This window comes from Burkholderia sp. WP9 (assembly GCF_900104795.1).
GTDB lineage: Bacteria > Pseudomonadota > Gammaproteobacteria > Burkholderiales > Burkholderiaceae > Paraburkholderia.
In genome coordinates this window covers 343,074-400,090 of record NZ_FNTG01000002.1, presented here as the reverse complement: position 1 = coordinate 400,090, position 57,017 = coordinate 343,074, and the positions used below count along the sequence as shown (strand labels likewise).

The window sequence follows — 57,017 nt, the reverse complement described above, 5'->3', positions numbered from 1 at the left end:
CCCGCCAGCGCGCCATTGAAGCCGTGCAAGCCGGCACGCGTATCGTCCTCGCGATATCCGGCGAGGACCGCACTCACATTGGCCGCAACCGCGCCCATGAGCGCGGCGCAAGCGAGGCGCGGATCGTCCAGCAGCCATGCGCCGAGCAGGCACGCGCCGGTGAAGGCGTTCGGTTGCAGCACGATCTGGCCGAGACTGCGCAACAGCGTGCGCAAGGCGGCGGATTGAGCTTCGGTCGCGGCGGCGTGCATGATGTGAAGGCGGCGTGATGTCGATGAGGCGCAAATCCCGGGCGCGCACGGCAAGCGCGCCGGCAGGAGAACTGGGAATGGCGAGGATAGGCCAGCTACGGCGCGCCGTGCATCGCCATGCTTGATAGTGGCTATTTGCGACACCGGCCACGCCACGGCGTGTCGGTGAGCCGAAAGCTTTCGCGCTACGATAGTAGCCCGGCGTGCAGCCTGCGCCGTTTCACGAGGAGACAGTCAGATGCGTGAAGTACGGTGGGCATCGGAAGAGGGCGACGGCATCGAACATCTGGCGTTCGATGCGCATGAGGACGGCTTCGCGGTAGAAAGCGCCCTGGTCGGGCAGCGCTATGGGAAGCCGTATGGGCTGCACTACAAGGTGCGTTGTGACGCGCAATGGCGCACGCGCTTTGCGTGGCTGAAGATCGTCGGCGGCGGCGAACTGGAATTGCATGGCGATGGCGAGGGCCACTGGCGCGATGGCCACGGGCTTGCACTGAGTGCGATCGAAGGTTGCATCGACATCGATATCGCCGCCACGCCGTTCACCAACACGCTGCCGATTCGCCGTTTGCAACTGGCGGAGGGCGAGCGCCGGCCCATTTCGGTAGCGTATATCTCTACGCCGGATTTGCAGGTGACGCGCGTGGAGCAAGCCTATACGTGCATCGCATTGCACGGCGAGTATCGCTACGAGGGCATCTTCCGCGACTTTACGGCCGACATGAAGGTGGACGAAGACGGCCTCGTGATCGACTATCCGACGCTGTTCACACGCCTGCCGCGCGAGCGTTGAGCGTCGATGCGGTCGAGCCGCCGTGGTCCGTGCGGTGCCGTTCCACAAAACGCTCGATGCTTGCCGCGATCCGTTCGGGTTCGCGCAGCACGACCCAGTGGCCCGCATCGATCTCGATGCGTTCATATGCGCCGAGCCAGCCCTCCAGTCCAAGAGAGAGCGCCGGCCCGACATAACGGTCACGCAGCGGCACGAGGAATTGCACCGGCGCGTGCGCATGACGCGCGCGCGGGTGCAGCAGCTTGTCGATGAAATTGGCGCGGTAGAGATTCAAGCCGTTGATCGCGTTGCGCATCTGCGCGGGATCGGGCGCCGGGCGCACGCGTTCCGTCACCCGCAGCCATAGCGGCCACAGACGTGCGCCGCCCGCGCGCCATACCAGCTCGGGCAGCCACGGCAAATGGAAAAAGAAAATATACCAGGACTTGAGCGTCTGCCGGACACTGTTGCCGAACGGGCGCTTCTTTGTCTGCTGCGCGGGTTGAGTGTCACCGCCGCCGCGCAAGTCGAAGGAAGCATGATCGAGACACGGCCCTGAGATCGACGTGTACGAAGCAATGCGGCCTTTGAACGCGGGATCGGTCACGGCTTCCCAGCATTGAATCGAGCCCCAGTCGTGCCCGACGAGGTGAAACGGCCGCGTGCCGCACGTGGCGTCGGCGACGGCGGCAAGATCGGCGGCGAGGCGTTCGAGCCGGTAAGCGTGACGCGTGGCCGGCGCCTCGGAAGCTCCCGCGCCGCGCACGTCGTAGGCGATCACGCGGTAGCGCACATCCAGTTGCACGCGCACCGGTTCCCACACCGCCGCCGAATCGGGGTAGCCGTGTACCAGCACGATGGGCGGCGCCTCGCGCGGTCCGCTCACATAAACCGCGAGCCGCACGCCGCCGGCCTCGACCGAGAGCGTGTCGCGTATCACGCGGCCGCCTGCACGCCGCGCCGCGTGGCTTTGCGGGCGCTCGGCGTGGCCGCATTGGTGGCATCGACCGCGGCAACCAGTCCGTCGATACGCGCCAGTTGCGCGCGGTTGTCGTGATCCCACGGATGAAAGCCGGGCCGGAAAAAGCTCAGCCACTCACCGGCGATGCGAGGAAACACACCGTGGCGCGGGCCGTACAGATATTTCACGACGCGCCACATGCCGCGCAGATGGCCACCGCGCTTGCGGTCGGCGATGATGAGCCGCACATGGTAGTCGAATACGATCAGCCAGAACGTCACGGTGGTGGCGAGCATGGTGCCGGTGCGCAGGAGATAACGGCCGAGTCCGGGCTTGAGCACGGTGTTCCACACGTCGTACGAAACGGATTTATGCTCGGTTTCTTCGAGTGCATGCCAGGTCCACATCTGCGTATAGCCCTCCACCGACCCGCCGATGCGCGTCGCGTCCTGCAGCAGCAGGCCCGCCAGCATGGCCGTGTAATGCTCGAGGCAGACGGTGACCGCGAGCTGGTACGAATGCGGCAGAACCTTGCGGCCGAAGTTGAGAATCGCCCATAGCCGTTTGTCGAGCTTATGCGCGGGCAAGCCGGCTTCCTGCAACAGATCGTTGTACTCCACATGCTCGCGCGTGTGCATGGCTTCCTGGCCGATGAAGCCGAGCACCTGCTTCTTCAGCACCGGGTCGTCGATCTGGTCGCGGTAGTTGCGCACGCTGTCCATGAAGAAACGCTCGCCGGCCGGAAACAGCAGCGAAAGCGCATTGAAGAAGTGTGTCACATGCGAGCCCTGCACGTGCCAATCGCAGGCACGTTCCTGCGGCAAGTTGAAACGGAGGTCGCGGCGAACCGGCATCATGGCCTTTCTCCTTGTGAGTCTCTATGTGTTGCTGAATGTTCTGAGCGAGTGACGTGCATTGCGCAGCTTTATGCGCGCTTGCCGTCCACCTGCGCGGCGCGCCGCGCGCGTTTCTCCGCGATGCGTTTCATCCGCCGCGTTTGCATCACCACCAGTGCCTGATAGGCCGCCGGCAACGTGCGCGCCAGCCAGTCGGCGGCCCGCGCGTCGCGTCCGATCAGCACGCGCCGTTTGTTCTTGCGCACGCCGTCGAGAATCACGCGCGCGGCTTCGTCGGCGGTGGTGATGAAGAACTTCTCGAAGTCGTCCTTGCCCTGCTGTTCGGTTTCCAGCATGAAGCCGACCATGTTCGACGAGATACGGCTCGATTGCGCGATGGCCGTGCGGATGCCGCCCGGATGCACGCAGGTGGCCGACACGCCGCACTTCATCAGGTCGAGTTCCTGGCGCAGTGCTTCCGTAAAGCCGCGCACCGCGAATTTGGTCGCGTTGTAGCCGCTCATGCCCGGCTGGGAGAACAGTCCGAACACGCTAGACGTATTGACGATATGCCCCGCACCGGACGCCTTGATGTATGGCAGAAATGCCTTGGTGCCGTGCACCACGCCCCAGAAGTTGATGCCGACGATCCACTCCAGATCGGCGTAGTCCATGCCTTCGATGGTGCTCGACAGCGCGACGCCTGCGTTGTTGAACACGAGGTTGACGCGCTGATGCTGCGCGGCGGTTTCGGCGGCCCAGTCGAACATCGCGGTGCGGTCAGCTACATCGAGCACGCGGGTGGTGATGCGCAGCGGCGCGCCGACGATGTGTGGCGCCGCGGCCTGAGCAAGCTGCGCGGTTTCGGCGAGGCTTGCGGCATTACGGTCGGCTAGCGCGAGGTGGCAGCCTTCGCGCGCGAGCTGGATCGCGAGCGAGCGGCCCATGCCCGAGCCTGCGCCGGTGATCGCGGCCACTCTGTCAGTAAAGTTTTTCATTGGCTTATCTCCATGCACAGCGTTCAACCAGAGCTAGTGCTTCAACCTTTCACTCCGGCCCTATGCGAAATTGTTGTTGTCCTCTCTGAACAGCGCCTGTCGTTATCGTTATGTCCTCTCAGGTCGCCTCCACCGACGCCGTCGCGCCGCCGTGAGCGTGGGCGGACGGCGGCGACACCGTCGGTGCGCTTGCCGGTTGCGGCGCGGGCGAATACGCAAGGTAGTCGTTCATGCTGAACGTGCTGGTGGCCTGGCGGAATTTGTATGCGAATCCCGGCCACAGCGTGGTGTTCTTGCCGGTTTTCGGATCGAGATACCAGCTCTTGCAGCCGCCCGTGGACCAGATTGCGCGGCCGAGTTTCTGCTGGATCTGTTCGTTGTAGGCACGCTCTACCTGCGGACGCACTTCGATCGCGTCGGCGCGTTCCGCGGTCATCGTCTTCAGTGCGCGCAGAATGTATTCGACCTGCGACTCGATCATGAACACCATCGAGTTATGACCGAGACCGGTATTCGGTCCGACGATCATGAAGAAGTTCGGATAACCAGGCAATGTCGTACCGAGATATGCATGCGCGCCGTCGCGCCATGTGTCGACGATATCGACGCCGCCGCGCCCGCGCACCACGCCGCGCGGAAACGGATCGGCCACCTGAAAACCGGTGCCGAAGATCAGGCAGTCGGCGCGGTGACGCTTACCGTCGGTGGTGACGACCGCGTCCTCCTCGATACGGGCGATGCCGGTGGTCGTCACCGAAACATTCTGGCGCGACAGGGCGGGGAAGTAGTCGTTCGAAATCAGGATGCGCTTGCAGCCCATCGTGTAGTTGGGCGTGAGCGTCGCGCGTAATTGCGGATCGCGGACCTGGCGGCGCAGATGCCGCTCGGCGACTTTTTGCGCCGTCTTCATCAGCGAAGGATGAACCGCAAAGCCAAACGCACGCGATTCGAGCATGCAGTAGAGCGCCGAGCGCATGATCTTCTGAGTGAACGGCAGGTGCTTGAATAGCCATTGTTCCAGCGGTTTCACGCGGCGGTCGGCCTTCGGCATGATCCACGGCGGCGTGCGCTGGAACAGATCGAGATGCGCGACGCGCGGCGCGATCTGCGGGACGAACTGGATCGCGCTTGCGCCGGTGCCGATCACGGCGACGCGCTTGCCTTCGAGCGAATAGCTGTGGTCCCAGTGCTGTGAATGAAACGCTTTGCCCTTGAAGTTTTCGATGCCGGGAATGTTCGGCATGGCCGCGCGCGAGAGGCCGCCCATGCCCGAGATCAGCACGCGCGCCGACCATTGCTGGCCGTTCGCGAAGGTCAATTGCCAGCGGTGGCGCGTCTCGTCGTAGGTCGCCGTTGCGAGTTCGTGGCCGAAGCGCAGATGCCGCTGCACGCCGAAGCGCTGCGTGCATTCCTCCAGATAAGCGCGGATTTCCGGTTGGCGCGCGAACATACGGGTCCAGCGCGGATTCGGGGCGAAGGAGAACGAATAGACGTGGGATTGGACGTCGCAGGCGCAACCGGGGTAGTGGTTGTCGCGCCAGGTGCCACCGACCGAGTCGGCTTTCTCGGCGACGATGAAATCGCTGATACCGGCCTGGCGCAGGCGGATCGCCATGCCGAGGCCGGCAAACCCGGAGCCGATAATGGCGATGTCGGTCTCGATAGGCGCGAACGCGTCCGGCGCCGCGGTGTCGTGGGGCAGCATGCGTACGTTCATCCGTTTCGTCTCCTTTTTGACTCTCTTAACTGTTACATTGCTGGATGTAACAATAGAGGCTGGTAACGGATGACGCAAGAAGGCGGTTAGACGCGCCCCTCTAGGACTGGAGGCACGCTATGTTCACTTCGCGGCCAGGGCCGCCGCGACGTCCCGGTTCTGCCAGACGCTGTCTTTCACGGTAATTTTCTGCGGGATCAGATTGGCGCCGTAGAACGCGTCGGCGACGCTCTGCTGCGAGCGCACGATTTCGTCCGTGACGGGCGTCGTGCCGTACGGATAGCGGCGCACCCACGTCTCGACCAGTTTCTGATCGAGACCGACCTTCGGCGCGATCAGCGCGGCGGTTTCCACCGGGTGGGCGTTGACCCACAACCCGGCGGTGCGCAACTGGCCGAGAATCGCGCCGATCACATCGGCATGCTGTTGCGCGAGGTCGCGCGTCGCTTCATAGAAGTTGTACGGCGCGTTCAGTTCGCTGTAGTCGGCCAGCGTGCGTGCCTTGAGCGCCTGCTGTGCGGACGCGTAGTAAGGGTCCCAGATCACCCATGCATCGACGCTGCCGCTTTCGAAGGCGGCGCGGGCGTCGGCGGGGGGCAGGTACACCGGACGAATGTCCTCGTAGCGCAGTCCCGCTTTCTTGAGCGCTTCCAGTAGCAGATAGTTCGAACTCGATCCCTTCTGCAGCGCGACGCGCTTGCCCTTCAGATCGGCCACGTCATGCAGCGGCGAGTCGTTTTTGACCAGAATGGCTTCGGCGTGACGTCCCGACGGTTCCGCACCCACGTACACGAAGCGCACGCCGCTCGCCTGCGCGAACACCGGCGGCGGCGCGCCCGTGTAGCCGAAGTCGATGCTGTTCGCGTTCAACGCTTCGAGCAATTGCGGTCCTGCCGGAAATTCGAACCATTTGATGCTATAGCCCAGCGGCTTGAGCTTTTCGTCGAGGGAGCCCTGGGCCTTGAGCACCGCGAGTAAGCCTGATTTCTGATAGCCGATGCGCAATACCCTGGCCGGCTCGCCGGCGTTGCCGCTGGTCTGCGCGGTGGCGCTGAAAGTCGTGAATGCCGCGAGCAGGGCCGCGGCGAATTGAAGCGAAAAACCGGTATGACGGGCCATCCTGCGAATCTCCATTGCGTTCGATTGGTGTGGCCGCGGTTTGTTTTCAGCGTGATCTGCGCACGTCTGCGCTAGCCATGGCGAGGGCTTGCGGAGATGGCTGAAAACGTGTTGCGGCGACGTTCGGGGATCGTCGCATGGACGTCCCGCTGTTCAAACGAAGCAATGCAGATTTGAATATGACGTGCGCCGGAAGATGGCGCCGTTCACGCGTCCCGCTCGCCGCGTCAGTGGGCGTGTACAAACACTAACGCGGCCTCGACTGCGCGCAGGCTTACTTTTTTGATTTGTCTTTCTTCACTGCGGCGGCTGTGCCTTCGGCGGGATGGCCCAGTTTCTTTTCCATGATGCCCGCGACGCGGTCGCCCAGGTAGTCGCCGGAGGCTTCTTCGAGCGCGCGGTTCATTTCGCTTTCGACCAGCACCATGGCGAGCGGCCGCACGCGCCAGATGGCCTCGACCAGAGCGGGTACGTCGGCGGGCGGCGGCAGCGCGCCGGCCTCGTAGCGGTCCAGTTGGCGAACCACCAGATCGACCAGCGCTTTGGCAACCGCGTTGAAATGCGGCCTTGCGATGCCCACGGCGTCGAGCAGGTCGGCAAGCGGAATGCCTTCCTTCGCCATCGTGGCGCCGGCGGCCAGCGCTGTCGGGCTGCCAGACACGAAGGAAAGGCCGTTGCGCTCCAGCAGGCCGAGCTCGACCGCTTTGCCGAGCGCGCTCGGCGAGGCTTTGTCGCCGAACATTTGCAGCAGTTCGATCAGCGAGTACTTTTTCGGCCGCTCGCGCGACCAGCGGCCGCCGATCGCCGTTTCCAGACCGAGGATGGAGCGAAGATCGTGGCCTTCGTCGACTGCCATGATCAGGTCCTGGATGTTGGCTAGCGTGTAGCCGCGTGCGAGCAGATGGTTGATCAGCTTCAAACGCGACACGTGCGTGTCGTCGTAGACGCCGACGCGGCCGCGCTTCTCCGGCGGAGCAAGCAGTCCCCGGTCCTGATAGGCGCGCACGTTGCGCACGGTGGTGTCGGTGACGCGCGCGAGTTCGTCGACGGTGTATTCGTTGCGCGGCGAGGCGCTGGCCGGGTCGCCGGAATCGGCGTACAGCGGCGGGACAGGAGGCGGCGTGTTGGGCATGGCGGGATTTTAACGCGCTGGCGCGCGCGGCCGCCAGCGCGCCCGCCGCATGCACGCCGGTGATCGGAACTTTCGCGGGGATGCGCTTATATTGCCGGTGCTACTTTTGCACGATTCACCGTGAGTGCTTTTCTGTCCGCGCATGAACGACGGATTGCGCGACGCATTGCGTAGGTTTCAGACGTGACGGGCGTCACGCTTCAGACGCCTGCCGACGCAATGTCGTCCGGCGAGGTCGAATCGCCTTTGCCAAGCGTGCGTTGCATCAACGTGGTGTCGAGCCAGCGACCGTGTTTGAAACCCACCGACTTCAACGTGCCGGTCAATTCGAAACCCAGTTGCGTATGCAGCGATAGCGAACCGCCGCTGCCGCCGTCCGCGATCACGGCGACCATCTGGCGCCACGGTCCGGTTTCGCAGCGCTCGATCAGCGCCTCGAGCAATACGCGCCCCAGCCCCCGGCCGCGATAGGCGTCGTTCACGTAAATCGAATCTTCGATGGTGTTGCGATACGCGGCGCGCGGCCGGTACGGCGTCGCGTAGCAATAGCCTGCGACCTCGCCGTCGATCTGCGCGACCATGTACGGCAGCCCATGGCTGCGTACCGATGCGAGCCGCATGCGCAGGTCGTCGACGGAAGGCGGAATTTCCTCGAACGAGGCGACGCCGGTCAGGACGTGGTGTGCGTAGATGGCCTGGATCGCGGGAAGGTCGGCTTCAGTGGCGTCGCGGATCAGCGGGGCGGCTTCGTTCGCTGAGGCCGCAACAGAGGGCGCGGGGCGGGTGGTGCTCATACGTGTTCCTGTCGTGGCGATAAGTCTGCGGATACGTTTTACTATGCCCGCCGCGCGCGCGAATTTGAAGTGAGTCAAAAATCGCCGGGACGTATAGCCGGTATCCGTGCACGGACTGATCGGCCGCGCCGCGCGCACGGCCGGGGTTGCGCCGCTCAGTTCGGCCGCGCCGCGCGCACGGCCGGGATTGCGCTACTTAGCTATGCGAGTACGTCTCGGGCTGTGTCACATGCCCGCGATGGTGCCGGGAATGCTTCACCTTATGTTTCGGGCTGGCTTTCGGCTGCGACGCGTGCTGTTCGTCAGGCGCCGCAGCCGCCGGCGCTTGAGCCTGCGCACGAGGCGCGGGCGCGGGGTGCGTATTGCCTGAAGGCAGCCCGCTTTGGCCTTCGCCGAAACGGAAGGTTTGCGAAGTCTGGGCGTATGCGCCAACAGAGCATGTCAGCGCGGCGGCAGCCAGGCAAATTGAAAGCTTCATGGATCCTCCTTCTGAACGAGCCGGTGAGGATACCTGTTTTCCTGACAGTCGATCGATCACATCAGGCGCAAGCAGCCCGCTTGCCTCATTGTCGAGCGGTGACGCGCGCGTTGAGTCGATGGTCGGTCGCAAGGCGAAGCGAGCGGAATGCGTCAGAGGTCGTCGAACTGATCGAATTCGCTTTGCAGTTCACGGTTGCGCGCCACGCGTTCGTCGAGGTCCGGCCCGAGCCTATCGACGATCGCCGAGATCAGCAGATTGAACAGGCAGGTAAGCGGCGCGAGCGAATCCCAGAACTGGCCGACGTCCGTTTTGACCTGTAGCAGATCGCCGTCGAATTCGCGCGCCCACGGACAATAAATGTCGGTGATGAGCGCGAACGGCAGGCCGCGACGTGTGGCGGCTTCGCAATAGCGGCGCGCGACCTTCGAATAGGCGCGGGTGTCGGTGACGATCAGATACGGCGCTTCGAACCCCGAGTTCAGCGAATCGACGTACGAACCCGACATGCCGTCGGAATAGAACACGCGCGGGCGGATGTATTCCAGGTAGCTGTAGAACGCGTTGCTGATGCCGCGCGTGGACTGAATGCCGAGAATGTAGACCGCATCGGCGTTGGCGATACGCTCGGCCACGCGCGCGAACACCGGCGATTGGGCGAGCTGATAGACATGCTGGATCGCACCGATCTCGAGTTCGAGCGAGTGGGCGAGCGCGGGGTTGGGCGCGACGGACGAAGCGGCTTCCAGCGGGGTGTCGTCGTGATGGCCCGCGGTGCGGCGGAACGCGTCGAGGCGGTCAGTGATCAGCCAGGGGCGCTCCTGAGCGCCGCGCAGTTCGCGCTTCAGGTCGTCGAGATTCTGGTAGCCGATGCTGCGCAGGAACCGGCCGACCGAAATGCCGCTCGTACCGGCTTGCTGGGCGATCTGGTCGGCGGTTTCGAGACCGAGCCGGTCGAGGTTGGCCAGCATATAGCTGGCGACGCGTTTGGAGGTGGGGGTGAGTTCGGCAAAGCGGGCTTCGACGGTTTGAGCAAATGCGGTCGGCATCGTAGTCGCGTGGCGGGGCAGTGGTTAATCGATCATCGGGATGATGACATATTCAACCGGCTGCTCGCGCCGCGCGCGTCTGAAAGGTGGCCCACGCGAATGCGTAGCGCGGACGATGCGCCGATCAGGCAACCGGCCGCGCCGGCGCCGCCCGTGAGAAGCGCCGTGCGCCCGCCACGCAGGCCACGACCACGACGGTGACGAGAATCATCGCGAGCGGCACCTGTTCGTGCAGGAGCAGTCCCGCAAGCATCAGGCCGAAGAACGGCTGCAGCAGTTGCAGTTGTCCGACGCCCGCAATGCCGCCGAGCGCGAGGCCGCGATACCAGAACACGAAGCCGATCAGCATGCTGAAGAGCGACACATAGGCGAGGGCCCAGAGCGCCGCGTGACTGACTCCGTCGAACGATGCGGGCCGTGCCCACAAGGCGAGCGGAAGCATGAGCGGCAGCGACAGCACGAGCGCCCACGAAATCACCTGCCAGCCGCCGAGATGGCGCGACAGACGCGCCCCTTCGGCATACCCCAGCCCGCAGGCGACGATGGCGGCCAGCATCAGCGCGTCGCCAACGGGCGATGCGTCGAGCCCGTGGCGCAAGGCGAAGGCTACTACGGCGCCGCTGCCGAGTGCCGAGAACAGCCAGAACGCCGGTTGCGGACGCTCGCCGCCGCGCAGCACGCCGAAGATCGCCGTGGCGAGCGGCAGGAGGCCGACGAACACCACGGCATGCGCCGAGCTCACGTGCCGCAGCGCCAACGCCGTCAGGAGCGGAAAGCCGATCACCACGCCGAGTGCGACTACCACGAGCGGGATCAGGTCGCGGCGCGCGGGGCGCGCCTGGCGAAACACGAGTAACAGCAACAGGCCGAGCGTGCCGGCGATCGTTGCGCGCGCGACCGTCAGGAACAGCGGATCCAGGCCTTCGACGGCGATGCGCGTGGCCGGCAGCGAGCCGCTGAAAATCAACACGCCTATGAAGCCGCTCAGCCAGCCGTTGGTTGTCTTGTCCATCCGGAGAGTCCATGCGTGAGGAGAGAGAACGCATAGCATCGGTTATCCGACCATGGACAGTAAGGTACGGATCGCTACAAATCGCCCAAACTGTATCGAGGAATGGAGCGGTACAGCGGCTACGCGACTTGCCACCCGCTGATACGGATTACCTTCGGCGGCAATGTTCCAGCTGCGTCATAAAGGTCTTATCGTGTCTATCATGAACTTGGAGTTCACGGGATTGCGCCGATCACTTCAGGAGACGAGCATGAGCAAGCTGACCACCACGATCAAGCACGAGTTCATGGAGATGCTTCCGCCGACCATCTATTTCTTCGTGATTCTCCACATTGTCGCGATCATGCGCGCGCTGATTACCCGAGGCTATGACGTGACGTTGCCGACGTCGGTTTCCGTGACCATCGCCGCGCTGATTCTCGGCAAATCGGTGCTGATCGCCAACATGCTGCCGTTCATCAACCGGTTTCCCGAGAAACCGCTGATCTGGAATATCGGCTGGAAAACGGTGATCTATACCTTGGTGGCTTTGATCGTGCATTACCTGGAGCATCTTTACGAATACTGGAAGGAGGCGCCGAGCCTCGCCGCCGCCAACGGCAGGTTGCTCGCCGATCTCAACTGGCCGCATTTCTGGGCCATCCAGATTCTGCTGGTGACGCTGATCGCGATCTACTGCGTCGTTGCCGAGCTGGTTCGCGTGATCGGCCGTGACAGGTTCATGGCAATGTTCTTCGGTCCCATTCCGCCGAAGGCGACCGGCCAGGCTGCCCGCTAGTCCAGTCGCTCCCGGTCGCGCGAGACGCGCGTTTGTCACGCTGCCAATCTTACTTGCATAGCAGAAGCAGCCGTTCCTGATCCGAACACGTGGGACGCGGTTTTGGCGCGGCCTGGGCCGCGGTGGCATTGATCGCGGCGCTCTTATTCGCGAGACATGCGCGCAGATGCTTCTCGACTGGTGAGTAGTATTTCCATCCACGCACGAGCGTCGGCAACTCCAGCTTCACCTGCTTCCACTTCGGGTGGCCATGCTCCTGGAGATTGTCGAAGTTGGCGCATAGCGAGTCGGCAAAGTGATTCAGATTGCCGACGGTATCGCGCAGACCGTAATCGTAGGTGACGAGAAAAGCCTTGACGGTCAGCGTGGGAACATCTTCCTTGAGCCAGTTCGGATAGCTGGTTGCGCGGATCGTCGCGGGGAAATAGGTCTGCTTGGCGCGGGCGGTTTCGGGTGCGGCCTGGTCGACCTTCAGGAGGCGGATCTGCTGCAGCAGGTCGGGATTCATGTCGTTGAACAGTTTCGCCGGCTGGCCGACCACGATAATCGCGACGTCCACTTTCTTCACGATCAGCGCGGCGAGCGCGTCCTCGTTGCTCAGATGCTGGATGTTCTGCTCGGGAATCGCCTGACCGAACATCAGGTGGTAGAGCGTGGTGGCAGATTGCGCGGTGCCGCTGCCGATCAGTCCGACACTGATGCTTTTGTCCTTGATGTCGGCGAACGTCTTCAAAGGCGAATCCGCGCGCACCACGACGTTAATCTCTTCGTCATAGAGCGGCATGATGAGCCGCAGCGGCCGGATTGCCGTACCCGCGTCGGCGTTGCCGGCGTTGGCCATGTCGATATACGCCTGATACACATCGGATTGCACCAGCGCGAGCTTGACCCCCGGCTCGAAGCGCATGCGTTGCACGTTTTCAGCCGAGCCTTTCGACGCCATCACTTCCAGATCGATGCCCGCCGGCTGCGCAACCCATTTCGACAGATCCTGGCCAATCTGGATATACGTGCCCCGTTCCGGACCGGTGACGATCTTGTAATGCGCTGGCTCCGCGCAGGCCAGCGAAAATACGACCATCAGCGCCAGCCCCAACCATCCCGCCAGAAGTCTCTTTAGCATGGTCTATCTACCTATCGGTCAGGTTCGTACAGCTTCGCGCGTCGGCACGCGAAGCACCAGTGAGCCGGTTTGCCATGTCATGTTCTATGTGCTGAGAAAGCCACGTCCGTCTGTTACCTCTCAAACCACGGGCGCTTTTGCGCGCCCTTATGCATTCGGATGCCGCTCACATCGACTATGTGTTTTGGTATCCAGAATATTGTTCACTGCTTGAGTGCGGTGCCCGCGCCAGGCTTGGCGGAATTCGCGTTCGCGCGGTTCCAGCCGGAGTCTTTGATCGCGCGTTCGCGCGCTTCGACACTGTTGTTGTCGGGCGCCGTGGTCGCGGGGCGGGCACCGCCCACTGCGGCCTGATTATTGGCCGGCATACCTTGGGGAAGCGGGGTTTGCAGTTGAGCCACCTGTTGAGACGGTGGTGCGGCTTGCGCTTGTGCAGTCGGTTTGACTTGCGGCGCGGTGCCCGCTGCGGCGTGCGGGGTGAGCGGTGCCCAACCGGTCTCGCGAATCACGCGGGCCAGAATGGACTTCGCAGTTTCATTGCCGGTGTCGAGCACGAGCGCCTCGTTGGCGTGCTGACGGGCGCAAGGCCACGACTGCTGCGCGGCGCACGTTTGCGCCGCCTGCAACGCGGCGTCGCGGCGTGCGAGCAGGGGCTTCAATTCTCCCGCCAGGTCTTGAGCGTCGGAATTGCCTGGTTGCAGCGCCTGAGCGGCGCCGAGCGCGGCTTGTGCTGAAGAGAGATCGTTGCCGCGCAACGCGAGGCGCGCTGATTGCAAGGCCTGTGCGGCATCGCTGAACCGGGGCGGCGCGGGTTTGACGGGCGCCGCCGCAACAACAGGCGGCGTGACGGGCGTCGCCGGCATCACCTGAGCCGGCCTCGCGGGGTTGCCCGACACGGCGGGTTTGCCCGCAGCGGCAGCCTGGTTGGGGGACTGAGCCGGCGTGTACGGCGCGATCGTGCCAGTCGTCGTTCTGGCATCCTGATTAGTTTCGTTATCGGCGGACTGGCCGCCGGTTCCGCTCGACAGATCGCGATCGCTGAATAGCGCATATCCGACATACCCCAGGCCAATCACGACAACCGCCCCAATGGCATAGAGCGCTCTGCGAATCGAAATCGTCCCTTGGCTCGCCGCTTTGACCGCTTGGGAAAGATGCGGTACCGGCGCGTCCGGCGACACGAGCGCCGAGGCGGGTAGCGCGGTCTCGCCGGTAACGGGTTCGCCAGCGACCATCGCACGCGACGCGAAGTTGGTTTCGTCCAGTGTTGATGGATCGAGGCTGTTCTTTTGCGCAGCTTTGGTAGTGGCGCTCGCGCGACTGCCGGGAATCACGGTGCGCTTGTGCGGACCCGCGTCGAGCGGATGCACCGCACCGCAATAGGGACAATAGTCGACTTGCCTGTACAGTGCCCCGCCACACCGTTTGCAGGGCGTCGGAAAACTGTGTCCGATCAGTGTCTGGGTGGACATGCTGTGACCCACCTTTGTAAAACAATGCCATTACGGCATGTTCCGGATCATGTTGAAGCGGGAGCAATGTCCGCGGAAATCACGATCCACATGCGCCGGAGAGTCCTGAGCGGCAAGCCCGAGCTTACGGTGCCGCTGCTCGCAATATGTGGCGTTTCGATCAGAACGTCAATCGACGTTGCTACCTATCCTATGTGCGCTAGCGAACATTGGCAGGTACGACGAATTGCACTCCATGCCGGCAGGACGAACGGCTGCGGAGATTTTTTCACACCATTCGATTCACGCAAAAAACAGAACGAGGTCGGCGCGCATGGCGTTCGACCTCGTCTTTGTCGCTGTTTTCACCGTCGTTAAGCGCTTGCATCAAGCGCTCGACGCAAACGGCACGATAATCAGTGCTTACGCAGCGGATGATCCTTCAGCAGCCACGCGAGCGCGAACGCCAATACCACCACGCACGCAGCCGAGAGGTACACCGTGTGCAGCGCGCCGGCGAACGCCTGCAGGTAGTCGTCGCGCAATGCTTGCGGCAACTGATGAATCGCGGCGGGCCCGAGCGCATGCGGCAATTCGGTGTCCGCCGGAATCAGCTTTTCCAGACGCGCGGCGAGGCCGTTCGAGAACACGGCGCCGAAACCGGCCACGCCGATCGAGCCGCCGATCGAGCCGCCGATCGAGCGGAACAACGTTGCGCCCGAAGTGGCCACGCCCATGTGCTTGAACTCGACGGTGTTCTGCACGGCGAGAATCAGCACCTGCATCACCATGCCGAGACCACAGCCGAGAATGCCCATGTCGATATACATCACATGAATCGGCGTATTGATCTGCAGGCGCGCGAGCAGCAACATCGCGATCGCCACGAGGAACGTGCCGGCAATCGGGAACATGCGGTATTTGCCGATCTTGCTGATCACGCGGCCGGTCACCATCGACATCAGGAACAGGCCGCCCATCATCGGCAGCATCTGCATGCCAGCTTGCGACGGCGTCGAGCCTTTGACCACCTGCAAATACAACGGCAGGAACGTCACCGAGCCGAACAGCGACACGCCGATGATGAAGCCAATCAGGCTGCTCAGCAGAAACGTGCGCTGTTTGAAGAGTTCGAGCGGCATGATCGGCTCGACTGCGCCGCGTTCCTCGTGAATGAAGCCCCAGATCGCCACGAGGCCCATGCCCAACGTGAACCACAGTTGCGGCGACGACCACGGCAGGATCGTGCCGCCCTGGCTCGTGAACAGGATGATGCAGGTGAGGGCGCCGGCGAGAAATGCGGCGCCCATGTAGTCGATCGTGTGCTTCACGTGGCGCACGTGCGGCTTGAAGACCGCGCCGATCACGACGAGCGAGATGATGCCGAGCGGCAGGTTGATGTAGAAGATCCAGCGCCACGTCAGGTGCTCGACGAGAAAGCCGCCGAGCAGCGGGCCGACCACGGTCGCAAGACCGAACACGCCGCCGAACACGCCCTGGTAGCGGCCGCGCTCAGCCGGCGGAATCACATCCGCGATGGCGGCCATCGTGACCACCAACAAGCCGCCGCCGCCGAGACCTTGCAGCGCGCGCAGCACGATCAGCTGCGTCATGTCCTGCGCGACGCCGCACAACGCGGAGCCCACCAGGAAGACGATGATCGCGGTCTGGAGCACGATCTTGCGGCCGAACAGATCGCCGAACTTACCATACAGCGGCACGACGATCGTCGAGCTGAGCAGGTATGCGGTCACCACCCATGACAGGTTGTTGAGCCCGCCCAGTTCGCCGACGATGGTCGGCAGCGCGGTCGAAACGATCGTCTGATCGAGCGCGGCGAGCAACATCACCAGTAGCAGCGCCAGAAACAGCAGGCGGATCGGCGGGTGATCGCCAGCCTGCGTGCCGTCCTGCGCGTGAGGCTGCGTCAGCGCGGCGGGTTGAGTCGTGGTCGAATGATCCATGGCATTGGGTCGTTGAAATTAATTAATTTAGAGATTAATATATGCGACATCGCGTTACCAGTCAAATCGAGCGCAATGGCAAGAATTCCGTCCGACGATCCAGCGGTGAAAAACGCCCCGAGTGACACGGCTACCGTGAAGGTTCGCCGGCCGCGGGCCGCGCGCGGGCGGCCCGTTGAAGCGCAGGACGGCGCGTCGGCAAGCCCCGAGGCCACCGTGCCCGCCCGGCGGCCGGGCCGGCCGTCCGGCGCCGCGCGTGGCGTCGAGCAGCGCAACCGTCTGCTCGACGCGGCGCTCGAGTTGTTTGCGCGACAGGGCATTGTCGACACCACGCTTGGGGAGATTGCTCGCGAGGCCGGCTTCACGCCGGCGATGATGCATTACTACTTCAAGACGCGAGATCAGTTGCTCGACGTGTTGATCGACGAGCGTTTCGCGCCGTTGCGCGCCGGGCTGGGCGTGCCGTTCCAGGAAAATCCCGACGATCCAGTGGCGGCAATCACGCAACTCGCGCAGCGGATGGTGCGGGTGGCCGTCGACAACCCGTGGTTTCCATCACTGTGGGTGCGCGAAGTCATTAGCGACGGCGGCTTGCTGCGCCAGCGCATGCATGAACGCTTTGGCGACGCGCATCAGAAGGCGTCGCTGTTGGCCATCGCGCGCTGGCAGAAAGAGGGACGGCTCAACGCGGGGCTGGAACCCGCGCTCGTCTTCGTCACGCTGCTAGGGCTGACGATTTTGCCGCTGGCCGCGTCGAAACTGTGGCGTAACGATCCCATGCGTCGCAACATCGGCGGCGAGGAAATTGCCCGGCATGCCGTGGCGTTGCTGGTGCAGGGAATGGGTCCTAAGAAGGGAGGTTGACGCGGCGGGCTGCCGCTTGCGCGTGTCCGCTCATTGCGCCTCTCCTTGCGCCTCGCTCCTCGCTCCTCGTTTCCCGTTTCTCGCTTTAAGCTTCTCGCTCGCCGCTCGCCGCTCGCTGTGCCGCGCGTACATGCTGCGAATTCTCATGACCGGCCCACACGCTACACCGCCTTTCCACGCTATTCCGGTCTCACGCTTTCCGTTTCTCCTTCCACGCTTCGTAAGCGGCCTTCGTCGCATCGTTTGGCGGGTAGGTGCCCGGCAAGGCCGCGCCGTCGCGAATCCGCTCGGTGAGAAACGCTTCGAGCTGCTCCTGTTCGGCGGCGGCTTGGGCGACCTCGTTGGCCATTTTTAGTGGAATCACCACGACGCCATCCGCGTCGCCTACGATCACGTCGCCGGGAAACACGGCGACGCCTCCGCAGCCGATCGGCACATTGATATCTACCGCATGATGGCGGATCAGGTTGGGCGGCGCGCTGGCGCCCGCGCAGAACACCGGAAACCCTAAAGCTGCGATCGTCGGGCTGTCTCGCACGGGGCCGTCGGACACCATGCCCGCCACGCCGCGAACCTGCAAACGTTGCGTCAGGATCGAACCGAACGACGCACTGCCGCGCTCGCCGCGGCAATCCTGCACGAGCACGTGGCCGGCCGGAATCGTTTCGACGCACTTGCGCTGGGCGTACTCGGGATCGGCAAACAGTTCGAGCACGTCGATGTCTTCACGCGATGGAATGTTGCGCAACGTAAACGCCGGCCCGACCAGATTCGCGCCGCTGTGCGCGGCAAGCGGCGCGACGCCTTGCATGAACGTGTTGCGCAAGCCGCGTTTGAACAGCTGGGTGGTGAGTGTCGCGCTACTGACGTGACGAAGTGCTTCGAGCGTGGCGGAGTCGAGATCGGGCATGGTGTAGGACGGCCTCCGGGTTGAGAGAGGTGAATAGCAAGAGGGCATGCGCGCCGTACGGCCTGCGGCGCGACGGGCCGCTGAAACGTCCCGATATGGCCGCGCGCACACGATGATAGCGCCACGCGTGTCCCGCCACGCGCTACCCGTCACCCGTCACCCGTCACCCATCACCCGCCACCCGCCGCACAATCCAACCTCTCCGCACCAAAGCCGGCGAGGCACGCTACGTGCTACCGATGGGGTGGATGTTAATGCAGGCGGCATCAAGCACCACCGCCGGCATCGCAACGAACAGGAATGTGAAAAGAGACGCTGGGCGGGATGGGCTGTGCCGAATGGGGTTTGCACGAGCCGCCGTGGCGAATCGGGAGTCGGCATCGGTCGGCCATGACTGTGGCGCCGAGCGCCGGTTTTTCATTGGCGTGCAGTTTTGGCGCGTTACTGGCGCACGCGTTGGCGCTCAGGCCATGTTTTACAATCGCGGGCTTGTTTGCAACTCGGCGCATGAAATCGAGTCGGACCATGAACAGCACTATCGCAGCCGCGCAGATCGGCGGCAATCAGCAGAGTGACACGTTGGCCACGTCTGACGGCCTAACCGGTTTTTTAGAGCAACAACAGAAAATGAATGCAGCATTGAGACTCGATCAGGCCACGATCGTGCTCGTAGAAGACGACCCGGATAGCCGGGAATCGCTGACCTTGCTACTCGAAGCAGAAGGCGCGCATGTCGTCGCCGTGGCGGATGCGGAAGAGGGCGTGGAGGCGGCGCTGCGATTGTTGCCCGACGCCGTGGTATGCGACCTCGAACTGCCCGCCATGGATGGCTTCTATCTGATCCAGCGCTTGCGCGACCACGAGATTCGCGGGGATCATGTGCCTTCGGTGGCCGTCGCGCTCACCGGCCATACCGACGACGCTTACCGGTTACGAAGCATCGGCGAAGGCTTTCAGCACTTCATGACCAAACCCGCTTTGCCTGAAGACCTTGTGACGTTGCTGCACGACGCGATCGACGCTCGCGCTGCAGGCTGAATACAGCAGGACGGCCGCGCAGCAGATAGTTGGCCAATATCTGTGGCATGCGGCAGTCGCGTTCCCTCGGACCTGCCGCGTGCCGCTTGCAGTTTCGGACGCCCGGCGCCTGACCGGCATGCCGCCACTGCGCGGTCTGCGAACCGGCCGGCGTCGCTGCCGCTATTTGACGGCGGCGACGGGCGCGGCCGGATCAGGGTTCGACGCCGCTGCCTCCGCTGCCTGACAGGCGGAGCACAATCCCTTTAATTCGATTTCATCGCTCGCGAGCCGGTAGCCCGCGTCTTCGATTTGCGTGACCAGCGCCTGGCGCAGCTTGGGCTGATGCAATTCGGTGACGTTGCCGCATTGCTGGCAAACCACCAGAATGCCATGCTGACATTGCGTCAGGTCGTGGCAAACGGTGAACGCATTGATCGATTCGATGCGATGCACGAGCCCCGCCGAGAGCAGAAAATCCAGCGCCCGATAAACGGTGGGCGGCGCCGAACCGGGATGGATCTGGCGCATCTCGTCCAGCAGCGAATACGCTTTGGTCGCGCGCCCGGAATTCAACAGCAATTCGAGCACTTTACGGCGGATCGGCGTGAGTTTTTCGCCGCGTTCGCGGCAATATTCTTCCGCGAGTGTCAAGGCGGCTTCCTGCGAGTCACCGTGCGTGTGCCCCGGCTCATGGGTGTGAGCGGAGTTGGTCGGGGCGGCTTTGTGGATGGTCGCGGCGGGCTTGGCAGTCTTCATGCGTCGATTATAAAGGCCATCGTGCCTCGCTGTGCCAGCGCGCGGCGCGCCGCACGAGTGCGCGGCGCGCCGCACGAGTGCGCGGCGGGCCCGGACTCACGCAACAGCGGCAGAAGCACGGCGTGTGACCGGAGCCTTCGCCACACGCGGCTAGATCGGACAAACGCGACGGCTCAATCAAGTCAGCGGAAAGTCGACATACTTCTTGAACCCCGTGCGCGTCGCAATACGCGAATACCAGCGCTGCAGATTCGGTAGCGGCGGACGCTCGACGCCGTCCACGCCGAACCAGCGTTTCGCGTACGCGCCAATCACAATGTCGGCCAGCGTGAACTTCTCGCCTTCGAGAAAGAAGCGCCCTTGCAGATGCGTGTCCAGCATGCGCCACAGAATGGCGACGGCGTTGAAGTCGCTGGCGAGTTTGGTATTGTCGCGCTCGGCGGCGGGTGTGCGCACGAGCGCCCAGAACACCGGACGCTCGGCGGGTTGCAGCGTGGACAACGACCAGTCCAGCCAGCGGTCGATGCCGGCGCGCGACTTCGGGTCAGCGGGATACAGCAGGCTGGCTTCGCCGTATTGCAGCACCAGATACCGCAAAATCGAATTCGATTCCCACAGCACGAAGTCGTCGTCGACCAGCGTCGGAATCTTGCCCGTCGGGTTCATCGCGAGATAGGCGGGTTCGTCGTTGCGGCCAAATTGCAGGCCAGCGTCGATTCGGTCATACGGCAGCACCAACTCATCGCAGCACCACAAAACTTTCTGGACGTTGACCGAATTGGCGCGTCCCCAGATCGTAATCATCCGGTAAATCCTTTCTTGACAGTTGGCAAGCCGCGCCCGTCGCGCGGCGTTCAGCCAGTAACGATACACGATGCGCGTGATAGTGCGCGCCGCCGGGCGGCAACCGGCCGTGCCGGACGAACCGGGTGGCACGTCTGAAAGCGGCGCTGCGACAGGCATTCGGCAATCCGCATGCGTTGCGTACAATGAGCCCACCCGAATTCGACGAGGCACGCATGGCCCGCATCATTCCCGACGACTGGAAGAGCCTCGCCGCCACCGGCGCGGCGGCCCGCGAGCGCGAAACGCTGGCGTTGCTGGAAGAAGCGCTTCCCGGTGACTACACCGTCTATCACGGCGTGCACTGGACGCGGTTGAACCAGAACTTCTCGGTGTTCGGCGAAGCCGACTTCGTGATCGTCAGCCCGGCCGGGCGCGTGATGATCGTCGAACAGAAAACCGGCTTCCTGCGCGAAACGCCGAAAGGGCTCGTGAAGGTCCACTTGCAGACCGAGCGCAATGTGGCGATCGCGCTCGCGCACACCGTCGAAAGTTTGCACCGGCGCTTTACCGCGGCCTTCGGCGCGGGTACGTATTTCATCGAGGAACTGTTGTATTGCCCGGATCACATCGTCAAGGACACGGCGATTGCCGGCGTGAATCCCGCCCGGATCGTCGACGCCACGCGTAAGGACCGGCTCGCGGCGGTTATCCGCGAAGCGTTGCCGGCCGATGAGCCGCGCCTCGCCATCGCGCCAAAAATTCACCATTTTTTCGCCGACGAACTGGCGCTCACGCCCGACGCGAGCGCGCTGCTCGGGCAGGCGGGCACGCTCGTCACGCGTCTGGCGGGCGGCCTCGCCACGTGGGCGAGGCGGCTCGAATTCTCGCCGTTCCGCTTGCGCGTGATCGGCACGGCCGGCTCCGGCAAGACGCAACTCGCGGTGCAGGTCATGAAAGACGCGGTGGCGCGCGGCCAGCAGCCGCTCTATGTGTGCTTCAACCGGCCGCTGGCGGATCACATCGCGCGGGTCGCGCCGCCCGAGGCGAAAGTGGCGAACTATCACCAGCTATGCGACTGGATCGCGCGTGATGCCGGCCGCGAACCGGATTTCCAGGCGGGCGGCGTGTCCCCCAACGGGACTTCGCTTGCAGCGTTCGATCAGCTGGAAACGATTTTCGCCGAAACGCCGATCGGTCCGCGCTGGCAATTCGATGTTCTGATCGTCGACGAAGGCCAGGACTTTCAGCAGCCGTGGGTCGCCGCGCTCGAGCGCCTGTTGCGCCCAGGCGCCGCGTGGTGGTGGCTCGAAGATCCGCTGCAGAATCTGTACATGCGTGAACCGGTCGCGCTGCCCGGTTGGACCACGCTGAAAGAGACCACCAACTATCGCAGCCCGCGTGACATTCTCGACTATGTGCGCAGCGTGGTCGGCGCAACGGTGCCGGTCGCGGCGGCGCTCGCGTCGGGCAGTCCGTTCGACGGCTCCGATATCTCGCTTTCCATTTACGACGAAGCCAATGTGGCCGAAAGCAGCATCGAAGCCACCAAGCGCGCGATCACGCAGGCGCTCTCGCTCGGCTTTCGCAAGCAGGACATCGTGGTGCTGTCGTTTCGCGGCCGCGAAGGCTCGGCGATGACCGCGCTGGATCATCTCGGGCCGCATCGGCTGCGTAGTTTCACGGGCAAGTACGATCTGTTCGGCAACCCGGAGTACCGCGAAGGGGACGTGCTGTTCGAATCGATCTACCGCTTCAAGGGGCAGGCGGCGCCGTGCGTGATTTTCACCGAGGTCGACTTCGAGACCTTCGACGAGCGTATCGCGCGCAAGCTGTTCGTCGGCGCCACCCGCGCGACGATGAAGCTGATCGTCGTTGCGTCGCAACGGGCCGCGCGGCATCTGCATTTGCGCGACGGCAAGGAGACGAAGGAAGTGAAAGAGGCGCGCGAAGGTTAGCAGCGCGCAGGGCCATCCCGGTTGGTCAGGCCGTTGGGACCACCTGGGCGATCGAGGTCATCTGGACCTATCAGGCCACTTGAGCCATTCACGCGCTCAAACCCACGCACGCGCGCCGACCAGCATGCCGGTTTGCGTGTGCGCGTCCCACCAGATCACCCGCAAGAGCGGTGCCTGTTGCGCGATCAGCAGCGCCTGCACCGGATCGCTCTCGATAAAATGCGTGACACCGCCGCGCAATGCGGCCGTAGCCTTGTGAGCGGCGCTGCCGGCGGGACTTTCATCGTGCGTGTCGGGCGTTCGCATCAGCAGTTGCAGGTGGCCAAAACCGTGCCGTGCAAGCCACGCTTCGGTACGCGCGCGATCCACTTCCGGCCGTCCGGTGATGATCGTTAGAACCTGCTTCAGGTCGATGCCGGGCAGCACGTCGAATGGCAGCAGTGCATCGCGTTCGGCGAGCGCGGCGGCCAGGTCTTCGTCATAACGCGCGAGCGGCACGTCGGGCAGCAGAATGCCGTCCAGGTCGATCGCGTACGTGGCGTATTCGTGATCGTCCGCCATCGCGGGTGCCTCGCCTGCTTCGACGCGCGCCCAGTCGTCGCGATAACGCCCGGTGTAGGCCTGGCGTTCCCAAGGGAACAAGGCGAAGTAGCCGCGAGCATCGATCGTATAGTCGGGTTGCATGCGGCTCAGCTCGTCCGCTGCACCGGTCAGCGTCCTGACCACGAGGCCTTGCTGCTGAAGAAACGCGATGCAATCGGTCAGCGTGAAACCGCGCCCCGCGATGTCCTCGCACAGCAGCACGTTCGAGCCTGCCGGCGGAATCGGCAGCGTCGAATCCCAGGCGACCTTGCGCGTCTGGCGGTCATAGCGCAGGAAGGCGACCGGCGTGCCGACGGCATGCGACACCATCAGCGCGAGCGGGGCGCCGCCCCGCAGAATGCCGATCGCCATCGTGAAGCGCTCGGCCAGCAGGGCTGGTTGCAGGGACTCGATCCAGTGATCGAGTTGTTCGTACGTCAGGGGCAAGACCGGCTTGTTCATGACTCGTAGGGCGGCGCGTGGCGCGTGTGGGGCAACTGTTTCTGGCGCGGAAGCAGCGTGCGGCGCTCGCGCCGCCGCGGTTCCTCGTTTTTGAGACAGAGAATTTTGGCGATATTATGCATGCGGTTCAAAGATCGCGCGTCGGAGGCATGGGTGGCGGGCGCGGCAACAGATCGGACCCGGGGCCTGTCACGGCGCCCGCAGGAAATTAGATAACGGAATATAAAAGCAGATGACCAGCTCGACCGCAGGGGTGAAGGGCAGCAAATGTGCAATCTGGGCCGCGGGCGTCGTTCTCGCGCTGGCCGCATGGGGTGCGCAGGCTCAGTCGGACGCGCCACCTTTATCGCTCGACGTGCGCGGCAAGATCGGCAAGACGACTGATGCGTCCCACCAGACATACCGCTTCACCGAGGCTCAACTGCTCGCGCTGCCGGTCCACGCGATCACGACCGCGACCACCTGGACGCCGCGTTCCACCTTCACAGGACCCTTGCTGGCGGATATTCTGAAGACGGTCGGCGCGTATGGCAGCGAGGTCGAAATCCATACGCTCGACGACTACACCTACACCGTTCCTGTGTCGGACTGCGATCGCTACGGCGTGATCGTCGCGTACAGCATGAATGGCCAGCGTCTTAAGATCAGCAACTTCGGGCCGCTGTTCCTTATCTACCCGCGCGATGCGTTCCCCGATGAACTCGCGGGCGCCTCGGGCGATTCGAAATTCGTATGGCAGATCAAGGCCCTCATCGTCAAATAGTGCGCCGCCCGTGGCGCCGTGTCCTGTACGTGCTGATCTGGCTGACCGCGCTCGCGGCGCCGGCGGGCGCGATCGGCTACCTGTTGTACGCGAATCTGCTCAACCCGCGCACCACCGAGCAGTTGACGGGCACCTACGACGGTTTCTACTGGGACGCCGCGCAGTTGCAGATTACCTACGCGCGCTTCGAGAATCAGCTGCTGCTCTATCAGTCGGGCGTGGACGACGACTATCAGCGATTGATGCTGCGTTATCAACTGCTGCAATCGAAACTCCATGTGCTGGCGGGCTCGACGCGCCGGCTGACCACGCAGCTCTCGCTGCTGCAAAGGCAACTGGACGAGATTCATTCGCTCGATCTGTTGCTGGGCGGCATCGAACCCGAAATCGATGCGTTGCCGAAAGATCGCAGCCAGGCCAACCGGATCGTCGCGCAACTGCGCCAGCACTGGAACGAGGTCAACGATCTCGCGCTGAGCCGCCGTTTCGCCGATGTTGCCGACCGCGAAGCGATGAACCGCGATTTCATCGACAAGCGCCGCATGCTGTTCGCCGGTGGTCTGGTGCTGCTGTTGCTCTCGGCGGCGGCGACACTGTTGCTCGTGTTGAATGGGCGGCGCCGCACGCGTCTGATGCGCCAGCAGCACGCGGCGCTCGAAGCCGAGCACCAGGCGAGCCGCGCGGCGCGCGAGGCCAGTCACGCCAAGGACGCGTTTCTCGGCATGATCAGTCACGAACTGCGCACGCCGTTGCACGCCATTGTGTCGTCGATCGAGTTGCTGGGCTTCAACTATCACTCCGAAGCGGACCGGAAGGTGATCCAGCGGCTCGATACCGCGGCGCGGCATCTGGAAGCGCAGATGAAGGACCTGACCGACTATGCGCGCCTCGGCGCGGGTAAACTGGAGTTGCGTCACGAACATTTCGAGCCGCGCGAGTTGCTGGCGTCGATCGTCGACGAACACGCGATGTCTGCCGCCGCACGCGGTCTGCGGCTCGAAAGCGAGGCGAGCGGGATGAGCGGCCTGGTCGATTCCGATCCGCACCGGATTCGCCAGATCGTCAACAACCTCGTCACCAACGCGATCCGTTATACCGAGACCGGCACCGTGCGCGTGCAGTTGCGGCAGCGGCCGGCGCTGCTGATGTTCGTCGTCAGCGATACGGGGCCCGGCGTGCCGCATGCGCAGATTCCGCTGATCTTCCAGGAGTTCACCCAACTGGACGCGTCGCGCACGCGCCGCTTCGAAGGCGCGGGGATGGGGCTGACGATCGTGCAGGGACTGGTCAAACTGTTCGGCGGCACCGTCGAGGTGGCGAGCAAGGTGGGCGAGGGCACGACCTTTACCGTGACCATTCCCGTCACGTCGGTCGCCGCCGCCGAGCCGCCGGACGTGACGGCGAACGCCGAGCCCGGGGGCGCGCGTCCGTGCGTGCTGATCGTCGACGACAACCGTCTGATTCGCGAGTCGCTCAGCGAAATGGTCGCGTACATGGGTTTCGACGCGCACGCCGTCGCCAATGCCGACGATGCGCTCGCCTGGCTCGACGCGCGCCGCTGCGACGTGGTGCTACTCGATCTGCATATGCCCGAGCGCGACGGCTACACGTTTCTCGCGGATTTTGCCGCGCGCGGCGGGCCCTCCGCCGGCGTGCCGGTGATCGTGGTGAGCGCGTATGCGCCGGACGGGGACAATGACGCAGACGCCGGCTCCCGGCCGTTCGTCGAAGCGCTACTGAAGCCGGTGCATTACGAGCAGCTTCGCAGCGCGCTGCAGCGGGCCCTGGCTTCGCGGCGCATGGTGTGACTCGCGTTGAGGCCGCTCAGGGCCGCTCAAGTCCGCTCAAGGCCGGTTCAACCGCTTCGACAGATCGGCCACCAGAATCGCCATGCGCGCGGGCTTTTCATAACACGCGACGTCGTAATTGCGGATCACCTGGCTGATCTCCGATTCGCTGGCCTTGCCGGTCAGCAATTCACCAGTCAGCACGAAAATCGGCGCGTCCGGGTTTTCCGAGGCGCGCACCGCGCGAATCGCGGCCGCCGAGGTTTGCGGGCCGAACAGCCAGTCGATCACGACACCGTCGAACACCTGGGTTTGCAGTTGTTCGGCAAAAGCCGCGAGTCCGTAGATCGCCACCGCCGTGAAGCCACTGCGCTCCAGATAGTCACGCAGGTTGTCGGCGCTTGCCTGATCGTCATCGACCACGGCGATAGTCGGCTTGTCGGTTTCCGCGCGACGCGGATAGATCTCGATCTTGTGAACCTCGTAAGCGCTTTGGTAGAGCGTGCCGTCGTGACGCGCCACGCGCCATTGACCGAGCCTGGAATACGCGACGAATTCCGGGCGGCTGCCCGGCTCGAGCGCGGCGCCGATCCAGGCCGTGCAGGCCAGTTCGATTGCGCCGACGCTGAACACGGCTTCCTGGGCGATCGCGCCGACCATGCCCGGATCCAGCGATTGCGCGCCGAATAGCTGGGCGGCAGGTTCGCCGTACACCTCGGCGACCTTCTTGATCTGGGATAGAGTCCACGGGCTGTTACCGCGCAGCTTGCGGTGCCCCTGTGAAAAACTCAGATCGAGGATGCGGCACAGTTCCGTGGTCTGCTGGCGTTTGCCGATTCCGTGCCGGCTCATCAACTCGCGCACGCGCTCGGCGACTGCGATGGAGTCGGGTGAGTTTGTTTCGTTGGCCATACTGCGTGAGAATCCGCCGTCTTAAAGGGTACTGGGGAGCGCGATACGACAGGCGCAACACGGCCATGCACATTCAATGCGCATTGACGCGGCTACGCGGGGGACAGCAAATGTACCGTAAAAAGTATCGCAGTCTGTAGTTTTGTTGAGCGTCGCCGAGCCCATCAGGATGAGTGTCGAAACAGACTGGTTCGGCGATCGTTTTATGCATTGAGCATGAATTGTATTTTACCGATTAAACCGTGCCGCATCGGTGAAGAAATACGCCGAACGGGGCAAGCCGCCCGACACGCCTAGCCTGCGGGCATGGTGGCGAGCTTCGCCGCCGAGCTTGTCAGGCCTTTGAAAATCCGTTCGGCGACCCTGGCCGGAAAACGCTCGGGCAATTCCGCCGAGACCCGCTCGATCACGCCGGGGGTCTGTTCGATCAACCGCTGGATCAACGGTTCCGCGTTTGCGCCGTATGAGCACTTCAGCGCCATCGTGTTGAAGTGGCGCCGCTGCACGTCGCGAAACGCGTCGTGTTTGCTGCGCGACCACATGCCCATGGCGAGCCTCGCCTTGAACCACGACCACTGGTTCGGGCCGCTGCCTTCCACCGGCCAGATCGACATCACGTCGTAAAGCGGCGTCAGGCGGTAGTGGCCGCCCGCCAGCAGGCGAATGCTGAAATTCTTCGCGTGACCGTCCGGCGCCGCCAGCATCCAGAACAGGATCTGGCTCGCCAGCAGCGTTTCGATGTCCTGTCGGGCCTCGACCGATTGCTGGAGAATCCGCGCAAGGTCGAGCACGCCCGGGCCGCCTTCGTTTTCATATTTGCGATGCGACGGCACGCCGTACACCTGGCAGAAGTCTTCCTGCGGCAGGCGCAACAGCCATTGCCCGCTCGAATGCAACTGACGGTCGAAGCGTTCGACGCTCAACACCCGTTGCTTGCCGAATGTCACGATCTCCGTGTTGGCGACGGGCAGGCCGAAGGCGTGCAGAATCCGCAGACAGAGCCACTCGTTTTCGGCCGAGGTGCTGAGATCGGCGAGTTTATTGCCGACGAGGCCGAGCGGCAGCTTGAAAATGTGCGTGGTGGGCGTGGCGCCGTGCGGCCTTTGCCACTTGCCCTCGTGCCACAGCAGCGCGGTTTTTTCCTGCGCGCCGGCGAGCGAGATGCGGAAATCGTCCGTTTCGTCGGGCGCGCCGAGCGCGGGGTTGCTGACCGTGCGGGCCAGCATGGTTTCGATTTCGGCGTCCGTGAGCGGTGTGCCTTCGATTCGTTCGACACCTTGTGGCGCGTCGTCTTCGGCGAGTAACGGGACGGCGCCCACGCAGTCGCGGCCGATGGCTTGCAGCAGGTCGAACGCGTCGAGCGTCTCGGTCTGGTAGCGTTGGGCGATGCGCTTTCGGATCGCCTCGCTGTCGGGCAGCAGATTGTCGAAATAGTTGAGGACGCGCGAACCCTTGTGCGCCAGATTGCCCGGCGTGAATGGCAGCGACAGGGACAGGGGCCGTCCCGCGGGCGAGGCGACCCACGCGGGATCATAGGCAAACTCCATGGGGCCGCGAGCGGGCAGGCGCCAGACGCCGACCCGCTCGCCGTTGGCCCACACGGAGAGCGCGCGTGAGTGAGTTTGGCGGCCCATGCTCACCACTCGACAAGAGGCGCGGGGCCAGGCAGCGCCTGACTCTTGTCGCGCAATTGCAATTGCAGACCGTAGATGCCGCACAAGGCCAGCAACTGGGCGAGAGTGAGGGCGGCTGCGTCGGTTTCGAGTGCCGAAATGCGGCTCTGGCTGACGCCGATCCGCGCGGCCACCTCGGCCTGCGTGAGTCCGGCTTGCCGCCGGCTGGCGGCAAGCAACTGGGCCATTTGGTCCGGCGTGGCGATGAGGTGGAGCATGGCAAATTATCCGCGACACGAATAAACGCATTTTATGCGTCACACGAATATCTGTCAAATATTTGTGTGACGCATATTTTGCGAATATTTGTGTGGCGAATAAACTGCGCATGTCGCGCCGTTTCATGTCGTTTCGCGCCGTTTCGTCTCGTTTCCGCGTCGAGCCGCAAGCCTCAGGCATCGCGGCATTGCGAACAAGCGCCTCGCCTGCGAAGATTACGCCCACACTTAAAACCTGCCCGTCCGATGACCACGACTTACCCCCTGCACGCGAACTTCACGCCCGCCGACCAGCCGTTTCCGAAACATGCCGACGTGGTGATCGCCGGCGCCGGCATCATGGGCTGCGCGGCCGCCTACTATCTGGCGCGCCGCGGCCTCTCGGTCGTGGTGCTCGACAAATCGCGGATTGCCGGGCAGCAGTCGTCACGGGCGTGGGGATTCGTGCGCCAGCAGGGCCGTGAAGCCGCCGAAGTGCCGCTGATGATGGCCAGCATCCCGCTGTGGAAAACGCTCGAAAGCGAGCTGAATTTCGATCTCGAATGGCGTCAGGGCGGCTGTCTGTACGTGGCGACCGGCGAGGAAGACTGGAGCTCCTTCCAGCAATGGATGGACGTCGCGCGTCAGTACGGGCTCGATACGCGCACGCTCGATCGCAAGCAGATCGACACGGTCGTGACCGGCATGCACGGCCCGGCGCTCGGCGGCCTCTACACCCCGAGCGATGGGCAGGCGGAACCGCGCCGCGCCACGGCCGCCTTCGCGGCGCGGGCGGCCGAGGCGGGCGCGCTGTTTTTCGAAGGCTGCGGCGTGATCGGCGTCGAGCGCGCGGGCGGTGCGATTGCCGGCGTGGTCACCGAGCGCGGCACGCTGCGCACTTCGCGCTTCATCTGCGCGGCCGGCGCCAGCAGTTGGCGTCTGCTCAAAACGCTCGGGCTCGAACTGCCGCAACAGGCCGTGCGCGGCACCTGCATGCGCACCAACCCGTTGCCGCGCATCACCGCGTCGACCTTCTGGGGGCACGGTCTCGGCGTGCGGCAACGCGAGAACGGCGCAATCAATCTCGCCGACGACATGCAGGTCGACGTCGACATGACGCTCGGCCATTTCCGCGCGCTCAAGTGGTTCTTGCCCGAGCTGTGGGCGCAACGCGAGAAGTTCAGCTTCCATCTGAACGGCGCGTGTCTGCGCGATCTGCGCGAGCGTCTGCCGGGCGGCGTGCCGGAACACGACCGTGTGCTGCATCCGCGCGATCCGCATCCGCAGCCGAATGTGAGCCACGCGCCGCGTGCGTTGAAAAAACTGCGCGCGTTGTTCCCTGCGCTGAAGGACGCGCAGGTGGTCGAATCATGGGCCGGTCTGATCGATGTGCTGCCCGACGGCATCCCCGTGATCGACGCGCCGCCGCAGGTTAGCGGTTTGACGATCGCCACCGGCTTTTGCGGTCATGGATTCGCCATGGGACCGATTGTCGGCAAACTGCTCGCGGAATTGAACGACGGCGGCAAGGCCTCGCTCGATCTGTCGGCCTTCCGTTTGCAGCGTTTCTTCGACGGTACGATGCAGCGGCCTCGCAGCATGCTGTAAAAAACACCGCTCTCAATCCACTTCACGACCGACGAACTACTCACGTTGCGACACGCCGGCATGCGTACTACACGCAATGGGACAACCCCGCACGGGTCGGCCCGATCGGCGCGCGCAATGATCGGGCCCGTTTTCTGCTGGAAAGCCTGCATCTCTTTCTGCGATAACGGACCTGTCATGAATCGAGTCTCTGTCCTGCTTGCTGCCAGCCTTGTCGTCCTAAGCTCGGCTCACCCGGTGAACGCTGCCAGCCGCGATGAGCAGACCAAGGCCTGTCGTGGCGATGCAATGCATTTCTGCGCCGCCGACATTCCCAACGAAGACAAAATCACCGCGTGCATGAAGCAGCACGTGGATGAACTGAGTCCGGCGTGCCGCGCCATGTTCAAGGGTGGCAAGAAGGGCAACGATAAAAATACTTCGCAATGAGGCGGGGCGTGAGCCGCCCGTGGCACCGCTGGAACCAGCCAGGGGATTTGCCCTCGATTGCGCTTACGCCTTCTTCGAGCGGCGCTTGATCCACCCATCACCTCACACCTGACCCTCCCACTGCCGCGATCCGGCCCTACGACGCGCGAGGCGTCGTAGAATCGTTTGTCCTCGACTCACGAAGCCACCGCATGCCTGATGCCCGAACCGGAGCCAACCGATCGCGGCGCGCGGCCTGGCGACGCCGATCCATCCGTCGCGCCAGGCGGACGAAGGGAGCGCCGCTAGCTAGTCGATCCCAACTCAACCCTGTGCCAAGGACTGGAACCACCTGCCCATGACTCGCCCGACCACGCAGATTTTCGACGCCGCCGCGACCGCGCGGCTGATTCCGTATGCCGCGCTCGTCGACGCACTCAAGCGCGCGAGCGTCGAGTATGCAAAGCAGCGCATCGCGAGTCCCGAACGGCTCGTCGTGCCGCTCAACGAAGGCGGCATCATGCTGTCGATGCCCGCCACCGCGCCCGATCTCGCGATCCACAAACTGGTCAACGTGTGCCCGAGCAACGGCCCGCGCGGCCTGCCCACGATCCACGGCAAAGTGATGACGTTCGACGCCGACACCGGCGAGACGCTTTTCATCCTCGACGGGCCGATCGTCACGGGCCGCCGCACGGCGGCAATCTCGATGCTGGGCGTCGAAACCTTCGCCGCCGGCACGCCGCGCGAATTCCTGCTGATCGGCACCGGCACGCAGGCGCTCAACCATCTGGAGGCGATCGGTGAGCTGTTTCCAGACGCGCGCGTATGGGTGAAGGGCAGTGCGCCCGCGCGTGCCGAAGCATTTTGCGCGCAGCATCACGACAAGGTGCGCGAGCTTCGGCCGCTCACGCAAGACGGCGGCGCGACCATCCCCGACTCGGTGGACGTCGTGATCGCGCTGACCACGAGCAGACAGCCCGTCTACGACGAACCCGCGCGCGCGGAGCGCCTCGTGATCGGCGTCGGCGCATTCACGCCCGCCATGGTCGAGATCGGCGCGCACACCATTGCCGGGAGCGCGCTTTTCGTCGACGACGAGGCCGGAGCGCGCCACGAGGCCGGTGACTTCATTCAGGCGGGCGTGGATTGGGCTCAGGTCGGCGGGATCGCCTCGGTGCTCGGCAATCCGGCGCTGCGGCCGCAAAAAAAACCGATCGTTTTCAAAAGTGTCGGCTGTGCGGCGTGGGATCTGGCGGCGTGCCGCGTGGCGCGCGATGCGCTGTCAGGCAGCTGAAGGCTCGCCGCACAAAAGCGTGCGTGAGTAGCTGGTGCAATGGCGCGAGGGGGTGAGGAGCAGCGTAGATATAGCAAGGCGACCGGCTTGCCGGTGAAAGCCGAAAACGCCTTGCAAACAGGCCGTTACCGTCTCAGGTTGGCATATTGCGCCAACCTGAGGCACATGTTGCCGTGCAAACAATCTCAAAACGTTGCACCATAGGCGTTTGCCAGAAAAAAGTGCCGGCCTGCCGGCGCTTCGCTGCTGCTTGTGCTCCTGCGTGTGCTGCTGCTTTTTTCTGCCCGTTGACCGACGCCTCATCCATCACGACGCTGCGACCGCGCTATGACGACCCACCACGCTTCTGCCACTCCCGACCTGCCGCTCGACATGATCATCTTCGGCGGCACCGGCGACCTGTCGTTTCGCAAGCTGCTGCCCGCGCTCTACATGGCGCATCTGCACTGCAATCTGCCGCCGGACACCCGCATTCTCACGATCGGCCGCAAGCCGTGGTCGCGTGAGGAGTACATCAACGAATTCATGGAGTTGAAGGCGAAGCCCTTCATCGAAAAGAAAGCGTTCGAAGCCGCCGCCTGGGACAAATTCCTGGCGCTGTTCGAATACGTGCGCATGGACGTGGACTCGGTCGAGGACTATCAGCGCCTGAAGGAAGCGTCGCGCGAAGGCGTGCGCCGCGTGTTCTATCTGGCGACGTCGCCGGATCTGTTCACGAACATTTGCGACAACCTCGCGGCCGCGGGACTCGTGGACGGCAACTCGCGCGTGGTGCTCGAAAAGCCGCTGGGCCACGATCTGGCCTCCGCGCAGGAGATCAACACAGCGGTCGGCAAGCATTTCAGCGAAGCGCAGATCTACCGGATCGACCACTACCTCGGCAAGGAAACCGTGCAGAACCTGATGGTGCTGCGCTTCGGCAATCCGATTTTTGGCCCGCTGTGGCAGGCGCCGTACATCAAGAGCGTGCAGATCACGGTGGCGGAGACGGTCGGCGTGGGCAGCCGCGCGGGCTTCTACGATAAAACCGGCGCGCTGCGCGACATGGTGCAGAACCACTTGCTGCAATTGCTGTGCATTGTCGCGATGGAACCGCCCGTGTCGCTCGACCCGGACGCGGTCCGCGACGAAAAGCTCAAGGTATTGCGCTCGCTGCGGCCCATGACGCCGGAAGACATCGCGCGCGATACGGTGCGCGGCCAGTACACCGCCGGCGCCGTGGACGGCGAGGCGGTGAAGGGTTATCTCGAGGAAGACAACGTGCCGGCAGGCAGCCGTGCCGAAACCTTCGTCGCCTTGCGCGCGCATATCAACAACTGGCGCTGGGCGCATGTGCCGTTTTTCCTGCGCACCGGCAAGCGGATGCAGAAGAAGGTGTCGGAGATCGTCATCGAGTTTTCCGAGTTGCCGTTCTCGATCATCCCGAATGGGAATAGCGGGCACAACTACGGCAACCGGCTCGTGATCCAGTTGCAGCCCGAGGAGTCGATCCAGCTGCAGGTGCTCGCGAAAGAGCCGGGCAGCGGCATGCATATGGTGCCGGTCAATCTGAATCTGGACTTGCAGCAGGCCTTCACCGAGCGTCGCGCGGAAGCGTATGAGCGTTTGCTGATCGACGTGATTCGCGGCCGTCTCACGCACTTCATGCGTCGCGACGAACTGGAAGCGGCGTGGGCGTGGGCCGAGCCGATTCTGGCGGGCTGGAGCAAGTCGGGCGAGAAGCCGCGTAGCTATACGGCGGGCACGTTCGGACCTTCGGCATCGACTGCACTGATGGCGCGCGAAAATGCCGTGTGGGCGGAAGAGTCGCAATAAACGGTTTTCTTCAGCGCTGTGAAAAAGCCCGCGAAAGCGGGCTTCTTTATGTCCGCGATAAATGCAGGCCTAAGGCAACGAAATCGTCAACGTGGCCGATTGCGGCCCCAGCTTGACCACCTGCGAATACGGCGCGAGCGAGCGCAAGGTCTGGTCGCGCAGATAGGTGTTCAGGCCGAGATAGGCCAGCAGTCCAACCAGCGCGAACACTGCGCCGATCGACCACAACGGCACCTCGCGTTTCAGCCGGTGCGCGACCTGATCGGGCAGCGGCCAATGCGGCGCGAACGGCGCGCGTTTGCCTTTCATATGCGCGATTTCATCGCCGATGCGCGCGGTCAGATAGGCGAGCTTCTCCGGTCCCTCGAGCAGATATTTGCCCTGGAATCCGAGCAGCAGGCACATGTGAAACACCTCGAGCGATTGCAGACGTGCCGCGCCTTGCGCGCGGCATTCCTCGAGGTACTGGAAGAATTTCTCGCCCGCCAGCTGCTCGCCGAACAGCACGAGTTGCAGCGGCCGGCGCTCCCACTCCGTGCGGATCCTGAACGTGGACGACAACACCGATTCGTCGATGGCCGCACAGAACGCAAACTTCGACGCGTAGACATCTTCCGCCGACGCATTGAGCTTCTTCGCGCCGCGTTCGAAGTCGCCGAGAAACTGCTGGATGCGCTGGCTGAATTCTTGCGCGTCGCCGGGCTCGCGGCCGTTCTTCAACAGAAACAGCATGAAGAAGCCGTCGTATAGCAGATCGAGCAGCGAGCGGACCTGATAGCTCGGCTCGGTGATCGGGGCGGGCGTCGCGGCAGGCGTGCTGCCGCCAAAGAGGGAGGGCGCGTAGCTCATGATGTGACGGCGATCAGTTCGAGTTGAAGATCGTTGATGCCCGACGGCGCGTAGATCATGGCCGATTGGGCCTGCAACATGCGGTCGTACAGCGCGCCACGCGATTCGAACGAGAAGTAGCAGGCGCCCGGGCGGACCGGAATGGCGGGCGGCACCTGCGGCGTGTAGACGAGGCGCACGCCCGGCATGGCCGAGAGCACGAGCTTGTCGACGTCGTCCGGCGCGCCGACCTTGAAGCGCGCGGGCACGGCTTCCACGAGCTCGGCGGTGGGCATGTCCGCCGATACCGCGATATAGAACAGGGTCTTGTCGTCGATCTTGCCGGAGTCGAGCCGGCCCGCATGGAACGACGGGCGCACTTCTTCGAGCGAAATCGCGAAGTAGCGCGTGGAGATCACGGTCTCGAGCAGATCGCGCAGGATCGTGTCGAGACGCGCGAAACCGGGGCCCGGATCGTCATGCCGGTAAGCCGGCAAGTCGGACAGCGCATAGCCCTTCGAAAACGTCATCAACTGGCCGGCGAGGCGCAGCAACTCCTGGAAGAGACGCTCCGGATGCAGCGCCGAATGCTGGTACAGATGCGCGAGCGAGGCGAACGCCGCGCTCGCGGTATGCAGCAGCCAGAACGACGCAATGTCGCCGGAGCGGAACTCGATGATGTTCTTGGTCGGCTCGCGGTGAAAGCCGTACAACGCATTGACCTTGGCCTGCAGTGCGTCGATCAGTTGGCGCAGCCGCTGATGCAGGACCGGCGAAGCGTCGATGGCAAGGCAGGGCGGCACGAAGGTGTCGTCGATTTCGAAACCCGACGTGGCCGTGCGACGCACGCGTACGAGCGGCACCGACAGCAACTGGTCGCGCGGCTCGCTGTGCGCGATGAGTTTGACGCTGGTCTTCAGGAACGTGATGTCGGCTTCGGCGGCGTCGGTGAAATGATCGGCCACCGGCGTCTGCTCACTGACGTAACGCGAGACGAAACCCGCGTTGCTGTCTTGCGAATAGTTCGCGCCGGTTTCGCGCAGCGGATGCAGCGCGAGATAAAACGTGAATTCGTTGATGCCGTCGGGCAGCGTATCCAGCGCGATGGGCGGCGGCAGGTCGTCGGCTTGCGGCGCGGAGTAGAGCGCGCCGTCGGGAAATACCAGCGAAAGTTCGCTCACGCGCAGCACGTTGCTGCCGAGCGCGTCGCGGTCGAAGCGCGCCGAACGCACGCCCCAGTTGTACGGCTGGATCGCCTGGATCGATTCGAACAGGCGTGCCTCATGATAGGCGTCCTGACGCTGAAAATGCTGCGGCCTCAGAAACAGGCCTTCCCCCCAGAGCACTTTTGCGGAATAACTCATCTCAAACCTGTTATATGCGTTCAGCGTGTGGCGCACCCGGAGATAACCGATTCGAGCGCCGCATTGTTAAATCTGTGAAAAATGTTAAATCGCATTTTATCGGCATCTTTATCCGCAACTCACCGAAGAAAGCATATTCAGCGGTTGTGCGGGCAATCCCTGTTCTGGCGGGATCACAGTGCCGTTGGTCACCGTCATTGCACAGTTATGCAGGCCGATCATTATGCCGGATTTCTCCGACTTCGCCGGGTCGAAGGCGAATTTCCAGCGTTGCATGGCCGGATCGCGGAATAACGCGACGATACCGAATGCCTGCGCTTCACGCGAGACTTTTTCGGTAACAACGTAGCGCTGGCCCGGGATTAGCGTGAGTTCGCGCACACCCAGCAAATCGCCGCCCAAGGTAGTTTTTTCCCTCGCTGGATCGGTAAAGGCGTCGAATGGCGCCTGCTGGAATGAGGTCGGGTCTTTCAGGACATATAGCCGCACTACCAGCGCTAATGGACGTTTGTCGTTCGCCGCATTCAGATTCGGCGCCGCATATAAGGTGAGGCCGACATTGCGTGGCGGCTTCTGGGCGTCCGGCAGGTCCGGTTTGCCGAGGCCGCTTGCCTGCAAAGCCGCGTTGGCAGCCGCTCCGAGCACCGTGACACCGGCCGCGCAGCCGCCCAGCAGCGCGCACGCGGCGGCATTGGCAATCAATTGCGATGCATAGCGAATAAGACGCGAATTCATATACATCGACCGGCTCGCCGCCGTCCCCTATCAGAACAATCAATAACGAAATCAAGCCGGTCATTTTGCAGAAACGGTTTGCCACGTAATGCCGCTTTATGCAAAGTGCATGAAGCGATGCGTGGCAGCCTATAGCGGGCGAAGAGTGGCAAATTTTTCCGCTTTCTGTTTCTTGCTATTGAAGCAGGAAACAATTTCTGCATGTTTCGTTTAAATGACCCCCATGCATTTTTTTTGTGCAATCCTTCTTCACACGAAAGTTGAATTATCGAAAATTGGCCTGTACTATACCCGCGCACTTGAAGCAAAGCAAAACTCCGGTTTTCCCTTTGAAATAAAAAATTCGCACGTCGGTGAAAAACGATGAATGAGCGTCTGTTAGTAAAACTATCTGGGGTTGTGTTGGCATGCGGCGTGATGGCCGGTTGCGCGACACAGGGTAACAATGTCGCGACCACACCGGAGGCTTTTAATAAGCAACTCGCGGATGCCGATACCGTCGCAAAGGGCGGCGATCAGGATCGCGCTATCGCGCTTTATCAGCAGCTTTCCAAATCCGACCCGACGCGTGAAGAACCGTGGTCGCGTATTGCGCAGATCCAGTTCACGCAAGGTCATTACGGTCAGGCAATCGTGGCCGCGCAGGAAGCGCTGCAACGCGACCAGACCGATCGTCAGGCCAAGAGCGTGCTGGCCGTGGCCGGCCTGCGCGTCGCCACGCAATCGCTCGGCGAATTGCGTCAGGACGCATCGCTCGCGGGCGATGCGAAGTCGGACGCGCAAGCGCTCGCCAAGCAATTGCGCGACACGCTCGGCGAAGCCACGTTGTTCCCGCCTGATCCGAGCGACAAGCCCGTGGTGAAGAAGAAGCGCGTCATTCGTCACACCGCGAAGAGCAAAGCCGTGGATACGCCGGACGCCAGCACGAGTGCCGCGCCGGCTGCCGCCACGCCGGCTGCTCCCGCAGCGCCGGCGGCGCCTGCCGCACCCGCCAAAGCCGCGCAAAGCGGCGGCGCGTCCGATCCGTTCAGCGCGCTGCGCTGATCCAAGCCTGATCCATCAGCACCCGGGAGCCGACGATGGCGAAGAAAGAAAGCATTCAAAAACGCTTGCAAAAAGTGCGGCCGCCCCGCGTCCAATTGACCTATGAGGTCGAGCGCGGCGATGCGATCGAGGTGAAGGAGCTGCCGTTCGTCGTCGGCGTGGTCGCCGATCTGGCGGGGCAGTCCGAAGTCGAGCAGCCAAAGCTGCGCGATCGCAAGTTCGTCAACATCGATCGCGATAACTTCGACGACGTGATGAAAGCGATCGAACCGCGCGCCGCGTTCCAGGTGGAAAACCGCCTGAGCGAAGCCGGCGGCAAATTCGCGGTCGATCTGCGCTTCAGGTCGATGGCCGATTTCAATCCGGACGAAGTGGTTGCGCAAATCGAACCGCTGCGGCGCCTGCTCGAAGCGCGCTCGAAGCTCGCCGATCTGCGCAACAAGCTGGCCGGCAACGACAAGCTCGAAGACCTGCTGAGCGAAGTGCTCAACAACACGCAGCAGTTGCAAACCCTGGCGAAAGATCAGGGCAACGCGGCGGACCAGCACGGCGGCGCGCCGGACCACGACAAGCAGGGCGAATAAAGCACGGGGTGTGAGATGAATCAACAAACGGCAGCAGCCCAACTCGCCACCGCGCAAGGCGGTACGGAATCCACGCTGCTCGACGAAATCGTCGAGAAGAGCCGCGTGGCGAAGTCCGATTCCGAACACGCGCGCGCGAAAGACCTGATTGGCGAGCTCGTGCATCAGGTGCTCGACGGTACGGTGGTGGTATCCGACAACCTGTCGGCCACGATCGACGCACGCGTCGCCGAACTCGACCGCCTGATCTCCGCGCAGTTGAGCGCGGTGATGCACGCGCCGCAATTCCAGCGCATGGAAAGCACGTGGCGCGGTCTGGATTACCTGTGCAAGGAAAGCAATACCGGCGCAACGGTCAAGATCAAGGCGCTGCATGCGCCCAAGCGCGACCTGGTGCGCGACTTCAAGACGGCGATCGAATTCGATCAGAGCGCGCTGTTCAAGAAGATCTATGAGGAGGAGTTCGGCACCTTCGGCGGCTCGCCGTTCGGCACGATCATCGGCGACTTTGAAGTGACGCGCCAGCCGGAAGACGTGTATTTCATCGAGCAGATGTCGCACGTCGCGGCAGCCGCGCATGCGCCGTTCATCGCTTCTGCGTCGCCCGAATTGCTGGGCCTCGAAACCTTTGCCGACCTCGGCAGGCCGCGCGATCTCGGCAAGGTGTTCGACACGGTCGAATATGCGAAGTGGAAGTCGTTCCGCGACGCCGAAGATTCGCGCTATGTCGGTCTCACGCTGCCGCGTTTTCTGGGCCGCCTGCCGTTCAATCCGAAAGACGGCGCCACGGCGGAGGGTTTCAACTTCGTCGAAGACGTGGACGGCACGGATCACAGCAAATACCTGTGGTGTAACGCGGCGTGGGCATTCGCCGCACGCCTCACGGCGGCCTTCGACGACTTCGGCTGGTGCGCGGCGATTCGCGGCGTGGAAGGTGGCGGTCTGGTGGAAGATCTGCCCACCCACACCTTCAAGACCGACGACGGCGAAGTCGCGCTGAAATGCCCGACCGAAATCGCGATTACCGATCGCCGCGAGAAGGAGTTGAGCGACCTCGGTTTCATTCCGCTCGTGCACTGCAAGAACTCGGACTATGCGGCGTTCTTTGCCGCGCAATCGGTGCAGAAGCCCAAGAAATACAGCACCGACAGCGCCAATGCGAACGCAGTCCTGTCCGCGCAATTGCAGTACATCTTCTCGGTGTCGCGTGTCGCGCACTACCTGAAGGCAATGATGCGCGACAAGATCGGCAGCTTTGCATCGGCGCAAAACGTCGAAGTATTCCTGAACCGTTGGATCTCGCAGTACGTGCTGCTCGACGACAACGCGACGCAGGAGCAGAAGGCGCAGTTCCCGTTGCGCGAGGCATCGATACAGGTGTCGGAGATTCCGGGCAAGCCGGGTGCGTACCGTTCGGTTGCATTCCTGCGTCCGCATTTCCAGTTGGATGAGCTGTCGATTTCTTTGCGGCTCGTCGCCGACCTGCCGAAACCGGCCAATTCATAAGCAAATCAGAGAACCCGGGCCGGCCGCCCGGATTAGCTGCTAAAACCACCTCTTTGGGGAGTCGATGAGTTATGAAGGATATCTATTTAAAATTCGGCAATCCGGCGATCAAAGGCGAATCTGCCGATAAGGATCATGCTGGCTGGATCGAAATTGATTCGTGGAGCCATTCGATCACGCAACCGCGTTCGGCAACGGCTTCAACGGCAGGTGGTCACACCTCCGAGCGCTGCGAACATGCCGACATGCTGTTCACGAAAGACATCGACGTGGTCAGCCCGCTGATTTATCAACATGCGTCGGGCGGCACGACGTTCGACGAAGTCACGATCGACTTCATGCGTTCGGACGGCGAAGGCAATCGCATCAAGTACCTGGAAGTGAAGCTCAAGTACGTGATCATCTCGAGTGTGACGCCGAGCGTGGTGGGCGAAGGCCTGCCGTCCGAGCAGTTCTCGCTGAAATACGCTGCCGTGCAATGGAAGTACACGCAGCAGAAGATCGGCGGCAACCAGGGCGGCAACGCGCAAGGCGCGTGGAGCCTGACGAAGAACGACAAGACGTACGCGGTCTGATGCAGGTGCGCATCCGGCACGCGCGGCTCGCGAGGGCCGCCGTTAGCCGTGCGCGCCTCGCATCGATCCGCTTCTTCGGACGCTGATGAAACGTTTCGAACCCAGCTTTCTCGACAAGCTGTTCGACGACGAACCGCATCTGCCGGCTTCTCCGGCGATGCGGCAATTGTCGTTGGACGAATTGAAGAGCACCGTCGCGCGCGACGTCGAGGCGATCCTGAATACGCGCATCGCCCTGACCGAGCCTGAGCTGGCGGCGCTACCGGAATGCCAGCGCTCGGTGCTCACGTACGGTCTGAACGATTTCGCGGGCCTGAGCCTCGCGAGCCATTACGACCGCACGTTCATCTGCAAATCGATTCAACAGGCCATTGCACGGCACGAGCCGCGCTTGCAGGATGTGGCGGTCACGCTCGAATTGAACGAACAATCGACCAACGCGTTGAACTTCGCCATTCAGGCGCTGCTGGTCGTGCATCCGGCGGAAGAACCGGTGAGTTTTGACGCGATGTTGCAACCGTCCACGCTGCAATACTCGGTGACGCGCGCACGCGCGAAGCTGTAGCAGCAAGATTTTCAACCGTCGCATTTCAGGTGGCGGGGTTGTCGAGCAATTGCTTTCTTAGTACCGCTTTACCGCCGCCGTTACGCGCAACGGCGGCGATAGATTGGGCGGATAGGTTTCAGGTCCGGGGATAGATCGATGGAAGAACTGCTGCCGTATTACGAGCGCGAATTGTCATTTCTGCGGCGCTATTCGCGCGACTTCGCCGAACGCTACCCGAAGATCGCGGCGCGTCTGGCCATGTCCGGCGAGCATTGTGAGGACCCACACGTCGAGCGGATGATCGAATCGTTCGCGCTGCTCGGCGCGCGCATCAACAAGAAACTCGACGACGATTACCCCGAATTCACCGAAGCGCTGCTGGAAGTGCTGTATCCGCACTACCTGCGGCCATTTCCGTCGTGCTCGATCGCACAGTTGGGCACGTCCGCCGCGCTGAGTCATTTGACGGAACCCGTACGGGTGGAGCGCGGCACCGAACTCAAGTCACGGCCCATTCGCGGCGTGCAATGCCGGTTCCGTACCGCCTACGACGTGACGCTGGCGCCAATCCGTATTTCGGAGGCGAAATATACCTCGGTGGCGATGGCGCCGAGTGCAACCGTGCTACCAGGCAATGCCACGGCGATCGTGTCGATCACCTTTGAATCGACGGCGGCGCAACTCGATCTGTCCGCGCTTAAACTCGGCACGCTGCGCACGCACCTGCACGGCGAACAGTCCTTTATCGCGGCGCTGGCGGACTGCCTGTTCGTCAACGCCATGGCCACGTATGTCGAGGCGGACCGGCGCGGCGTGTGGAAACAGGTGCGCGAATCGCCGGTCGTGCAGGCGGGTTTCGGCGAAGAAGACGCACTGATCGACTATCCGGCCAAATCGCACCCGGCGTACCGGTTGCTGACCGAGTACTTCGCGTTCCCCGAGAAATTCAATTTCGCCGACTTCGATCTCGCGGCCATGACGCGCGCGAGTGGCCGCTGCCAGCGTGTCACGCTGCACGTGGTGCTCAAGGAAGTGCGCAGCGACTCACACGTGGCGCGTCTGCTGGATTCATTGGGCGCACATCATTTCCGCCTTTTCTGTACGCCCGTGGTGAATCTGTTCGAGCAGCACGGCGAGCCGATTCGCGTCAGCCATCAGGCGATTTCGTATCCGGTAATAGCCGAAGCGCGCCGTGCATTTGCCTACGAGGTCTATTCGATCGATTCGGTGAAGCTCGTCAGGCAGCAGGCGCATGAAGAATCGGTGATCGAATTCCGGCCGTTCTATTCGTTGCATCACGGCGAAGCAGCGCGTGCAGGGCACTACTGGTTCGCCAGACGCAACGATTGGGTCGCGCAGAAAAGCCCCGGCTATGAAACCGAAATCTCGATCGTCGATATCGACTTCGAACCGGCCGCGCCGCAAACCGATACGTTGAGTCTCGATCTGACCTGCACCAATCGCGATCTGCCCGCCGGTCTCGCCGTAGGGCTCGAGGGCGGCGATCTGTTTCTCGAGGGCGGCTCGCTGACCGGCAGCATCTCGATGCTGCGGCGCCCCACGCCGAGCGTGCGTTTCGAGCGCGGGCGCGCCGCGCATTGGCGGCTGATCTCGCATCTGGCGTTGAATCACGTCTCGCTGGCAAACAGCGGTCTGTCGGCGCTCAAGGAAATGCTCGTGCTCTACGATTTGCGGCGCACGGCGGTCTCGGCGCGGCATATCGACGGCCTGGTGGGCATTGAACAGCGCGCAGCCGTGCAATGGCTACCTGGCAAACCGTTTGCCACTTTCGTGCGCGGCATTGAGATTCGTTTGACTATCGACGAAGAACATTTCGTCGGCACGAGTCTCGCGTCATTCGTGCGGGTGATCGACACGTTTTTTGGGCTGTACGTGCATCTGAACAGCTTTGTGCAACTGGTCGTCGTGTCGAAGCGCACCGGCGAGGAGATTCTGCGATGCAAACCGCGCAGCGGCGAATCGATCCTGGCGTAGTCGAGCAGCTTCTCGACGAGCCGCATCGCTTCGAATTCTTTCAGGCGGTGCGAATTCTCGAGAAGTGGTTCGCACAGCAATCGCCTTCCCATGCCGGACGCCCCGGAGAAATCGTCGCGCAGCGAATCGCTTTCCGCAATTCGCTGTCAATGTCGTTTCCACCGAGTGAGATTCACGGCGCGCAGTCTTACGACGTTGCGGGCGCGGCGCTGAAACAGAAAACGCAACGTACCGCCGCGCTCGAAGACGGCTCGCTCGACAAAGTGGATATCACGCCGGCGTTTTTCGGTCTGCTCGGCGGGCAGGGCGCGCTGCCGCTGCATTACACCGAGCAGATCGTCGCGCGCGAGCAGATCAAGCGCGATCGTGCCGCGCGTGAGTTCTTCGACGTGTTTTCGAATCGCGCGACGGCGCTGTTCTACGCGGCGTGGAAAAAATACCGTCTGCCGTTTCATTACGAGCTGGACCGCGACGAACGTTATTTGCCGTTGCTGCTCGCGCTGGCCGGCGTCGCCGACGACGACACGCGCAACAGTCTGCAAAGTGGCGAGGGCGCACTGTTCGACGAAGCCATTGCCGGTTACGCGCTGGCCGCGCGGCATCGTCCGGTGTCGGCGGTTTATTTGCAACGCACGCTGTCGGAGTACTTCAAAGTGCGGGTGCGCGTCGAGCAGTTCGTCGGCAAATGGTACGACGTGCCGCACGATCAGTTGACGTTGCTCGGCAGCGTGAACGCGACGCTCGGCGCGACCGCGCTGGCGGGCGAGCGCGTCTGGCAGCGCGACATGCGTGCGCGGCTCGTGATCGGACCGCTCGGCAAAGCCGACTACGAAGCGTTTCTACCTGGCGCCGATCGCGCGGTGGCGCTCGAACGCATGCTGACATTGCTGGCCGGCGTCACGCTCGAATACGAGGTGTCTTTGGTATTGCGCCGTGAGGCCGTCGGCCCGAGCGTGTTGAGCAAGGGCGCGCGCCTCGGCTGGGACGCGTTCCTGTGCACGAAAGAGGCCGACCGTGATCGCGCGGATGCCCGTTACGAATTGCACGTGATTCACTGACTATAACGACAGAACCTGGACCCGGATCGCACGACATGAGCACGTCCCTCAACACCCTGATCGCTAAACTGAATCCGACCTGCCGGCAGGCGGCGTTGCTGGCGGCGAACAATTGTCTCGCGCGTGGTCACTACGAGGTCGACCTCGAGCATCTGTTGCTGGCACTGCTGGACGAACCGGCCAGCGACGTCGCGCTGGTTCTGCGCGCAAGCAAAATCGACGCGCACGCGTTGCGTGCGGATCTGGAGCGCGAATTGCAGCGGTTGAAAACCGGCAACACGCGCACGCCGGTGTTTTCCAGGCATCTGATCGAATGGCTCGAACAGGCTTGGCTGATTGCATCGCTCGATTCGCAGATCGGACGCATCCGTTCCGGGCATCTGCTGCTGGCGCTGCTGAGCGCGCCGGATCTCGCTCAATTCGCCGAGCGCATGTCGCCGCTGCTGCGCGACGTACGCGTGACCGATCTGAAGCACAAATTCGATGAGCTGACCGCCGGCTCGCGCGAAGTGGAGCGCAGCAACGGCACGCAAGGCGCGGAAGGGGACGCAGCCGCAGCCGCGACCGCGGCCAGCGATGCCGCACCGGGCGCGCCATCGAAAACACCCGCGCTCGATACGTACACCAGCAACCTCACGCAGCGAGCGCGCGAAGGCAAGATCGATCCGGTAGTCGGCCGTGAAGGCGAAATTCGCCAGACTATCGACATATTGATGCGCCGCCGCCAGAACAACCCGATCATGACGGGCGAAGCAGGTGTCGGCAAAACGGCGGTGGTCGAGGGGCTGGCACTGCGCATTGCCGCCGACGACGTGCCCGCACCGCTAAAAGGCGTGGCGCTGCATGTGCTCGACATGGGACTGCTGCAAGCCGGGGCGAGCGTGAAGGGCGAGTTCGAGAACCGCCTGAAGAACGTAATCGACGAGGTGAAGAAGAGCCCGCATCCGATCATTCTGTTTATCGACGAAGCGCACACCATTATCGGCGCGGGAGGTCAGGCCGGGCAGAACGACGCCGCGAATCTGCTGAAGCCGGCGTTGGCGCGAGGTGAATTGCGCACCATTGCGGCCACCACGTGGAGCGAGTACAAGAAATACTTCGAGAAAGACGCGGCGCTAGCGCGGCGCTTCCAGGTCGTGAAGATCGAGGAGCCGGGTGAGGCGCTCGCCGCGGCCATGTTGCGCGGCATGGCGGGATTGATGGAAAAACACTTCAACGTGCGCGTGCTCGACGATGCGATCACCGAAGCGGTGCGTCTGTCGCATCGCTACATTAGCGGCCGGCAACTGCCGGACAAGGCGATCAGCGTGCTCGACACGGCTTGCGCAAAAGTGGCGCTCGCGCACAGTTCCACGCCGGCTGCAATCGACGACACGAAGAAGCGCCTCGAACGTATCGACGCTGAAATCGCCGCACTGGAACGCGAAGTAGCGAGCGGCGCATTGCACGACGAGCGTCTCGCTGAATTGCGCGCCCTGCGTGAGGAAGACCTCAAGGACCTCGCCGAAGACGAAGCGCGCTACGACAAGGAGCGCGCTCTGGTAACGGAAATCGTCGGGCTGCGCGCGGACCTCGACGCGGCGCGTGTCGCCAGCGCGGACCCCGAACAAGCCGGCAAGGCGCAGCAGGCGCGCGAAACGCTTGCCACGCGTGTGGCCGAATTGCACACCTTGCAAGGCGGCCAGCCAATGGTGCCGTTGCAGGTCGACGCTCATGTGGTCGCCGAGATCGTCGCATCATGGACGGGTATTCCGCTCGGCCGCATGGTGAAGGATGAAATCCAGACCGTGCTGAACCTGCAACCGTTGCTGGCCGCGCGCGTGATCGGCCAGGATCATGCGCTCGAAGCGATCGCGCAGCGCGTGCGTACCGCGAGTGCGAATCTCGAAGATCCGAACAAGCCGCGCGGCGTATTCATGTTCGTCGGGCCGTCGGGCGTCGGCAAGACCGAAACCGCACTCGCGCTGGCGGACGTGCTGTACGGCGGCGAACGCAAGATGATCACGATCAACATGAGCGAGTATCAGGAAGCGCATAGCGTGTCCGGCCTGAAAGGCTCGCCGCCGGGCTATGTCGGTTACGGCGAGGGCGGTGTATTGACCGAGGCGGTGCGCCGCAATCCGTACTCCGTGGTACTGCTCGACGAAGTCGAAAAGGCGCATCCGGACGTGCTCGAAATGTTCTTCCAGGTGTTCGACAAGGGCACCATGGACGACGCCGAAGGCCGCGAAATCGATTTCCGCAACACGCTGATCATTCTGACTTCGAATGTCGGTTCGCAGGCCGTGATGCAAGCCTGCCTGAACAAGAGCGAGGAAGAACTGCCCGACGCCGGCGAACTCGCCGAGACGTTGCGCCCGCAACTGTACAAGGCGTTCAAGCCTGCGTTTCTCGGCCGCATGAAGGTGGTGCCGTACTATCCGATCACCGATGACGTGCTCGCCGAAATCATCGACCTGAAGCTCGAACGGATCCGCCGCCGCATCGAATCGAATCACAAGGCCGTGTTCGAGTGGGACGAGTCGCTGGTCGATGCGGTGCTCGCGCGGTGCACCGAGGTGGATTCAGGCGCACGTAATGTCGACCACATTCTGAACGGTACGTTGCTGCCCGAAGTTGCGCAGCGCGTGTTGGAACGCGTGGCCAACGGCGCTTCGCTCGAACGCATCGCCGTGCGGGCGAGCGAAGCGGGCGAATTCGACTACACGGTGGTATGAGCGGGCGCGCCGAATCGCGCGTCAATCTGTTTAATGCCGTACCGGATACTTATTGCTTTCTTTCATGCCGATTAACCTGAACACGTTGCTGGCTCCGCTCAGCGAAATCTCGCCTTGTGGCGAAGATCTGCTTTTCTCAGCGGATTTCGACGCGATTCAGCACGCGCGCCGTTTCGAAGACCCGTCGCTGGATCAGGGCGAGTGGGTCACGGAAATCAAAGAGGCGGATTGGTCGTTTGTCATCGAGCGCTCGAGTAGTCTGCTACAAACGCAGACCAAGGATCTTCGCCTGGCAGTCTGGCTGACCGAGGCGCTCGCAATCGACGAAGGCATCAACGGTCTCTCGCAAGGCTACGGGTTGTTGACGGGACTTTGCGAGCGCTACTGGGACCACGTCCATCCGCTGCCGGACGGCGACGACACCGAGTATCGCCTTGGCAACGTCGCGTGGCTCGTCGGCCGCACCGGCGATCTGCTACGCGCCATGCCGATTACGTCGTCGCAAGGCAATACCTACAGCACGATCGATTGGGATGTCGCCACGCATGTTGCGCAGGCCGTCAAGCGCGATCCGGATCATGCCGACGACATCGTGCGTGGTAAACCGTCGATCGATCAGATCGAGGCGTCGAAGCGCGCCACATCAACGGCGTTCTACGCCGCGCTGCTCGCCGATCTGAAAGCGTTTGAAGCGGCTATGCTGGCGCTCGAACAGGAGCTGGACCGGCATGCCGGCGATTCCGCGCCGAGTTTCCGTCAGGCAAAAGACGCGTATGAAAGCGTCTACCGGTTAGTGGAACGCTTCGCCCGCGAAGTGGGCGTGAACGCCGAAGCGGCGCCACCCGCGAAAGTACCTGCGCCGAACGAGTACGAACGGGCCGAGCCCGCCTTCAAGACTTCACCGCAACGTGAGGAACCTGTGTTGACGACCATGCCCGCCAGCCCGATTGCAGGAATTCAAAGCCGTGCGCAGGCCGTCGCGCAATTGCGCGCGGTGGCCAGGTTCTTTCGCGCTACGGAGCCGCATAACCCTGCGGCGTATTTCGCCGACAAGGCAGCGGAGGCGGCGGATATGCCGTTGCATCAATGGCTTTCGAGCGTAGTGAAAGACGACGGATCGCTCGCGCATATTCGCGAGTTGCTCGGTGTGAAGCCGGAAGAGAACAGCTAGATAAACATCTCGACGCGGCAAATAGAAAAGCCTGGCTTCGGTTCTCTATCGAAGCCAGGCTTTCTTTCATGCGCGCCGCGCAAACACCCAATCAAGACCCCGCACGAAACTCGATGCGGCGATTCCGTGCCCGTCCGTCAGTCGTGTCATTCGATGCAATCGGCTGATCCGGGCCGACGCCGGTCGTCGTCATCTGTTGCGGCGGGATGCCCTTAGCGACCAGATAGCCTTTGACCGCATCCGCGCGCGCCTGGCTCAGCGCGATATTCGACGTGCGATTACCCGAGTTGTCGGTGTGCCCGATGATCGCAACCGTTTTGGTCGTCATTTTCCCCATGGCGGCGGCCATCTGATCGAGAATCGCGCGACCTTGCGGCGTGAGCGTGGCGCTGCCGGTTTCGAATTCGATCGTGCGGTTCGCGAGCGTCTGATCGAGCAGGCCTTGCTCGGATGCGCTCACGCGCAGGCCGTTCTTGATCGTATAGGTCGGGTTCAGCGCATTCGCCATGTCGCTCGCGAGTTGTTGACGCTGCGATTCGTTGTGCACTTCGCCTTTCACGTCGATCTGCGTGCCGTCGATTTTCAACTGGCCTTTGCTGATCTGCTTCAATTGCGGACCGATCAGCTTTTGCACGTTGGCGGACCAGTTCGGCGGTGTCGCCACGTCGGCGACTTCGATCTGGTCGACCACGTTGGCCGCGCCGTATGTGTCGCGCAGTCGTGCGAGCACGGCCGCCTTGGTCGCTTCGTCCGGCACCTTGCCGCCAACCACCACCTGGCCCGGCGTCGCGTTGGCGGGCGGCGGCGCTGCGCTGATCGCGCCGGTGCCCGCGCCGGTCGTGCCGCTGGCGAGCCCGGACGTGGTCACTGCGGGTCCCGCATTACCCACCGGCGCCGACGCAGCCGGCGGCAGAATCGTGGTGTGAATCGAAATACCGCTGTTGTCGACCGGCGTGACGCGAGCGGGGCCGTCGTTGTCGGCATGCGCGAGGGCGCTGAGCAGAAGGCCCGCGAGCAGCACGGACGTGCGCGTGGAGAGGGTCAGCATCGTGTCACGCTCCCGTGAATGCTTCGCGGAACGTGTCGATGCTGACGCGCAGCGACAGTTGCGGTTGGTCGAGGTAACTGACGAGCTTGCTGATGCCATGATCGTTCTGTGCGTGTTCGTCGATCCACTCGGGGTCGTCGATATCGATGTTATGTGCCGCATACGACTGCGGATCGACCACGCTGTGCAGCGTTTTGGCCGACGCGCCATTAAAGCCGATGATGAGCCGCTCGCGCTCGGCAATCGTGCCGATGAAAATCGCCAGTTCGAAATCCGCCTGCGCGACGAACGGCGCGATCAGTTCGAGCCAGAACGCGGCCACGAGACTGCGGTAGAACGGATCGTTCGGCAGCGGCAAGGTCAGCCCGCGTTCGAGATGCGACGAACCGCTTTGCATCACCGGACGCAGCAGCGAGCCGAGCGCGAGCATCGCGCCGCGCAAACGCACCGGATGGCCGCTCGCGAGCAGCATCTGTTCGAGGCCCGCGAGCGTTTGATGCTCGACGAAATCGTTGAAGGTGCCGTCATGCGGATTGCCAGGGCCGCCGCCGATCTCGATCGGCACCTGCATGTCGCCAAGTGCCTGCAGCGCGCCCGGCGGTTCGCTCGCGCCAAGCAGCGGCTTCATCTGCGCCGCGACGCGCGACCACAGCCGCGCGAAGGCAAGCGGGCTGTGCGCGAGAAACGTCAGCGGCTTTTCGACTTCGAGCGCGGTCGCGGCAAGAAACGGAAAACGCCGCGAGGATTGATCGTGGCTGGCCATCATATGCCCGGCAATCGCCAGTTTGCTGCGGGAACCGAGGAACGCGAAGTGCATCGGCTTGGCGTTTTCGTAGACGATCTTCCAGCGTGGATCGTCGCTCAGCAGTTCCATGGCTTCCGCGATCCAGCGGTCGAGCGTGGCGAGCAGCTGCGGATTATGGGCGCTCTTCACGAAGTCGCCGCGCGACGGGATCTTGCCGAAGTAGGCGATTTGCGCCTGCACGGTTTGCGTCATTGCGCACCCCCTGTATTCGAAACCGCGGCGGCGGCCGTAGCCGGACGCGCCGCTTGCGAGGCCGGCGCGATCGCGGGCGCGGCGCCCGGTGCACCCGCGGCGGTCGCGTTGACCGAATTCGCCGCCGCGCTCACATCCGCCACCGAGGAGGGCAGCCGCAAGCCGCGCAGGCTCTGCTGTTGCGGCGCATCGCTCGTGCCGCTCGAAGCCTGCGACGTGCTGATGATGCGCATGCTGACCGCCACCGTCACGCTGCCTTGCGTCCACGACAGATCGAACGTGCCGTCCGGACGACGCTTGCGTTGCGCCGAATTGATCAGCTTTTCCAGGCCGTAGCGGCCCGGTTCGTTGACCAGTTGCAGCGTGCGGCCGTCGAAGGTCGTGGCGTTCAGCGTCGCGCCCGGCGAACCCGAAGGATTCGGCCACACGAAGTTGGTCCACTGCGGCGGCGTGTTCCGGTAGCGCATCTGCTGGCCGTCGATTGCAAGCGTGTATTCCGTCGTGCCGCTGCTCGGCTGCGGCAAGATCTGGAACACGGTCTGCGGTTCGGACGAACTCTGGCCCGACGCACCGGCCGCGCCGCCGGCAAGCGGCGCCACCCAGCGCGCGAAGCCGTTGGTGAAATCGGGCGTGAGCGCGAGGCCCATATCGCCCCACGTCCGCGCCGTCAGCGTGTCGCCACGGCGTACCGCGAGCGGCCCGAGCGTGGTGCCGACGAACTTGGCAATCGCGCCGTCCGGACCGAACACCTGGGCTATTTCGCCCGCGCCGGCTTCGACCTTCGCGTCGCTCGCGAACGGGTACTTGTTTGCCAGTGACCCCTGGAAGCTCTGATAAACCTGCGCATTCCACACCTTGTTGACTTCGACGCTGGCCGGCTGGATCACCACTGCGTACGCCGCCATCAACGGACGCACGAGCAGCGGGCGCAGCGCTTTGCGTTGCGAGTCGGTGAGACCGGTGAGCATCTGTTCGTCGACGTATTTCAGCGAATCGGCGAGCTCGGAGCCGCTGCCGTCGAGCGTCTGCTGCATCAGTTGACGCGCGCCCGGTCCCGGATCGCCCTGATTCTTGATCACGTTAAAGCGTGTGCGGACCTTCGACAGCGTGTCCATATAGCCCTTGAGCATCGAGCCGTTGTCGCCGCTTACCACGATGCGGCCCAGCGCCGAGAACTCCTGGCCGATCGGACCCATCGGCATCTCGACCGGATTGCCGTTGATATCGATATTCGCGTTGATCTGGCCGGTCGGCGCCCGCGAGAACCAGTTCTTGAACCAGCTCGTCACGCCGGTTTGCGCGCGCTTCAGGTTCGCGTTGAAGAGCGAGGGGTTGTCCCACGAAGTCTGGTCGTACGCGGTTTCGAGCACCTTGCGGATCGGCGAATCCTGAGGGTCGCCGAGACGGTTCATCGCATCCACTGCCTGACCGAAACTGCCGAAGCTCTGCACCGCGATGCCTTGCATGAACTTCTGCCAGTGCATGGCGTACTCGGTCTTGTACATCGTGACGAGCGCTTTCTGGATCTGCTCGGGACTGCCTTCCAGCGTCAGGTCGTCGTGGGCTGACGTGTTGAGCACCCAGTCCTTGGCCTGCAATTCCTTGGTGGCCGCGTCGCGAATGGCGGGCTGCACGTACTGGAACCACGCTTCTCGCGTGAAGGTGCCGGGAATCGCGTAACTGCCCGCCACCAGCGCCGTATTGTTTTCGCCGACAATGCGCGCGATCGTCATCGGCGCGAAACGGGTCGATGCGCGTGCCTTGATTTCCTCATAAACCCGTTGACGGGCCGGCATGCCGCGCACCACGCGGCGCAGGTTCTCGCGCGTCTGGTCGACGAGACCGAGGTTCTGGTCGATCATCGGCCAGTCGTCGTCGGACACGCGCGAAAGGTAGAAGGTGATCATACGTTCGGCGCTGCGGATCATCTCGTCACGCGGCATGTTGCCGCGATTCGTTTCGAGCCAGCCGCGCCAGAAGCGGGCAACCTGGTCGGTGAGGTGAGCCGTTTCCACGTGACGCTTGTCGCTCAGCATCAGGTAGGTCTTGAGCGCGTTGTACGCATCTTCGACGTTGGTCGGCGAGGCGTCGCTATAGAGTCCACCCTGGCTGTTCGCGCTCATGGCCGAATGCGTGGAGACCGGAATCGCGGCGGCGTCCGGTGCGCGGTTCAGCGGCGCGAGTTGATCGGGGTGTGCGTTGACGTCCTTCAGGAAAGAAGCGAGATTCTGCGAGACCGGATCGAGCAGGATCTGGCGCACGCCGTTGTAGTACTCGGTGAGCAGACGCTGTTCGAGCCGGTCGCCCTGATAGAGGCCGAGCGATACCGCAAGCGGCTTGTCGCGGCGGAACTGCTCGAGCTGGTCGATGCGGTCCTCGAGCACGTCCATGGCCTGCAGCCGCGATTGCAGATCATTGCGGTTCTGCTGCAGGCGCACTACGTTGTCGAGGTCGGCCTGCACGTTCGCCGTGAGTTGCTGGTTGTTGACCGTCGACCAGGTCCAGCCGCCGAGCGCCAGTGCGAGCACCGCGACGAAGCCGAAGAAGGTCGCATAACGCATGCGCGTTTTCGCGGGGCTGGCGAATTGCCTGACCGTTTGCCGGTCGGCGAAGATCACCTTGGAGAACAGGTCGCGCAGGAAGAAGCCGTTCTTCGAAAACGCGCTATGCGGCTTGGGCAGGCTATCGGCGCTCAGGCCGAAACGGTTCGCGATGCGAGTGGCCGCGGCGCTATTGGTCTCGCCTTCCTGCAATGCACTGGTGAAGTAGAAGCCGCGGAAAATGGGCTTGTACTGGAACGGGTTAGTCTCGAACAGCGTGGCGAGAAACGCGCGCAACGCAGGTTTGATGGTGGAAAATTCGAGCGGAAAGCTCAGCTGACCCGGCGAGAGCTTATTGCCGCGATTGATCGACATCTGCGCGACGCTGATTTCTTTCAGGCCGTCGTACAGCTCCTCGAAGTGCTCGTCGAAGAGACCCACCACGTCGCGCTTTTCGTCCGGCTCGTAGGGCAGGGTGGCGCCCCACACGCGGTCGTATTCGTGACGGTCGCTTCCGCTGAAGAATTCGGTGAAGCCGGTAATCAGGTCGGCCTTGGTGAACATGACATACACCGGCGCGAAGACTTCGAGCTTCTCGGTCAATTCCTGCACGCGCTGGCGCAGATTCTTGGCGAGATTGATCGCGAATTCAGGCTTGCTGTTGGTCAGCTCCGCAATGCTGGCCGTGACGATAATGCCGTTGATCGGCGCCTTCGGCCGGAAACGTTTGAGCAGGCCGAGGAATCCGAGCCATTCGGTGCGGTCTTCCTCGTGCACGGAATAGCGCCCCGCGGTGTCGAGCAGAATGCCCTCGGTCGTGAAGAACCAGTCGCAATTACGCGTGCCGCCAATGCCGTGAATCACCGCGTTGTTCTTGTCGGCAAACGGAAATTGCAAACCCGAATTCAACACCGCGCTGCTCTTGCCCGCGGCGGGGTTGCCGATCACGATATACCACGGCAACTCGTACAGCGCCGAGCCGCCCGAGACCTGGCCGATCTTCGAGGTCTTGATGGTCTTCACCGCCTCGACGAGGCGCGTGCGCAGCACGTCGAGTTCGGCCTGGCGCGCGGGCGTGGGCGCGGGGCCGGCTTCAGTCTGCTTTTCTGCCTGCTGCTCGAGCATTTCGCCGAGCTTGCGGTTCGCGCGCCGCGCGCGCAGACGGCGTACCACCCATACCAGCAGCCACAGCGCGACCACGACGCCGAGCGCGATGGCTGGCCACATCAGGTCGATCTGCAAGGTATCCGCGCCGATGAATAGAACAGCAGCGAGCGCGAGCAAGCCGATGATCGAGAGCGTGCGTGTGTGGGTCAACACGTTGAGAATGCGTCGCATAAGCCGTTCAGGTCTGGGTGATGAATGTCGTGGCGCGTGCTGTGGCGCACGGCATGGTGCGCGTATGGCGTTTGAAATAAATCGAGTGCATGTTCAGGCGAAAGCGAATACGGCAAGATTGTTAAATCCGCGAAAAAAAGCCGCAGAGAATGTGATCGGCGCAATGCCGTTATGCATGCGGCATTGCCGCTTTTCGCCAGAAAATCTGATTGAACGCCCCATTGTCAACCTCTTATTCCCCGCTTTGCCCTAATGACCGCGCCCGAGGACGAAGCCGGGTTTGTGATATTCGACGTGCCCGAGATCCATCATTTTCCAGCGCCCACCCCACGTCAGACCGACCTGTTCCGCTGTCTGTCCGTATAGCTGATAACCTCGCATGGCCCAGGGATCTTTTTCTGAAATGACGAGTTTGCCGTCGCGCAAAAATGTATTGTCCGCGGCAAGCCCGTATTGGTGGTAGCTTTGAAACGCTGCGGCATTAGTGACGTTGCCCCCCATTTGCGCCAGCCGGTTTTGCCGCTCCGGACTGCGATAACCTTCCAGTAAGGCCATTTCATACCCGTATTGCTCGTGCATGATTTTGTAGACGAGCAATAAACGTGTTCTGAAATCGGCATCGAGCAAATTCCAGTCGCGGCTCGCGTCTTTAAGCGCGGGCCGGATCTGCTCGACTTCCTGCGTGGCAAATACCTCCGGTGGCAGCGGCGGCGGGGGCACGAGCTGCTCGCCGTTCAATAACGCGGCAATTTTCTCGTCCGGTACCCGCGCAGTGTCATCGAATTGGAATAATTGCCGGCCGCGTAAAGCCAATGCCACCAATGGAGGCGTCGCAAGAATACCTGTGGTGGTAAAAATCAGCAAGCGCCGCTTTACCAGTAACTTTTGCATATCGATTGCGGTCGATTGCGAAATTTTTGCCGAGCGCGCTAATTGGCCGCGTGCGCGAGATGCACTTCGCGATGCTCCGCGCATAAAGCGGCCATGAATAGTGAGAGCCGCGTCCAATAAAGAGGCGCGTACTGCCGGCAATAGCAGCATTGCGGCGATCATGACGGCGAGCGCGAAATAGGCGAAAAGTACTACGGCAATCAAAGGCGACCCCGGAAATTGGAAAGAATTGTATTTTGTAATGCTTGCTCTTAGAATCAGGCCTGCTCTGAGAGGAGCCGGAGCGTATTATCACGGCGAAATAATCCAGGATTCAATGAGACAGTGAATGAGTGCGCCGGAAAGTTCGAATTCCAAAGCCCCGCCTAGCCTGTTATCCGATAAGGCTAAAGGCGCTGATGGCAATGGTTCGCGAATTCTTGCGAACCTCGAAGGCCGCGTTGCGCCGCCTACGGAAAAACCACGCCGGTCGAAAGCGGTGCTCGCGCTGGTCGCCTTGCTCGTGATCGCAGCCGGCGGCTGGGGAGCGTGGCATATGCAGCGGCGCGTGCAGAGCGAGTCGCTGGCGGAGGGCACGCCTGCCAGCGTCGAGAAGGCTGCCGCGCCCGCGGTTGCTGCAAGCAACGTGCCGCAGGTTGTCGCGAAAGCAGAGGTGCCGGCCGCGGCGTCGTCGCAAGCGGCGACCATCGTTGCCGACGACAGCGATAGCAAGGCCGCTGCGGCATCCGCCACGGCGCCCGCCAGCGGTGACGCCAGCCGCCTGTCGCGCGCGCTCGCCGACGGTGCGGAACCGAGCAGCGCACCTGCACCGGTTGCATCCGCAACGGCTGCTTCAGCGGTCACGGTGCCAGCGGCGAAGCACGGCAAAAACGCGACGGCTGTAGCCACCAAGGAGAAGCACGAGAGCGCGGCGCACGGCAAGAAGGAAAGCATGGTGGCGGTGAACCGTCACGCGAGCGCGCCGACTGCGGTCGCGCAGTCGAAGAAAGCGCGCGCGACCAGCAATGCTTCGAAGGATGATTCGGATGCCGATCTATTGGCGGCTCTCGTCGCCCGGACCAAACCGGCGGACACCAAGCCCGCGGTAGAGGACACGGCGACCAAGGTCAGTGCAAGCGCTGCCGGCAACGCCAAGCTGGCTGAACGCGTGAAAGAGTGCGGCAAGCGTGGTTTCTTCGAAGACCAGTTGTGCCGCTGGCGCGTATGCGACGGTCACTGGGGTAAGGATCCGGCCTGTCCGGCTTCGGCGCAGCAGGCACGCCAGCCTTGACGCATTCTTTATTTGCTACGCAAACCGTGGTGGATGGGGGAAGTAAGGGAGCTTTGGCGGCGAGTCTGGCAACGCTGCGTGCTATACGCTTTGCATGCCTACGCGATTACAGAAGACGCGTCTGAATCAATTTTATAGTCGGGATTGTCTGGTTTCATGTCGATCTGCTGGCGCGGCCGAGGCCGATCACGCTGCGAAACCGACGGAATTGTCGCGCGGACTGCGCGCCCGCATTGAACCCGCTTCAGGCGGGATGCAGGCCGCGCAGTAACTGACGGACACGCGACAGATCCTGATCGACGTGCTCCGCTTTCTCGAACAACTCCGCCAGCCAGTCGACGAACGCGCGCACGCGTGGCGAGACGCGGCGATTCTTCACATACGCGACCGAGACCGGCATCGGCACCGGCTTCCATTGCGGCAGGACTTCGCGCAAAAGTCCAGAATCCAGATAGGGTTGCGCGGCGATGCGGGCGGGCTGGATCAAGCCCAGGCCTTGCAAGCCGCAGGTGAGATAGGCCTGTTCGTCGCTGACTTTGACGAAGCCTTTTACCTTGACGTTTTGCGCTTCGCCGTCCA

General features: G+C 62.9%; 50 protein-coding genes (2 of these 50 cut by a window edge). 21 read left to right on the top strand and 29 right to left on the bottom strand.

Annotated features, from left to right (window positions below; genetic code table 11):
• A protein-coding gene (locus tag BLW71_RS23080; RefSeq protein WP_091802042.1) for an urea transporter crosses the window boundary here: on the bottom strand, positions 1–251 show its 5' end (the start). 700 nt of this gene lie to the left of the window's left edge; 251 of the gene's 951 nt are visible here — the first part of the coding sequence; the start codon lies at positions 249–251; the stop codon falls past the left edge of the window.
• A gap of 238 nt (positions 252–489) precedes the next feature.
• Here BLW71_RS23080 and BLW71_RS23075 point away from each other — a divergent pair, with 238 nt between their 5' ends.
• The gene (locus BLW71_RS23075; RefSeq protein WP_091802038.1) at positions 490–1,044 is read left to right on the top strand and encodes a putative glycolipid-binding domain-containing protein; all 555 of its coding nucleotides are present in this window, start codon (positions 490–492) and stop codon (positions 1,042–1,044) included.
• Here the strand turns inward: BLW71_RS23075 and BLW71_RS23070 are convergent.
• The 10 genes from BLW71_RS23070 to BLW71_RS23025 all read right to left on the bottom strand — a co-directional run bounded on the left by BLW71_RS23070 (position 1,019) and on the right by BLW71_RS23025 (position 11,119).
• Positions 1,019–1,963 (bottom strand): alpha/beta fold hydrolase, encoded by a 945-nt coding sequence (locus tag BLW71_RS23070; RefSeq protein ID WP_091802035.1) that lies wholly within the window; start codon positions 1,961–1,963, stop codon positions 1,019–1,021. The genes BLW71_RS23075 and BLW71_RS23070 overlap by 26 nt on opposite strands.
• A complete protein-coding gene (locus BLW71_RS23065; RefSeq protein ID WP_091802032.1) occupies positions 1,960–2,841 on the bottom strand; it encodes a metal-dependent hydrolase in 882 nt (293 codons plus the stop codon). Before BLW71_RS23065 ends, BLW71_RS23070 begins: the two co-directional genes overlap by 4 nt.
• 68 nt (positions 2,842–2,909) lie before the next feature.
• Complete coding sequence (locus BLW71_RS23060) at positions 2,910–3,818, bottom strand: SDR family NAD(P)-dependent oxidoreductase (protein WP_091802029.1); 909 nt, start codon at positions 3,816–3,818, stop codon at positions 2,910–2,912.
• Between the two features lie 118 nt (positions 3,819–3,936).
• Positions 3,937–5,535 (bottom strand): flavin-containing monooxygenase, encoded by a 1,599-nt coding sequence (locus BLW71_RS23055; protein WP_091802027.1) that lies wholly within the window; start codon positions 5,533–5,535, stop codon positions 3,937–3,939.
• Between the two features lie 123 nt (positions 5,536–5,658).
• Complete coding sequence (locus tag BLW71_RS23050; RefSeq protein WP_091802024.1) at positions 5,659–6,654, bottom strand: sulfonate ABC transporter substrate-binding protein; 996 nt, start codon at positions 6,652–6,654, stop codon at positions 5,659–5,661.
• Positions 6,655–6,928: 274 nt separating this feature from the next.
• Positions 6,929–7,786: a MerR family transcriptional regulator gene (locus BLW71_RS23045; protein WP_091802019.1), complete on the bottom strand. Its 858-nt coding sequence runs from the start codon at positions 7,784–7,786 to the stop codon at positions 6,929–6,931.
• A gap of 200 nt (positions 7,787–7,986) precedes the next feature.
• Positions 7,987–8,580: a GNAT family N-acetyltransferase gene (locus BLW71_RS23040; protein ID WP_091802016.1), complete on the bottom strand. Its 594-nt coding sequence runs from the start codon at positions 8,578–8,580 to the stop codon at positions 7,987–7,989.
• A 196-nt stretch (positions 8,581–8,776) separates the two neighbouring features.
• Entirely contained in the window at positions 8,777–9,058 is a 282-nt protein-coding gene (locus BLW71_RS42335; RefSeq protein WP_091802013.1) for a hypothetical protein, read from the bottom strand.
• 152 nt (positions 9,059–9,210) lie between these two features.
• Positions 9,211–10,107: a sap1 transcriptional regulator SapR gene (sapR, locus tag BLW71_RS23030; protein ID WP_091802010.1), complete on the bottom strand. Its 897-nt coding sequence runs from the start codon at positions 10,105–10,107 to the stop codon at positions 9,211–9,213.
• A gap of 124 nt (positions 10,108–10,231) precedes the next feature.
• A complete protein-coding gene (locus BLW71_RS23025; RefSeq protein ID WP_091802007.1) occupies positions 10,232–11,119 on the bottom strand; it encodes a DMT family transporter in 888 nt (295 codons plus the stop codon).
• Positions 11,120–11,369: 250 nt separating this feature from the next.
• Between BLW71_RS23025 and BLW71_RS23020 the strand changes: the two genes are divergently transcribed.
• Positions 11,370–11,897 (top strand): hypothetical protein, encoded by a 528-nt coding sequence (locus BLW71_RS23020; protein ID WP_091802004.1) that lies wholly within the window; start codon positions 11,370–11,372, stop codon positions 11,895–11,897.
• Positions 11,898–11,946: 49 nt separating this feature from the next.
• Here BLW71_RS23020 and BLW71_RS23015 read toward each other — a convergent pair whose 3' ends face one another.
• From BLW71_RS23015 to BLW71_RS23005, 3 genes are all read right to left on the bottom strand, one after another.
• Positions 11,947–13,020: a TAXI family TRAP transporter solute-binding subunit gene (locus BLW71_RS23015; protein WP_091802001.1), complete on the bottom strand. Its 1,074-nt coding sequence runs from the start codon at positions 13,018–13,020 to the stop codon at positions 11,947–11,949.
• 203 nt (positions 13,021–13,223) lie between these two features.
• Complete coding sequence (locus BLW71_RS23010) at positions 13,224–14,492, bottom strand: hypothetical protein (RefSeq protein ID WP_091801998.1); 1,269 nt, start codon at positions 14,490–14,492, stop codon at positions 13,224–13,226.
• 395 nt (positions 14,493–14,887) lie between these two features.
• A complete protein-coding gene (locus BLW71_RS23005) occupies positions 14,888–16,435 on the bottom strand; it encodes an MDR family MFS transporter (protein WP_177205107.1) in 1,548 nt (515 codons plus the stop codon).
• Between the two features lie 75 nt (positions 16,436–16,510).
• On the opposite strand from BLW71_RS23005, the gene BLW71_RS23000 reads away from it, so the two are divergent.
• On the top strand, positions 16,511–17,299 hold the full coding sequence (locus BLW71_RS23000) for a TetR/AcrR family transcriptional regulator (protein WP_091801995.1): 789 nt from the start codon (positions 16,511–16,513) through the stop codon (positions 17,297–17,299).
• 190 nt (positions 17,300–17,489) lie between these two features.
• Here the strand turns inward: BLW71_RS23000 and BLW71_RS22995 are convergent, their stop codons facing one another.
• Complete coding sequence (locus BLW71_RS22995; protein WP_091801992.1) at positions 17,490–18,209, bottom strand: ribonuclease activity regulator RraA; 720 nt, start codon at positions 18,207–18,209, stop codon at positions 17,490–17,492.
• 525 nt (positions 18,210–18,734) lie between these two features.
• Between BLW71_RS22995 and BLW71_RS22990 the strand changes: the two genes are divergently transcribed.
• On the top strand, positions 18,735–19,247 hold the full coding sequence (locus BLW71_RS22990; protein ID WP_091801989.1) for a response regulator: 513 nt from the start codon (positions 18,735–18,737) through the stop codon (positions 19,245–19,247).
• A gap of 162 nt (positions 19,248–19,409) precedes the next feature.
• Here the strand turns inward: BLW71_RS22990 and BLW71_RS22985 are convergent, their stop codons facing one another.
• Together BLW71_RS22985 and BLW71_RS22980 are read right to left on the bottom strand one after the other, a co-directional pair.
• Positions 19,410–19,985: a Fur family transcriptional regulator gene (locus BLW71_RS22985; RefSeq protein WP_091801986.1), complete on the bottom strand. Its 576-nt coding sequence runs from the start codon at positions 19,983–19,985 to the stop codon at positions 19,410–19,412.
• 177 nt (positions 19,986–20,162) lie between these two features.
• Positions 20,163–20,789: a glutathione S-transferase family protein gene (locus BLW71_RS22980; RefSeq protein WP_091801983.1), complete on the bottom strand. Its 627-nt coding sequence runs from the start codon at positions 20,787–20,789 to the stop codon at positions 20,163–20,165.
• A 215-nt stretch (positions 20,790–21,004) separates the two neighbouring features.
• Here BLW71_RS22980 and BLW71_RS22975 point away from each other — a divergent pair, with 215 nt between their 5' ends.
• Positions 21,005–22,726 (top strand): ATP-binding domain-containing protein, encoded by a 1,722-nt coding sequence (locus BLW71_RS22975; protein WP_091808742.1) that lies wholly within the window; start codon positions 21,005–21,007, stop codon positions 22,724–22,726.
• A 96-nt stretch (positions 22,727–22,822) separates the two neighbouring features.
• Here the strand turns inward: BLW71_RS22975 and BLW71_RS22970 are convergent, their stop codons facing one another.
• Entirely contained in the window at positions 22,823–23,770 is a 948-nt protein-coding gene (locus BLW71_RS22970; RefSeq protein ID WP_091801981.1) for a phosphoribosyltransferase, read from the bottom strand.
• Between the two features lie 232 nt (positions 23,771–24,002).
• Between BLW71_RS22970 and BLW71_RS22965 the strand changes: the two genes are divergently transcribed.
• Both BLW71_RS22965 and BLW71_RS22960 read left to right on the top strand, forming a co-directional pair.
• Complete coding sequence (locus BLW71_RS22965) at positions 24,003–24,533, top strand: putative pterin-binding protein (RefSeq protein WP_091801978.1); 531 nt, start codon at positions 24,003–24,005, stop codon at positions 24,531–24,533.
• On the top strand, positions 24,503–26,341 hold the full coding sequence (locus BLW71_RS22960) for an ATP-binding response regulator (protein ID WP_091801975.1): 1,839 nt from the start codon (positions 24,503–24,505) through the stop codon (positions 26,339–26,341). Before BLW71_RS22965 ends, BLW71_RS22960 begins: the two co-directional genes overlap by 31 nt.
• Positions 26,342–26,377: 36 nt before the next feature.
• On the opposite strand, the gene BLW71_RS22955 is transcribed toward BLW71_RS22960, so the two are convergent.
• The 3 genes from BLW71_RS22955 to BLW71_RS22945 form a co-directional block, all read right to left on the bottom strand.
• Entirely contained in the window at positions 26,378–27,232 is an 855-nt protein-coding gene (locus BLW71_RS22955) for a helix-turn-helix domain-containing protein (RefSeq protein WP_091801972.1), read from the bottom strand.
• Positions 27,233–27,525: 293 nt separating this feature from the next.
• A complete protein-coding gene (locus BLW71_RS22950; RefSeq protein WP_091801969.1) occupies positions 27,526–28,866 on the bottom strand; it encodes a type II toxin-antitoxin system HipA family toxin in 1,341 nt (446 codons plus the stop codon).
• Between the two features lie 2 nt (positions 28,867–28,868).
• Positions 28,869–29,123, bottom strand: coding sequence for a helix-turn-helix transcriptional regulator (locus tag BLW71_RS22945; protein ID WP_091801966.1), 255 nt, complete (start codon positions 29,121–29,123; stop codon positions 28,869–28,871).
• Between the two features lie 246 nt (positions 29,124–29,369).
• Between BLW71_RS22945 and BLW71_RS22940 the strand changes: the two genes are divergently transcribed.
• The 4 genes from BLW71_RS22940 to zwf all read left to right on the top strand — a co-directional run bounded on the left by BLW71_RS22940 (position 29,370) and on the right by zwf (position 34,230).
• Entirely contained in the window at positions 29,370–30,710 is a 1,341-nt protein-coding gene (locus BLW71_RS22940) for an NAD(P)/FAD-dependent oxidoreductase (protein ID WP_091801962.1), read from the top strand.
• A 177-nt stretch (positions 30,711–30,887) separates the two neighbouring features.
• Positions 30,888–31,139 carry a hypothetical protein gene (locus tag BLW71_RS22935; RefSeq protein ID WP_091801959.1) on the top strand — a complete coding sequence of 84 codons (252 nt, stop codon included), beginning with the start codon at positions 30,888–30,890 and terminating at the stop codon, positions 31,137–31,139.
• A gap of 337 nt (positions 31,140–31,476) precedes the next feature.
• Complete coding sequence (lhpI, locus tag BLW71_RS22930) at positions 31,477–32,415, top strand: bifunctional Delta(1)-pyrroline-2-carboxylate/Delta(1)-piperideine-2-carboxylate reductase (RefSeq protein ID WP_091801955.1); 939 nt, start codon at positions 31,477–31,479, stop codon at positions 32,413–32,415.
• Between the two features lie 327 nt (positions 32,416–32,742).
• Positions 32,743–34,230 carry a glucose-6-phosphate dehydrogenase gene (gene zwf / locus BLW71_RS22925; protein ID WP_091801952.1) on the top strand — a complete coding sequence of 496 codons (1,488 nt, stop codon included), beginning with the start codon at positions 32,743–32,745 and terminating at the stop codon, positions 34,228–34,230.
• A 69-nt stretch (positions 34,231–34,299) separates the two neighbouring features.
• Here zwf and icmH read toward each other — a convergent pair whose 3' ends face one another.
• The 3 genes from icmH to tssJ form a co-directional block, all read right to left on the bottom strand.
• On the bottom strand, positions 34,300–35,079 hold the full coding sequence (icmH, locus tag BLW71_RS22920) for a type IVB secretion system protein IcmH/DotU (RefSeq protein ID WP_091801949.1): 780 nt from the start codon (positions 35,077–35,079) through the stop codon (positions 34,300–34,302).
• On the bottom strand, positions 35,076–36,422 hold the full coding sequence (gene tssK, locus BLW71_RS22915; protein ID WP_091801946.1) for a type VI secretion system baseplate subunit TssK: 1,347 nt from the start codon (positions 36,420–36,422) through the stop codon (positions 35,076–35,078). The genes icmH and tssK overlap by 4 nt, the downstream gene beginning before the upstream one ends.
• A gap of 108 nt (positions 36,423–36,530) precedes the next feature.
• Entirely contained in the window at positions 36,531–37,157 is a 627-nt protein-coding gene (gene tssJ / locus BLW71_RS22910; RefSeq protein ID WP_091808740.1) for a type VI secretion system lipoprotein TssJ, read from the bottom strand.
• 363 nt (positions 37,158–37,520) lie between these two features.
• Between tssJ and BLW71_RS22905 the strand changes: the two genes are divergently transcribed.
• From BLW71_RS22905 to tssA, 9 genes are all read left to right on the top strand, one after another.
• Positions 37,521–38,201 (top strand): tetratricopeptide repeat protein, encoded by a 681-nt coding sequence (locus BLW71_RS22905; RefSeq protein ID WP_091801943.1) that lies wholly within the window; start codon positions 37,521–37,523, stop codon positions 38,199–38,201.
• A 35-nt stretch (positions 38,202–38,236) separates the two neighbouring features.
• The gene (gene tssB / locus BLW71_RS22900) at positions 38,237–38,785 is read left to right on the top strand and encodes a type VI secretion system contractile sheath small subunit (RefSeq protein WP_091801940.1); all 549 of its coding nucleotides are present in this window, start codon (positions 38,237–38,239) and stop codon (positions 38,783–38,785) included.
• A gap of 15 nt (positions 38,786–38,800) precedes the next feature.
• Entirely contained in the window at positions 38,801–40,291 is a 1,491-nt protein-coding gene (gene tssC / locus BLW71_RS22895; protein ID WP_091801935.1) for a type VI secretion system contractile sheath large subunit, read from the top strand.
• Positions 40,292–40,362: 71 nt separating this feature from the next.
• Positions 40,363–40,866 (top strand): Hcp family type VI secretion system effector, encoded by a 504-nt coding sequence (locus tag BLW71_RS22890; RefSeq protein WP_091801933.1) that lies wholly within the window; start codon positions 40,363–40,365, stop codon positions 40,864–40,866.
• A gap of 85 nt (positions 40,867–40,951) precedes the next feature.
• Positions 40,952–41,431 carry a type VI secretion system baseplate subunit TssE gene (gene tssE / locus BLW71_RS22885; RefSeq protein WP_091801930.1) on the top strand — a complete coding sequence of 160 codons (480 nt, stop codon included), beginning with the start codon at positions 40,952–40,954 and terminating at the stop codon, positions 41,429–41,431.
• A gap of 138 nt (positions 41,432–41,569) precedes the next feature.
• Entirely contained in the window at positions 41,570–43,408 is a 1,839-nt protein-coding gene (gene tssF / locus BLW71_RS22880; RefSeq protein ID WP_091801927.1) for a type VI secretion system baseplate subunit TssF, read from the top strand.
• Positions 43,372–44,466 (top strand): type VI secretion system baseplate subunit TssG, encoded by a 1,095-nt coding sequence (tssG, locus tag BLW71_RS22875; protein ID WP_091801924.1) that lies wholly within the window; start codon positions 43,372–43,374, stop codon positions 44,464–44,466. The genes tssF and tssG overlap by 37 nt, the downstream gene beginning before the upstream one ends.
• A gap of 35 nt (positions 44,467–44,501) precedes the next feature.
• The gene (gene tssH, locus BLW71_RS22870; protein WP_091801920.1) at positions 44,502–47,183 is read left to right on the top strand and encodes a type VI secretion system ATPase TssH; all 2,682 of its coding nucleotides are present in this window, start codon (positions 44,502–44,504) and stop codon (positions 47,181–47,183) included.
• Positions 47,184–47,247: 64 nt separating this feature from the next.
• Positions 47,248–48,354, top strand: a complete 1,107-nt coding sequence (gene tssA, locus BLW71_RS22865) for a type VI secretion system protein TssA (protein ID WP_091801917.1) — start codon at positions 47,248–47,250, stop codon at positions 48,352–48,354.
• A 91-nt stretch (positions 48,355–48,445) separates the two neighbouring features.
• Here tssA and BLW71_RS22860 read toward each other — a convergent pair whose 3' ends face one another.
• From BLW71_RS22860 to BLW71_RS22845, 4 genes are all read right to left on the bottom strand, one after another.
• A complete protein-coding gene (locus tag BLW71_RS22860; RefSeq protein WP_091801914.1) occupies positions 48,446–49,402 on the bottom strand; it encodes an OmpA family protein in 957 nt (318 codons plus the stop codon).
• Positions 49,403–49,406: 4 nt separating this feature from the next.
• On the bottom strand, positions 49,407–50,399 hold the full coding sequence (gene tagF, locus BLW71_RS22855; RefSeq protein WP_091801911.1) for a type VI secretion system-associated protein TagF: 993 nt from the start codon (positions 50,397–50,399) through the stop codon (positions 49,407–49,409).
• Entirely contained in the window at positions 50,396–54,277 is a 3,882-nt protein-coding gene (gene tssM / locus BLW71_RS22850) for a type VI secretion system membrane subunit TssM (RefSeq protein WP_091801906.1), read from the bottom strand. The genes tagF and tssM overlap by 4 nt, the downstream gene beginning before the upstream one ends.
• Positions 54,278–54,526: 249 nt before the next feature.
• The gene (locus BLW71_RS22845) at positions 54,527–55,372 is read right to left on the bottom strand and encodes a M15 family metallopeptidase (protein ID WP_091801903.1); all 846 of its coding nucleotides are present in this window, start codon (positions 55,370–55,372) and stop codon (positions 54,527–54,529) included.
• Positions 55,373–55,496: 124 nt separating this feature from the next.
• Here BLW71_RS22845 and BLW71_RS22840 point away from each other — a divergent pair, with 124 nt between their 5' ends.
• Positions 55,497–56,438 (top strand): hypothetical protein, encoded by a 942-nt coding sequence (locus BLW71_RS22840; RefSeq protein WP_091801900.1) that lies wholly within the window; start codon positions 55,497–55,499, stop codon positions 56,436–56,438.
• Between the two features lie 244 nt (positions 56,439–56,682).
• Here BLW71_RS22840 and BLW71_RS22835 read toward each other — a convergent pair whose 3' ends face one another.
• A protein-coding gene (locus tag BLW71_RS22835; protein ID WP_143048391.1) for a LysR family transcriptional regulator crosses the window boundary here: on the bottom strand, positions 56,683–57,017 show its 3' portion. The gene runs 622 nt beyond the window's last position; only the last 335 of its 957 coding nucleotides appear in the window; its start codon lies off the right edge, out of view — the gene reads right to left on this strand; its stop codon occupies positions 56,683–56,685.

What these genes read in the sequence shown, in the direction of transcription:
- BLW71_RS23075 (WP_091802038.1), top strand. Translation starts at nt 490, where the DNA reads ATGCGTGAAGTACGGTGGGCATCGGAAGAGGGCGACGGCATCGAACAT.
- BLW71_RS23065 (WP_091802032.1), bottom strand. Translation starts at nt 2,841, where the DNA reads ATGATGCCGGTTCGCCGCGACCTCCGTTTCAACTTGCCGCAGGAACGT.
- BLW71_RS23060 (WP_091802029.1), bottom strand. Translation starts at nt 3,818, where the DNA reads ATGAAAAACTTTACTGACAGAGTGGCCGCGATCACCGGCGCAGGCTCG.
- BLW71_RS23055 (WP_091802027.1), bottom strand. Translation starts at nt 5,535, where the DNA reads ATGAACGTACGCATGCTGCCCCACGACACCGCGGCGCCGGACGCGTTC.
- BLW71_RS23050 (WP_091802024.1), bottom strand. Translation starts at nt 6,654, where the DNA reads ATGGCCCGTCATACCGGTTTTTCGCTTCAATTCGCCGCGGCCCTGCTC.
- BLW71_RS23045 (WP_091802019.1), bottom strand. Translation starts at nt 7,786, where the DNA reads ATGCCCAACACGCCGCCTCCTGTCCCGCCGCTGTACGCCGATTCCGGC.
- BLW71_RS23040 (WP_091802016.1), bottom strand. Translation starts at nt 8,580, where the DNA reads ATGAGCACCACCCGCCCCGCGCCCTCTGTTGCGGCCTCAGCGAACGAA.
- BLW71_RS42335 (WP_091802013.1), bottom strand. Translation starts at nt 9,058, where the DNA reads ATGAAGCTTTCAATTTGCCTGGCTGCCGCCGCGCTGACATGCTCTGTT.
- sapR (WP_091802010.1), bottom strand. Translation starts at nt 10,107, where the DNA reads ATGCCGACCGCATTTGCTCAAACCGTCGAAGCCCGCTTTGCCGAACTC.
- BLW71_RS23025 (WP_091802007.1), bottom strand. Translation starts at nt 11,119, where the DNA reads ATGGACAAGACAACCAACGGCTGGCTGAGCGGCTTCATAGGCGTGTTG.
- BLW71_RS23020 (WP_091802004.1), top strand. Translation starts at nt 11,370, where the DNA reads ATGAGCAAGCTGACCACCACGATCAAGCACGAGTTCATGGAGATGCTT.
- BLW71_RS23015 (WP_091802001.1), bottom strand. Translation starts at nt 13,020, where the DNA reads ATGCTAAAGAGACTTCTGGCGGGATGGTTGGGGCTGGCGCTGATGGTC.
- BLW71_RS23010 (WP_091801998.1), bottom strand. Translation starts at nt 14,492, where the DNA reads ATGTCCACCCAGACACTGATCGGACACAGTTTTCCGACGCCCTGCAAA.
- BLW71_RS23005 (WP_177205107.1), bottom strand. Translation starts at nt 16,435, where the DNA reads ATGGATCATTCGACCACGACTCAACCCGCCGCGCTGACGCAGCCTCAC.
- BLW71_RS23000 (WP_091801995.1), top strand. Translation starts at nt 16,511, where the DNA reads ATGGCAAGAATTCCGTCCGACGATCCAGCGGTGAAAAACGCCCCGAGT.
- BLW71_RS22995 (WP_091801992.1), bottom strand. Translation starts at nt 18,209, where the DNA reads ATGCCCGATCTCGACTCCGCCACGCTCGAAGCACTTCGTCACGTCAGT.
- BLW71_RS22990 (WP_091801989.1), top strand. Translation starts at nt 18,735, where the DNA reads ATGAACAGCACTATCGCAGCCGCGCAGATCGGCGGCAATCAGCAGAGT.
- BLW71_RS22985 (WP_091801986.1), bottom strand. Translation starts at nt 19,985, where the DNA reads ATGAAGACTGCCAAGCCCGCCGCGACCATCCACAAAGCCGCCCCGACC.
- BLW71_RS22980 (WP_091801983.1), bottom strand. Translation starts at nt 20,789, where the DNA reads ATGATTACGATCTGGGGACGCGCCAATTCGGTCAACGTCCAGAAAGTT.
- BLW71_RS22975 (WP_091808742.1), top strand. Translation starts at nt 21,005, where the DNA reads ATGGCCCGCATCATTCCCGACGACTGGAAGAGCCTCGCCGCCACCGGC.
- BLW71_RS22970 (WP_091801981.1), bottom strand. Translation starts at nt 23,770, where the DNA reads ATGAACAAGCCGGTCTTGCCCCTGACGTACGAACAACTCGATCACTGG.
- BLW71_RS22965 (WP_091801978.1), top strand. Translation starts at nt 24,003, where the DNA reads ATGACCAGCTCGACCGCAGGGGTGAAGGGCAGCAAATGTGCAATCTGG.
- BLW71_RS22960 (WP_091801975.1), top strand. Translation starts at nt 24,503, where the DNA reads ATGGCAGATCAAGGCCCTCATCGTCAAATAGTGCGCCGCCCGTGGCGC.
- BLW71_RS22955 (WP_091801972.1), bottom strand. Translation starts at nt 27,232, where the DNA reads ATGGCCAACGAAACAAACTCACCCGACTCCATCGCAGTCGCCGAGCGC.
- BLW71_RS22950 (WP_091801969.1), bottom strand. Translation starts at nt 28,866, where the DNA reads ATGGGCCGCCAAACTCACTCACGCGCGCTCTCCGTGTGGGCCAACGGC.
- BLW71_RS22945 (WP_091801966.1), bottom strand. Translation starts at nt 29,123, where the DNA reads ATGCTCCACCTCATCGCCACGCCGGACCAAATGGCCCAGTTGCTTGCC.
- BLW71_RS22940 (WP_091801962.1), top strand. Translation starts at nt 29,370, where the DNA reads ATGACCACGACTTACCCCCTGCACGCGAACTTCACGCCCGCCGACCAG.
- BLW71_RS22935 (WP_091801959.1), top strand. Translation starts at nt 30,888, where the DNA reads ATGAATCGAGTCTCTGTCCTGCTTGCTGCCAGCCTTGTCGTCCTAAGC.
- lhpI (WP_091801955.1), top strand. Translation starts at nt 31,477, where the DNA reads ATGACTCGCCCGACCACGCAGATTTTCGACGCCGCCGCGACCGCGCGG.
- zwf (WP_091801952.1), top strand. Translation starts at nt 32,743, where the DNA reads ATGACGACCCACCACGCTTCTGCCACTCCCGACCTGCCGCTCGACATG.
- icmH (WP_091801949.1), bottom strand. Translation starts at nt 35,079, where the DNA reads ATGAGCTACGCGCCCTCCCTCTTTGGCGGCAGCACGCCTGCCGCGACG.
- tssK (WP_091801946.1), bottom strand. Translation starts at nt 36,422, where the DNA reads ATGAGTTATTCCGCAAAAGTGCTCTGGGGGGAAGGCCTGTTTCTGAGG.
- tssJ (WP_091808740.1), bottom strand. Translation starts at nt 37,157, where the DNA reads ATGAATTCGCGTCTTATTCGCTATGCATCGCAATTGATTGCCAATGCC.
- BLW71_RS22905 (WP_091801943.1), top strand. Translation starts at nt 37,521, where the DNA reads ATGAATGAGCGTCTGTTAGTAAAACTATCTGGGGTTGTGTTGGCATGC.
- tssB (WP_091801940.1), top strand. Translation starts at nt 38,237, where the DNA reads ATGGCGAAGAAAGAAAGCATTCAAAAACGCTTGCAAAAAGTGCGGCCG.
- tssC (WP_091801935.1), top strand. Translation starts at nt 38,801, where the DNA reads ATGAATCAACAAACGGCAGCAGCCCAACTCGCCACCGCGCAAGGCGGT.
- BLW71_RS22890 (WP_091801933.1), top strand. Translation starts at nt 40,363, where the DNA reads ATGAAGGATATCTATTTAAAATTCGGCAATCCGGCGATCAAAGGCGAA.
- tssE (WP_091801930.1), top strand. Translation starts at nt 40,952, where the DNA reads ATGAAACGTTTCGAACCCAGCTTTCTCGACAAGCTGTTCGACGACGAA.
- tssF (WP_091801927.1), top strand. Translation starts at nt 41,570, where the DNA reads ATGGAAGAACTGCTGCCGTATTACGAGCGCGAATTGTCATTTCTGCGG.
- tssG (WP_091801924.1), top strand. Translation starts at nt 43,372, where the DNA reads ATGCAAACCGCGCAGCGGCGAATCGATCCTGGCGTAGTCGAGCAGCTT.
- tssH (WP_091801920.1), top strand. Translation starts at nt 44,502, where the DNA reads ATGAGCACGTCCCTCAACACCCTGATCGCTAAACTGAATCCGACCTGC.
- tssA (WP_091801917.1), top strand. Translation starts at nt 47,248, where the DNA reads ATGCCGATTAACCTGAACACGTTGCTGGCTCCGCTCAGCGAAATCTCG.
- BLW71_RS22860 (WP_091801914.1), bottom strand. Translation starts at nt 49,402, where the DNA reads ATGCTGACCCTCTCCACGCGCACGTCCGTGCTGCTCGCGGGCCTTCTG.
- tagF (WP_091801911.1), bottom strand. Translation starts at nt 50,399, where the DNA reads ATGACGCAAACCGTGCAGGCGCAAATCGCCTACTTCGGCAAGATCCCG.
- tssM (WP_091801906.1), bottom strand. Translation starts at nt 54,277, where the DNA reads ATGCGACGCATTCTCAACGTGTTGACCCACACACGCACGCTCTCGATC.
- BLW71_RS22840 (WP_091801900.1), top strand. Translation starts at nt 55,497, where the DNA reads ATGAGTGCGCCGGAAAGTTCGAATTCCAAAGCCCCGCCTAGCCTGTTA.